This is a genomic window from Taklimakanibacter albus (assembly GCF_016595235.1).
Lineage (GTDB): Bacteria > Pseudomonadota > Alphaproteobacteria > Rhizobiales > Aestuariivirgaceae > Taklimakanibacter > Taklimakanibacter albus.
This window is the reverse complement of sequence record NZ_JAENHL010000007.1, coordinates 2334527-2389126: the sequence shown is the minus strand read 5'-3', so window position 1 is coordinate 2389126 and position 54600 is coordinate 2334527. Positions and strand designations below refer to the sequence as shown.

61 protein-coding genes and 1 tRNA gene (1 of these 62 running past the window's edge) are annotated in these 54600 nt (G+C 62.8%); 29 read left to right on the top strand and 33 right to left on the bottom strand.

The window, feature by feature from the left end; translation table 11 throughout:
• From JHL16_RS22875 to JHL16_RS22810, 14 genes are all read right to left on the bottom strand, one after another.
• Positions 1–1993, bottom strand: the 5' portion of a protein-coding gene (locus JHL16_RS22875; protein WP_200187111.1) for a caspase family protein. 122 nt of this gene lie to the left of the window's left edge; 1993 of the gene's 2115 nt are visible here — the first part of the coding sequence; it begins with the start codon at positions 1991–1993; the stop codon falls past the left edge of the window.
• 485 nt (positions 1994–2478) lie between these two features.
• Positions 2479–3216, bottom strand: a complete 738-nt coding sequence (locus JHL16_RS22870) for a glutamine amidotransferase (RefSeq protein ID WP_200187110.1) — start codon at positions 3214–3216, stop codon at positions 2479–2481.
• An 81-nt stretch (positions 3217–3297) separates the two neighbouring features.
• Entirely contained in the window at positions 3298–4101 is an 804-nt protein-coding gene (locus JHL16_RS22865) for an SDR family NAD(P)-dependent oxidoreductase (RefSeq protein ID WP_200187109.1), read from the bottom strand.
• Between the two features lie 67 nt (positions 4102–4168).
• Positions 4169–4384: a formate dehydrogenase subunit delta gene (locus tag JHL16_RS22860; protein WP_246771011.1), complete on the bottom strand. Its 216-nt coding sequence runs from the start codon at positions 4382–4384 to the stop codon at positions 4169–4171.
• A gap of 17 nt (positions 4385–4401) precedes the next feature.
• On the bottom strand, positions 4402–5205 hold the full coding sequence (fdhD, locus tag JHL16_RS22855) for a formate dehydrogenase accessory sulfurtransferase FdhD (RefSeq protein ID WP_200187108.1): 804 nt from the start codon (positions 5203–5205) through the stop codon (positions 4402–4404).
• Positions 5206–5209: 4 nt separating this feature from the next.
• On the bottom strand, positions 5210–8095 hold the full coding sequence (gene fdhF / locus JHL16_RS22850; RefSeq protein WP_200187107.1) for a formate dehydrogenase subunit alpha: 2886 nt from the start codon (positions 8093–8095) through the stop codon (positions 5210–5212).
• Positions 8096–8106: 11 nt separating this feature from the next.
• Positions 8107–9660, bottom strand: a complete 1554-nt coding sequence (locus JHL16_RS22845; RefSeq protein ID WP_200187106.1) for a formate dehydrogenase beta subunit — start codon at positions 9658–9660, stop codon at positions 8107–8109.
• Positions 9657–10148: a formate dehydrogenase subunit gamma gene (locus JHL16_RS22840; RefSeq protein ID WP_246771010.1), complete on the bottom strand. Its 492-nt coding sequence runs from the start codon at positions 10146–10148 to the stop codon at positions 9657–9659. Before JHL16_RS22840 ends, JHL16_RS22845 begins: the two co-directional genes overlap by 4 nt.
• A gap of 114 nt (positions 10149–10262) precedes the next feature.
• Positions 10263–11192, bottom strand: coding sequence for a LysR family transcriptional regulator (locus JHL16_RS22835; RefSeq protein ID WP_200187105.1), 930 nt, complete (start codon positions 11190–11192; stop codon positions 10263–10265).
• Between the two features lie 250 nt (positions 11193–11442).
• Positions 11443–11631: a hypothetical protein gene (locus JHL16_RS22830; RefSeq protein WP_200187104.1), complete on the bottom strand. Its 189-nt coding sequence runs from the start codon at positions 11629–11631 to the stop codon at positions 11443–11445.
• A gap of 185 nt (positions 11632–11816) precedes the next feature.
• Positions 11817–12194 carry a hypothetical protein gene (locus tag JHL16_RS22825; RefSeq protein ID WP_200187103.1) on the bottom strand — a complete coding sequence of 126 codons (378 nt, stop codon included), beginning with the start codon at positions 12192–12194 and terminating at the stop codon, positions 11817–11819.
• 66 nt (positions 12195–12260) lie between these two features.
• On the bottom strand, positions 12261–12707 hold the full coding sequence (locus JHL16_RS22820) for a hypothetical protein (protein ID WP_200187102.1): 447 nt from the start codon (positions 12705–12707) through the stop codon (positions 12261–12263).
• Positions 12708–13236: 529 nt separating this feature from the next.
• A complete protein-coding gene (locus JHL16_RS22815; protein WP_200187101.1) occupies positions 13237–13815 on the bottom strand; it encodes a L,D-transpeptidase in 579 nt (192 codons plus the stop codon).
• 75 nt (positions 13816–13890) lie between these two features.
• A complete protein-coding gene (locus tag JHL16_RS22810; protein ID WP_200187100.1) occupies positions 13891–14895 on the bottom strand; it encodes an arginase family protein in 1005 nt (334 codons plus the stop codon).
• An 83-nt stretch (positions 14896–14978) separates the two neighbouring features.
• Here JHL16_RS22810 and JHL16_RS22805 point away from each other — a divergent pair, with 83 nt between their 5' ends.
• From JHL16_RS22805 to JHL16_RS22750, 12 genes are all read left to right on the top strand, one after another.
• Positions 14979–15548, top strand: a complete 570-nt coding sequence (locus JHL16_RS22805; protein WP_200187099.1) for a cupin domain-containing protein — start codon at positions 14979–14981, stop codon at positions 15546–15548.
• Between the two features lie 108 nt (positions 15549–15656).
• Positions 15657–15920 (top strand): hypothetical protein, encoded by a 264-nt coding sequence (locus JHL16_RS22800; protein ID WP_200187098.1) that lies wholly within the window; start codon positions 15657–15659, stop codon positions 15918–15920.
• A gap of 63 nt (positions 15921–15983) precedes the next feature.
• Positions 15984–16994, top strand: a complete 1011-nt coding sequence (locus JHL16_RS22795) for a L,D-transpeptidase (RefSeq protein WP_200187097.1) — start codon at positions 15984–15986, stop codon at positions 16992–16994.
• 183 nt (positions 16995–17177) lie between these two features.
• Complete coding sequence (locus JHL16_RS22790) at positions 17178–18146, top strand: ABC transporter substrate-binding protein (RefSeq protein WP_200187096.1); 969 nt, start codon at positions 17178–17180, stop codon at positions 18144–18146.
• 10 nt (positions 18147–18156) lie between these two features.
• The gene (locus JHL16_RS22785) at positions 18157–19101 is read left to right on the top strand and encodes an ABC transporter permease subunit (RefSeq protein WP_200187095.1); all 945 of its coding nucleotides are present in this window, start codon (positions 18157–18159) and stop codon (positions 19099–19101) included.
• A gap of 139 nt (positions 19102–19240) precedes the next feature.
• On the top strand, positions 19241–20023 hold the full coding sequence (locus tag JHL16_RS22780) for an ATP-binding cassette domain-containing protein (RefSeq protein WP_200187094.1): 783 nt from the start codon (positions 19241–19243) through the stop codon (positions 20021–20023).
• A 34-nt stretch (positions 20024–20057) separates the two neighbouring features.
• Positions 20058–20303 (top strand): biotin/lipoyl-containing protein, encoded by a 246-nt coding sequence (locus tag JHL16_RS22775; protein WP_137856680.1) that lies wholly within the window; start codon positions 20058–20060, stop codon positions 20301–20303.
• Between the two features lie 13 nt (positions 20304–20316).
• Entirely contained in the window at positions 20317–21285 is a 969-nt protein-coding gene (locus tag JHL16_RS22770) for a thiamine pyrophosphate-dependent dehydrogenase E1 component subunit alpha (RefSeq protein WP_200187093.1), read from the top strand.
• Positions 21282–22262 carry an alpha-ketoacid dehydrogenase subunit beta gene (locus tag JHL16_RS22765; protein ID WP_200187092.1) on the top strand — a complete coding sequence of 327 codons (981 nt, stop codon included), beginning with the start codon at positions 21282–21284 and terminating at the stop codon, positions 22260–22262. The genes JHL16_RS22770 and JHL16_RS22765 overlap by 4 nt, the downstream gene beginning before the upstream one ends.
• Positions 22262–23626 (top strand): aminotransferase family protein, encoded by a 1365-nt coding sequence (locus tag JHL16_RS22760; protein WP_200187091.1) that lies wholly within the window; start codon positions 22262–22264, stop codon positions 23624–23626. The genes JHL16_RS22765 and JHL16_RS22760 overlap by 1 nt, the downstream gene beginning before the upstream one ends.
• Before the next feature lie 2 nt (positions 23627–23628).
• Positions 23629–24360, top strand: a complete 732-nt coding sequence (locus tag JHL16_RS22755; protein WP_200187090.1) for a 2-oxo acid dehydrogenase subunit E2 — start codon at positions 23629–23631, stop codon at positions 24358–24360.
• Between the two features lie 58 nt (positions 24361–24418).
• Positions 24419–25255: an IclR family transcriptional regulator gene (locus tag JHL16_RS22750; RefSeq protein WP_246771129.1), complete on the top strand. Its 837-nt coding sequence runs from the start codon at positions 24419–24421 to the stop codon at positions 25253–25255.
• Between the two features lie 332 nt (positions 25256–25587).
• Here the strand turns inward: JHL16_RS22750 and JHL16_RS22745 are convergent, their stop codons facing one another.
• Positions 25588–25950, bottom strand: coding sequence for a hypothetical protein (locus tag JHL16_RS22745; protein WP_200187088.1), 363 nt, complete (start codon positions 25948–25950; stop codon positions 25588–25590).
• Positions 25951–26508: 558 nt separating this feature from the next.
• On the opposite strand from JHL16_RS22745, the gene JHL16_RS22740 reads away from it, so the two are divergent.
• Both JHL16_RS22740 and JHL16_RS22735 read left to right on the top strand, forming a co-directional pair.
• Positions 26509–26766, top strand: a complete 258-nt coding sequence (locus JHL16_RS22740) for a hypothetical protein (protein ID WP_137856686.1) — start codon at positions 26509–26511, stop codon at positions 26764–26766.
• A 16-nt stretch (positions 26767–26782) separates the two neighbouring features.
• A complete protein-coding gene (locus JHL16_RS22735; protein ID WP_200187087.1) occupies positions 26783–26986 on the top strand; it encodes a hypothetical protein in 204 nt (67 codons plus the stop codon).
• Between the two features lie 10 nt (positions 26987–26996).
• Here JHL16_RS22735 and JHL16_RS22730 read toward each other — a convergent pair whose 3' ends face one another.
• The 4 genes from JHL16_RS22730 to JHL16_RS22715 form a co-directional block, all read right to left on the bottom strand.
• Positions 26997–28373 (bottom strand): FAD-binding oxidoreductase, encoded by a 1377-nt coding sequence (locus JHL16_RS22730; protein WP_200187086.1) that lies wholly within the window; start codon positions 28371–28373, stop codon positions 26997–26999.
• Positions 28363–29121, bottom strand: a complete 759-nt coding sequence (locus tag JHL16_RS22725) for an SDR family NAD(P)-dependent oxidoreductase (protein WP_200187085.1) — start codon at positions 29119–29121, stop codon at positions 28363–28365. The genes JHL16_RS22730 and JHL16_RS22725 overlap by 11 nt, the downstream gene beginning before the upstream one ends.
• A 91-nt stretch (positions 29122–29212) precedes the next feature.
• Positions 29213–29647, bottom strand: a complete 435-nt coding sequence (locus JHL16_RS22720; protein ID WP_200187084.1) for a hypothetical protein — start codon at positions 29645–29647, stop codon at positions 29213–29215.
• 76 nt (positions 29648–29723) lie between these two features.
• The gene (locus tag JHL16_RS22715) at positions 29724–30881 is read right to left on the bottom strand and encodes an MFS transporter (protein WP_246771008.1); all 1158 of its coding nucleotides are present in this window, start codon (positions 30879–30881) and stop codon (positions 29724–29726) included.
• Between the two features lie 183 nt (positions 30882–31064).
• Here JHL16_RS22715 and JHL16_RS22710 point away from each other — a divergent pair, with 183 nt between their 5' ends.
• Positions 31065–31292 carry an invasion associated locus B family protein gene (locus tag JHL16_RS22710; protein ID WP_200187234.1) on the top strand — a complete coding sequence of 76 codons (228 nt, stop codon included), beginning with the start codon at positions 31065–31067 and terminating at the stop codon, positions 31290–31292.
• Here JHL16_RS22710 and JHL16_RS22705 read toward each other — a convergent pair.
• Entirely contained in the window at positions 31274–31555 is a 282-nt protein-coding gene (locus JHL16_RS22705) for a hypothetical protein (protein ID WP_200187082.1), read from the bottom strand. The genes JHL16_RS22710 and JHL16_RS22705 overlap by 19 nt on opposite strands.
• A gap of 99 nt (positions 31556–31654) precedes the next feature.
• Entirely contained in the window at positions 31655–32179 is a 525-nt protein-coding gene (locus tag JHL16_RS22700; protein ID WP_200187081.1) for a thermonuclease family protein, read from the bottom strand.
• 61 nt (positions 32180–32240) lie between these two features.
• Between JHL16_RS22700 and JHL16_RS22695 the strand changes: the two genes are divergently transcribed.
• Positions 32241–32720, top strand: coding sequence for an SMI1/KNR4 family protein (locus tag JHL16_RS22695; RefSeq protein ID WP_200187080.1), 480 nt, complete (start codon positions 32241–32243; stop codon positions 32718–32720).
• A 99-nt stretch (positions 32721–32819) separates the two neighbouring features.
• On the opposite strand, the gene JHL16_RS22690 is transcribed toward JHL16_RS22695, so the two are convergent.
• The 5 genes from JHL16_RS22690 to hemC all read right to left on the bottom strand — a co-directional run bounded on the left by JHL16_RS22690 (position 32820) and on the right by hemC (position 37280).
• A tRNA-Thr gene (locus tag JHL16_RS22690) sits at positions 32820–32895 on the bottom strand.
• A 43-nt stretch (positions 32896–32938) separates the two neighbouring features.
• The gene (locus JHL16_RS22685; protein ID WP_200187079.1) at positions 32939–34492 is read right to left on the bottom strand and encodes a heme biosynthesis protein HemY; all 1554 of its coding nucleotides are present in this window, start codon (positions 34490–34492) and stop codon (positions 32939–32941) included.
• A complete protein-coding gene (locus JHL16_RS22680; protein ID WP_200187078.1) occupies positions 34489–35616 on the bottom strand; it encodes a COG4223 family protein in 1128 nt (375 codons plus the stop codon). The genes JHL16_RS22685 and JHL16_RS22680 overlap by 4 nt, the downstream gene beginning before the upstream one ends.
• 47 nt (positions 35617–35663) lie before the next feature.
• A complete protein-coding gene (locus JHL16_RS22675) occupies positions 35664–36350 on the bottom strand; it encodes a uroporphyrinogen-III synthase (RefSeq protein ID WP_200187077.1) in 687 nt (228 codons plus the stop codon).
• A gap of 3 nt (positions 36351–36353) precedes the next feature.
• Complete coding sequence (gene hemC, locus JHL16_RS22670; protein WP_246771007.1) at positions 36354–37280, bottom strand: hydroxymethylbilane synthase; 927 nt, start codon at positions 37278–37280, stop codon at positions 36354–36356.
• 161 nt (positions 37281–37441) lie between these two features.
• On the opposite strand from hemC, the gene tsaD reads away from it, so the two are divergent.
• The 5 genes from tsaD (at position 37442) to JHL16_RS22645 (ending at position 41014) form a co-directional block, all read left to right on the top strand.
• The gene (tsaD, locus tag JHL16_RS22665; protein WP_200187075.1) at positions 37442–38527 is read left to right on the top strand and encodes a tRNA (adenosine(37)-N6)-threonylcarbamoyltransferase complex transferase subunit TsaD; all 1086 of its coding nucleotides are present in this window, start codon (positions 37442–37444) and stop codon (positions 38525–38527) included.
• Positions 38524–39513 (top strand): NAD(P)H-dependent glycerol-3-phosphate dehydrogenase, encoded by a 990-nt coding sequence (locus JHL16_RS22660; protein ID WP_200187074.1) that lies wholly within the window; start codon positions 38524–38526, stop codon positions 39511–39513. Before tsaD ends, JHL16_RS22660 begins: the two co-directional genes overlap by 4 nt.
• A gap of 3 nt (positions 39514–39516) precedes the next feature.
• Positions 39517–39807, top strand: a complete 291-nt coding sequence (locus tag JHL16_RS22655; RefSeq protein WP_137860190.1) for a YciI family protein — start codon at positions 39517–39519, stop codon at positions 39805–39807.
• Positions 39807–40229, top strand: coding sequence for an EVE domain-containing protein (locus tag JHL16_RS22650; protein ID WP_200187073.1), 423 nt, complete (start codon positions 39807–39809; stop codon positions 40227–40229). Before JHL16_RS22655 ends, JHL16_RS22650 begins: the two co-directional genes overlap by 1 nt.
• Positions 40230–40363: 134 nt before the next feature.
• Complete coding sequence (locus JHL16_RS22645; RefSeq protein ID WP_200187072.1) at positions 40364–41014, top strand: 50S ribosomal protein L11 methyltransferase; 651 nt, start codon at positions 40364–40366, stop codon at positions 41012–41014.
• A 34-nt stretch (positions 41015–41048) separates the two neighbouring features.
• Here JHL16_RS22645 and JHL16_RS22640 read toward each other — a convergent pair whose 3' ends face one another.
• Positions 41049–41924, bottom strand: a complete 876-nt coding sequence (locus JHL16_RS22640; RefSeq protein WP_200187071.1) for a DMT family transporter — start codon at positions 41922–41924, stop codon at positions 41049–41051.
• 105 nt (positions 41925–42029) lie between these two features.
• Between JHL16_RS22640 and acs the strand changes: the two genes are divergently transcribed.
• From acs to JHL16_RS22620, 4 genes are read left to right on the top strand one after another with little or no spacing between them, the layout of a single operon-like run.
• Positions 42030–43970, top strand: a complete 1941-nt coding sequence (gene acs, locus JHL16_RS22635; protein ID WP_200187070.1) for an acetate--CoA ligase — start codon at positions 42030–42032, stop codon at positions 43968–43970.
• A 13-nt stretch (positions 43971–43983) separates the two neighbouring features.
• On the top strand, positions 43984–45366 hold the full coding sequence (locus JHL16_RS22630) for an aminotransferase (RefSeq protein ID WP_200187069.1): 1383 nt from the start codon (positions 43984–43986) through the stop codon (positions 45364–45366).
• A 21-nt stretch (positions 45367–45387) separates the two neighbouring features.
• On the top strand, positions 45388–46014 hold the full coding sequence (locus JHL16_RS22625; protein WP_200187068.1) for a pyridoxamine 5'-phosphate oxidase family protein: 627 nt from the start codon (positions 45388–45390) through the stop codon (positions 46012–46014).
• Complete coding sequence (locus tag JHL16_RS22620) at positions 46014–46496, top strand: nucleoside deaminase (protein ID WP_200187067.1); 483 nt, start codon at positions 46014–46016, stop codon at positions 46494–46496. Before JHL16_RS22625 ends, JHL16_RS22620 begins: the two co-directional genes overlap by 1 nt.
• Before the next feature lie 148 nt (positions 46497–46644).
• On the opposite strand, the gene JHL16_RS22615 is transcribed toward JHL16_RS22620, so the two are convergent.
• From JHL16_RS22615 to pdxH, 4 genes are all read right to left on the bottom strand, one after another.
• Positions 46645–47628: a S1C family serine protease gene (locus JHL16_RS22615; protein WP_200187066.1), complete on the bottom strand. Its 984-nt coding sequence runs from the start codon at positions 47626–47628 to the stop codon at positions 46645–46647.
• A 194-nt stretch (positions 47629–47822) separates the two neighbouring features.
• A complete protein-coding gene (locus JHL16_RS22610) occupies positions 47823–48962 on the bottom strand; it encodes a trans-sulfuration enzyme family protein (protein ID WP_246771006.1) in 1140 nt (379 codons plus the stop codon).
• Complete coding sequence (locus tag JHL16_RS22605) at positions 48955–49710, bottom strand: SDR family NAD(P)-dependent oxidoreductase (protein WP_137860199.1); 756 nt, start codon at positions 49708–49710, stop codon at positions 48955–48957. The genes JHL16_RS22610 and JHL16_RS22605 overlap by 8 nt, the downstream gene beginning before the upstream one ends.
• A 57-nt stretch (positions 49711–49767) precedes the next feature.
• The gene (gene pdxH, locus JHL16_RS22600; RefSeq protein ID WP_420884566.1) at positions 49768–50373 is read right to left on the bottom strand and encodes a pyridoxamine 5'-phosphate oxidase; all 606 of its coding nucleotides are present in this window, start codon (positions 50371–50373) and stop codon (positions 49768–49770) included.
• A 159-nt stretch (positions 50374–50532) separates the two neighbouring features.
• Here pdxH and JHL16_RS22595 point away from each other — a divergent pair, with 159 nt between their 5' ends.
• Positions 50533–50994 carry an RT0821/Lpp0805 family surface protein gene (locus JHL16_RS22595; protein WP_200187063.1) on the top strand — a complete coding sequence of 154 codons (462 nt, stop codon included), beginning with the start codon at positions 50533–50535 and terminating at the stop codon, positions 50992–50994.
• Here the strand turns inward: JHL16_RS22595 and JHL16_RS22590 are convergent.
• Both JHL16_RS22590 and JHL16_RS22585 read right to left on the bottom strand, forming a co-directional pair.
• A complete protein-coding gene (locus JHL16_RS22590; RefSeq protein ID WP_200187062.1) occupies positions 50991–51356 on the bottom strand; it encodes a hypothetical protein in 366 nt (121 codons plus the stop codon). The genes JHL16_RS22595 and JHL16_RS22590 overlap by 4 nt on opposite strands.
• Positions 51353–51874 (bottom strand): hypothetical protein, encoded by a 522-nt coding sequence (locus JHL16_RS22585; RefSeq protein ID WP_200187061.1) that lies wholly within the window; start codon positions 51872–51874, stop codon positions 51353–51355. Before JHL16_RS22585 ends, JHL16_RS22590 begins: the two co-directional genes overlap by 4 nt.
• A gap of 143 nt (positions 51875–52017) precedes the next feature.
• Between JHL16_RS22585 and JHL16_RS22580 the strand changes: the two genes are divergently transcribed.
• The 3 genes from JHL16_RS22580 to JHL16_RS22570 are packed head-to-tail and all read left to right on the top strand — an operon-like array spanning position 52018 to position 54593.
• Positions 52018–52584, top strand: a complete 567-nt coding sequence (locus JHL16_RS22580) for a TetR/AcrR family transcriptional regulator (protein WP_200187060.1) — start codon at positions 52018–52020, stop codon at positions 52582–52584.
• Positions 52571–53422, top strand: coding sequence for a cupin domain-containing protein (locus JHL16_RS22575; RefSeq protein ID WP_200187059.1), 852 nt, complete (start codon positions 52571–52573; stop codon positions 53420–53422). The genes JHL16_RS22580 and JHL16_RS22575 overlap by 14 nt, the downstream gene beginning before the upstream one ends.
• A 46-nt stretch (positions 53423–53468) precedes the next feature.
• Positions 53469–54593: an ABC transporter substrate-binding protein gene (locus JHL16_RS22570; RefSeq protein ID WP_200187058.1), complete on the top strand. Its 1125-nt coding sequence runs from the start codon at positions 53469–53471 to the stop codon at positions 54591–54593.
• Positions 54594–54600: the final 7 nt, after the last annotated feature.

The window sequence follows — 54600 nt, the reverse complement described above, 5'->3', positions numbered from 1 at the left end:
CCCTGGTCTCGAAGAGCTCACTTGCCGTGAACGGGGTGTGGCCCATGGCCTTGATGCCATCGATGATCGCCTGGGCGAATATGCTGTGCCCGGCGCCGCCGCCATCCAGGACCGGCTCGATGCCGCCACTGCCGATGAACTGCCGGGATTTGAGCAGGCCCGCTTTCGCCAGATATTTGTCCCGGCGATCGGCCGGCAAAGTCGCGACGGCGCTGCGCGTCAGGCCACCCGCATAGCATGAATCGGAGATGAGCAGCACCGAGGCGGCATTCATGCCCCGCATTTCGTCCTGGATATCAGAGGCCTTGATCCAGGTGTAGTCGCCGCCACTCACCCCGTCGACAGGCACCCAGAAGGATTTTTCCTCGTCCTTCTCGCCATGGCCGGCATAATAGATGATGAGCCTGTCGTCGGTCGTCATGTTCTTGCGAATGTCGAAGAGCGCCTGGGTGGTATCGCGCTGCGTGGCATTGCGCAGCGACAGGCTGCGTTCGCCGCTGCCCATGCGGAGCTTGTCGGTATAGCCGAAATCGTGGATCATCAGGTCGCGAAACGCATCAGCATCGGCGATCGGCGTCAGCAGCTTCGGAAAGCTTTGATCCCGATAGTCGTCATTGCCGATCGTCATGATGTAGCTGGTGCCCTGCTGCCCGACGGCGGTGTCGATCTCGCTCTCGGAGAACCTCATGCGCCTTTCGGCCAGGAGCGAATGATCCTCGGCATAGACGCGCATATAGAACTCGCTGCGGCCGACGGCGTCGATCTCCTTCTCAAACTGGCCATTCGCATCGATGCGCTGATTGTCGCCATCGATCGCGGCATAGCCGGGTTTTGCCGATCCGGCATATCTGGCCACCAGCTTGAATTCGCGCTTGTCCGTCTCGAACACGCTGGCGCTGCGAGTAAGGGCCGGCTGCAGGATTTCGATATTGTCAGGATGCAGCAACTCATTGCTGCGGGGCGTCAGAAGGCGAAGGCCGGGTTCACTCGCTTCGAAGACGGCCTGCTGCTCGACGGCGCGCTGCTTCATCGTGCGATCGATATCCTCGGCGAGCTGCTTGATGCTGGGAGACGTTCGTGAGCGCATGGCTTCAGCCAAAGCAAAGGTCAGCTCTCCAAGAACAGTGTCCCTTTTCCTGGATTCTCTGGCGAATTCGTCGCTGCGCGCCGCATAGAGAGCAGCCATTTTTCCCGAGCCGAAAAGATCGACGATGCCAGGCTTGTCCCGCACTTCGTCGCCGGACTGGCGCGACCACCGCCAAGAGCTGTTGAAGGTTGCCGCATTCTGCCGATCCAGAAGGCGGGTGCGGGCTGCATAGTTGGTGTCGAGAATGACGATGGCATCCGCGCCGCGATTGCGGACCTGGGTGACGAAGTTTGAGAGCTCGACCGCGCTCAGCCCCATGAGGCGGCTTTCCGGCGCGAGGGTGGGCCGGGTTACTCCCTTGCGAGGAACGACGACGACATCGGAGGAAAAGAGAATGAGGTCGTCATATTCGGCAGCCAGCTTGCGATAGGTTTCGCCCGAAGATGTCGCGCCGCCATAAGTCTCCGTCTCGACATCCTTCGCAATAACCTCGCAAAAGGATCGCGGTTCCTCGGCCGTGACGCAATATCTTACATAGAAATCCGGAAAGCTCGGCGCGCCCCAGAGCCGGTAGGTCGTGGCCCCGCCGGAGAAAGTGACGATGACCTGATCCTTCTCCCGGACGCAGGCGAGGGAGGCCTCGAGCTGATCGAGCATGTCCCGGCGGTCGACAGTGCCGGCGAGTGTCCGTGTCAGATCCGGGGGCGCGCCTCTGTCCGCGACAAGAGCGGAAAGAAGCTTCGCGTCCTCCTGTGTTCCGGGCAGTTTGACGAAGTGCTCGTAGAAGGGCGCCAGGATGATGGCGTGTACCGCCGGCTTGGTGCGCGCAGAAGCGGTGCAACGGGCGTGGCTGAGAGGCCCGTCGAACCTGGCGATGTCATTCCAGGCGGGAAGCATGGATTGCATGTCCGCCCTCAACAAGCCGGCGATGTCACTTTGACAGGCCTCGCCGCACCATTGGGCGGCCGCGGCCGAGCTGCCCTCGTCGTCAGGAATCACGACGCCAGCGCGCGCTTGCCACGAAAATCCGGCAGGCCATGCAAGCAGGACGAACACGCAAATCAACAGGTAGCGCATCTGACTGTGCGTTTCTTGATAAACGGGGCGAGGTGAACGGTCCAAGGCCGGAAAGATGGTAATCAATCGCGGTAACTTTAGGTCAGAATCTGGAGCCGTTGCGACCAAAAAGAAAAACGGGGAGGCCCACCGGCACTCCCCGTTCTCAGAATTCCGCCGGGTACGCAGTACTTGATCCCAGCCGCGGCCCCGCAATTCACCCTCGAGAGCCTTGGATCAGGATGATGGCTCAACGAAGTTTCCAAATACCTAAAAATTGAACTTTTTCAGTTGGTTAATAGAAGGTGAATTTAAGCTTCGCAGACCGGTGGGAGTCAAGCGGCCTGGGCGGCTGTCCGGGCTTGCGGCTTCAGCCAGAAATCGAGGAAGCCCGACAGCCAGTCGCGCACCGGCGCGTCATGGAGGATCTGGCCGGCAAGCTGCTCGGCACCGTTCTGGGCGCCCTTCAGGACGAAGCGATGGGCGCCGGTCACCGACCAGCGATGCATCATGAGCCGCGTCACTTCCGGGTGGAATTGCAGCCCGAAGGCCGCGGCGCCATAGCGGAAAGCCTGGTTGGCGAAGGTCTCGCCGGTCGCCAGGAGCTCGCAGCCTTGGGTGAGGGTGAAGCCCTCGCGATGCCAATGATAGACCTGGTCTGGCCAGTCGCCACCAAGCTTGCGGCCGGCATCGGTGACTTTCAGGGGGTAATAGCCGATCTCGACAAAGCCGTCCTGATGCGGGCCGACGCTGCCGCCCAGCTGGCGCGACAGCATCTGGGCGCCGAGGCAGATGCCGAGAAAGGGCTTCTGCTCCTTCAGCGGCACGGCGATCCAGTCGGTCTCGTCGCGGATGAAGGCGTCGCAATCATTGGCGCTCATCGGTCCGCCGAAAATGGCGGCGCCGGCATGTTCCGCAAGGGTCTCCGGAAGCTTATCGCCCAGACAGGGACGGCGTATATCGAGCGTATAGCCCTTCGCCTTGAGCATATGGCCGACCCTTCCCGGGGAGGAAGTTTCGGAATGCAGAATGATGAGGATTTTGCCGGCGGGCATGATTCGCAAAGGTGACATAGGAAACGGTCTGCCGTCGAGAGGGTCCTTGATGGCGCATCGGCTTATCCGAAAAGTCTGCAACTTTTCGGGCCGATGCGTCTACTTGGCTTTCGCTGCGCCCATTGCACGCCTGATCACCGGCAGGATCATGCGGCGCGGCGCGCCCCTGAGCGCATAAGCGGTGATCTTGTTCATCGTGCCGGGCACCACCAGCCTTTCGCCTTCCTTGAAACCGGCCCAGCCGGCCTGGGCTACCGCCATGGCGGTCTTGGGAATGAGCCGGCTCAAGGCGCGGGCCTGCTTCATGCCGGCACGGCGCTGGAAACCGGTCTCGACCGGGCCGGGGCTCAAGGTGGTGAAGGTCACGCCCGTCCCTCTGGTCTCTTCATGGAGCGCATCGGTGAAAGAAAGAACGAAAGCCTTGGAGGCGAAATAGACCGCCATGTTGGGGCCCGGCATGAAGGCGGCGGTCGAGGCGACATTGATGACGCCGCCGCGGCCCTTGGCGATCATCTGCGGCAGGAAGCGCAAGGTGATGTCGGCGAGGCTGCGGACATTGAGGTCGATCATCTTGAGCTGGTCCTGGCGCGAAAGCTCAGACGCCTTACCGACCAGCCCGAAGCCGGCATTGTTGATGATGATGTCGACGTCGAGCTTGCGCGCCTCGAGCTCATTGGCGAGCGCATCGCCGGCGCCGGGCACGCTCAGATCATGCACGATGATGGAAACCGGGACGGCGTAGCGCGCGATGACCACACCGCGCACCCGGTGCAATTCGGCCTCGCCGCGCGCCACCAGAATGAGAGGGTGGCCTTCCCCCGCCGCGACATGCGCAAAGGCCTCGCCGATGCCGCTGGAGGCGCCGGTGATCAGAACCGTCGAAAAGGGGGATTTGGTGTCCATCGCCCCTGTCTATACGGCAATTGGGGCGGAGAAAAGATGGTCAGTATACGCCGTTTTGGGCGAGGATTCAGCCCAATCCCAGCTGCTTGCCGGCCGCGAAAGCCACCGGATTCAAGGCGCTCGCCTCCTTGGCCATCACTTCCGCCAGTTGCTTGCGCATGCGCGGATCCCAGAAGGATTTGATGTGGTTGGCCGTCTCCTTGACCGCCTGCTCCTCCGGATAGGCGGCGAAGGCCGTGGCGATCTGATTGGCCATGCGTTTGATGTCGCTGAATTGGTCCATATTCGAGGTCTGCCTGATCAATGAAAACACACGATGCCGTCGGGGGCGCGGCTCGCCAGCGTGATGCCTGCCTGCTGCGCCAGGTGCAGCGCCAGGCTGGTCGGCGCCGAGATCGTCACCAGATGGGCGATCCCCATTTGCGCGCATTTCTGCACCAGCTCGAAACTGCAGCGGCTGGTCATGGCGACGAACCCCGCTTGCTTGTCGAGATTCCGTCGCACGATCGCGCCCAGCAATTTGTCGAGCGCGTTGTGGCGGCCGATATCCTCGCGCGCCAGCAGGATGCGCCCGTCAGGCGCCACCCAGGCGGCGGCATGGACGGAATGATTGAGCCGGTTCATCGGCTGATGCGCGGGAAACTCGGCGAAAGCCCTCAGCACCGCGGCCGGATCGAGGGTGAAGCCAGGTGTCACCGGCGCCGTCGGCTTGACGACATCGGAAATGTCCTCGACGCCGCACAGGCCGCAGCCGCTGCGGCCTTCCAGCGCCCGCAGCGAGCGCGCCTTCAGCGCCGCTTCGTCGACGGCGATATCGGCGACGAAGCCATTGTCGACGCGGAAGGCCACGACATTGCGGATGGCCGTTTGATCGGTGACGAAACCTTCCGACAGCGAGAAGCCGACGCCGAAATCCTCGAGATCGGCCGGCGTCGCCATCATCACCGCGGTCGAAACCGAATTATGCATGATCGCGACGGGCACTTCCTCCGGCAACTGCCAGACGAGCCCGGCGCTCGTGCCATCGGCGCGATAGTGCCGGCCCTCGGCCGGCCGCGAGGTTGCCGGTTCAGCCGCCCAGGATGGGTCGGGCCTTGCCGTCATGTCATCACTCCGCCGCGACCAGCGGCTTGATGGCGACGCGCTTGTGCTCGGTCTCGCGCTGCTCCCATTCCGCCTGCCAGTCGGAAGGCCGGTTGGAGACCGTCACCTGCACCGCGGTCACCTTGTATTCCGGACAGTTGGTGGCCCAGTCGGAATTGTTGGTGGTGATCACATTGGCGCCGGTCACCGGATGGTGGAAGGTGGTGTAGACGACACCTTGCGGCATGCGGTCGGCGATCACCGCACGCAAGGTGATGGCGCCGACGCGGCTCGTCAGCGAGACCATGGCGCCATCCTTGATGCCGCGTTCTTCGGCATCATGCGGATGGATTTCCAGCACGTCTTCCGGGTGCCAGGCGACATTGGCGGTGCGCCGTGTCTGGGCGCCGACATTGTACTGACTGAGGATGCGGCCGGTGGTCAGGATGAGCGGGAAGAAGCGGTTGGTGCGCTCATCCGTCGGCACGAATTCAGTGACCATGAAGCGGCCCTTGCCGCGCACGAACTTGCCGATATGCATGATCGGCGTGCCCTCGGGAGCGGCGTCGTTGCACGGCCACTGCACCGAGCCCAGCCGATCGAGCTTCTCGAAGCTGACACCGGCGAAGGTCGGCGTCACGCGGGCGATCTCGTCCATGATCTCGGACTCTGTCGTATAGCCCATCGGATAACCCATGGCGGTGGCGATCCTCGCCACGACTTCCCATTCCTGCATGCCTTGCTTGGGTGCCATCACCGGGCGCACGCGGTTGATGCGGCGCTCGGCATTGGTGAAGGTGCCGTCCTTCTCGAGGAAGGAGGTACCGGGCAGGAAGACATGGGCGAAAGCCGCCGTCTCGTTGAGGAAGAGATCCTGCACCACCAGGCATTCGAGCGATTCGAGCGCCGAATTCACGTGCTTGGTGTTGGGATCGGACTGCGCGATGTCCTCGCCCTGGACGAACAGGCCCTTGAACGTGCCTTCGATGGCGGCGTTGAACATGTTCGGGATGCGCAGGCCCGGCTCGGCGTCGAGCTCGACATTCCACAGCTTTTCGAACAGGTCGCGCACCGTGTTGTCGGCGACATGGCGGTAGCCGGTGAATTCATGCGGGAAAGAGCCCATGTCGCAGGAGCCCTGGACATTGTTCTGGCCGCGCAGCGGATTAACGCCCACGCCATCACGCCCGATATTGCCGGTCGCCATGGCGAGATTGGCCATGGCCATGACCATGGTCGAGCCCTGGCTGTGCTCGGTGACGCCCAAGCCGTAATAGATGGCGCCATTGCCGCCCGTCGCAAAAAGACGCGCGGCGCCGCGCACATCGGCGGCAAGCACACCGGTGATCGCCTCGAGCGCTTCCGGAGAGTTCTTGGGATCGGAGATGAATTTCTCCCAGCGCGCAAAATCCTCGAGATCGCAGCGCTCGGCCACGTAATCGCGCTTCACCAGGCCCTCGGTTACCACGACATGGGCGAAGGCGTTGAAGATGGCGACATTGGTGCCGGGGAGCAGCGGCAGATGATACTGCGCCTCGATATGGGGCGAGCGCACGATGTCGGTACGGCGCGGATCGATGACGATGAGCTTCGCGCCGTCGCGCAGGCGCTTCTTCATGCGCGAGGCGAAGACGGGATGCGCGTCGGTCGGGTTGGCGCCGATGATCAGGATCACGTCGGACTTGTCTACCGACTTGAAGTCCTGGGTGCCGGCGGAGGTGCCGAAGGTCTGCCGCAGGCCGTAGCCGGTGGGCGAATGGCAGACGCGCGCGCAGGTGTCTACGTTGTTGTTGTGGAAGGCGGCGCGGATCATCTTCTGCACCACATAGACTTCCTCATTGGTGCAGCGCGAGGAGGTGATGCCGCCGATCGAGCCGATGCCATGCTTGGCCTGGATCTCGAGGAAGCGCTTGGCGGTGAAATCGATCGCCTCGTCCCAGGACACTTCGCGCCACGGATCGGTGAACTTCTCGCGCAGCATCGGCTTCAGCATGCGGTTCTGATGCGTCGCATAACCCCAGGCGAAACGGCCCTTCACACAAGAGTGGCCTTCATTGGCGCCGCCATCCTTGTAGGGCATCATGCGGACGACCTCGTCGCCCTTCATCTCGGCCTTGAAGGAGCAGCCGACGCCACAATAGGCGCAGGTCGTGACCACCGAATGATCGGGCTGGCCCTTGTCGATGATCGACTTCTCGGTGAGCGTCGCGGTCGGACAGGCCTGCACGCAGGCGCCGCAGGAAACGCATTCGGAGGCCAGGAAGTCCTCGTCCATGCCGGCCGAGACATGCGACGCGAAACCGCGCCCGTCGATGGTCAGCGCGAAAGTGCCCTGCACCTCTTCGCAGGCACGCACGCAGCGCGAGCAGACGATACACTTCGAGGGATCGAAGGTGAAATAGGGATTGCTTTCGTCCTTCGGCTGGTAGCGGAAATTCTCCGAGCCGTTGTTCTTGGCGAAGACGTGATTGTCGCCCTCATAGCCGTAACGCACTTCGCGCAGGCCCACCGCGCCCGCCATGTCCTGCAATTCGCAGTCGCCATTGGCGGCGCAGGTGAGGCAGTCGAGCGGGTGATCGGAGATATAAAGCTCCATCACACCCTTGCGCAGATCCGCCAGATGGTCGGTCTGGGTCTTGACCTTGAGGCCCGGCGCCACCGGCGTGGTGCAGGAGGCGGGCGTGCCTTTACGGCCTTCGATCTCGACCAGGCAGAGGCGGCAGGAGCCGAAGCTCTTCATCGAATCGGTGGCGCAGAGCTTGGGGATCTTGGTGCCGAGCTCCATCGCGGCGCGCATGATGGAGGTGCCTTCCGGCACGGTGACCGACTGCCCATCGATCTCGAGCGTCACCATCCGGGTAGCTTCGGATTTGGGCGTGCCGTAATCGATTTCCTTGATGAGCGTATGCATGTCGCTCTCTCCTATTCTGCGGCCTTGGCCACGGGAGGCCGGTCGAAATCTTCGGGGAAGTGCTTGACTGCGCTCTGCACCGGCATGGGTGTCAGCCCACCCATGGCGCACAGCGATCCGTCAGTCATGGTCTGGCAGAGATCGTCGAGGACGATCAGATTCTTGTCGCGCTCGATGCCGGCGATGATGCGGTCGATCACCTCGACGCCGCGTACAGCACCAATGCGGCAGGGGGTGCACTTGCCGCAGGATTCGATGGCGCAAAATTCCATGGCGAAACGTGCCTGGCGGGCCATGTCGACCGTATCATCGAACACCACGAGGCCGCCATGGCCGACCATCGCACCATTGGCGGCGAAAGTCTCATAGTCCATCGGCAGGTCGAATTGCGTGGCCGGAACATAAGAGCCCAAAGGTCCACCGACCTGAATGGCCCGCGCCGGCCGGCCGGAATACGTGCCGCCGCCGAAATCCTCGACGAGCTGGCGCAAAGTGATGCCGAAGGCCTTCTCGACAAGGCCGCCGCGCTTGAGATTGCCGGCGAGCTGGAAGGGCAGCGTGCCGCGCGAGCGGCCCATGCCGTAATTCTTGTAGAACTCCGCGCCCTTGGCCAGGATGTCCGGCACCGCCGCGAAGCTCAGCACGTTGTTGATGACGGTGGGCTTGCCGAACAGGCCCTCGAGCGCCGGGATCGGCGGCTTCGGGCGCACCATGCCGCGTTTGCCTTCGAGGCTTTCGAGCATCGAGGTCTCTTCGCCGCAAATATAGGCACCGGCGCCGGTACGCACCGCCAGCGTGAAGGATTTGCCCGAGCCCTGGATGTTATCACCGAGGAAACGCGCCGCGACCGAATTGGCGATCGCCTGTTTCATCTTGGCGATGGCATGGGGATATTCGGAGCGAATATAAATGAGACCCTTGGTGGCGCCCGTCGCTATGCCGGCAATGGTCATGCCTTCGATGAGCGTCAGCGGGTCGCCTTCCATCAGCATGCGGTCGGCGAAGGTGCCGCTGTCGCCTTCATCGGCGTTGCAGCAGACATATTTCTGATCGGCCTTGGCGTCGTGGACCGTCTTCCATTTAATGCCGGTCGGGAAGCCGGCGCCGCCGCGGCCGCGCAGCCCGGAGTCGGTGACGTCCTTGACGATGTCGGCGCCCATTTTCTGCAGCGCCGCCTTGAGGCCGGCATAGCCGCCATGAGCGACGTAGTCTTCGACCGACACCGGAGCGATGACGCCGCAGCGCGCGAAAGTGAGGCGCTCCTGCTTCTTGAAGTAGTCGATCTCCTCGGTGAGGCCATGGCCAAGGCCGTGCTTGCCGCCGGTCAGGAAACCTGAATCGAAGAGGGAGGCGACGTCCTTAGCCGCCACTGGTCCATAAGCGACACGGCCCTGGGGCGTCTCGACCTCGACCAGCGGCTCCAGATAAAGCATGCCGCGCGAGCCGTTGCGGATGATCTCGATGTCGAGATTGCGCTTTTGGGCCTCGGCCATGATGGCGGAGGCGACCTTGTCGGCGCCCATCGAGAGAGCAGACGCGTCATCGGGAACGAAGATGCGGGTCATTGCGCGGCCTCGCTCAGCGTTTCGTTCATGATCTCGTCGAAGCGCCGGGCATCGACGCGGCCATGCAGCTGGCCGTCGACCATCATCGCCGGCGACAGAGCGCAATTGCCGAGACAATAAACGGCTTCGAGCGTCACCTGGCCATCGGCGGTCGTTTCACCGAAGCCGGCCTTGAGGCTGGCCTTGGCGTGGCTGCACAAAGCCTCGCCATTCATCGACTGGCAGGATTCGGCGCGGCAGATCTTCACCACATGGCGGCCGGCCGGCTCGCGGCGGAAATCATGATAGAAGGTGACGACGCCATGGACCTCGGCGCGGGAAAGGTTGATCGCCTTGGCGATCACCGGAATGACGGCTTCCGGCACATAGCCCAGCTCCTCCTGCACATCATGCAGGATTTCGATCAATTCATCCGGGCGATTGCCGTGGCGACTACAGACGTCACGGGCGCGCTCGCCATCCGGTGACATTTCGGGCTTCGTCAACATGAACCCAAACCTTCCTGGCCGGAAGACCGGCGCCGGGTACCAACATTATATAATCATTCTCGTTTGCCGGAACAGGCAGGCCCCGGCAAATCGGTAGTTCCGATCGGTTGATTGCTACTCCCGATGAAGCGGCGGCAGCCTGCGCAAAGCGGCGGGATCGAAGCCAAGGGCGACGTGCTGCAGTGCAGCAATGATCGGCGCCAGAGGCTCGCGATCGACCACCAGCAGACCAACAGCGTGCTCGACATGAGGTTCCGCCAGGGGAATGGCGGAAACGCCGGCCATTGGCCCCAGCGCGTCGAGGAAATATTCGGGCATGATGCTGGCAAGGCCAGTAAAGCGCACATTGGACCAGAGATTGATGACCGAATTGGTCTCGAGCCTGGGCTGCGGCTGGCAATTGGCGGAACGGAAGGCGCGGTCGATGATGCGCCGGTTCTGCATATTAGGGGTCAACAGACACAAAGGCTCCTGCGCCGCCTCGAACCAGGAGACGGTCTCGCGCTTGGCGAGCGGGTGGGTGTCGGCGACGAACAGGCAATAACGCTCGCGGTAGAGCGGCGAGGCGACGAGACCGTCGATCGGCTCGTTGTCCAGATAGGCGATGCCGACATCGAGGGAGAAATCATTGAGGCCGCGCAGGATCTCGGCGGTCGAATAGGAGAGCACGGTGAAGTCGACGCCCGGATGCTGGGCCTGCATGGTCTGGGTCAGAAGCGGCGCCATGGGGAGGGCCGAAGGCACCGCGCCGATCATCAGCCGGCCGGTCAACTGCTCCTTGCGGCCCTTGATCGAAGCGAGCTCCTGCTGCATCGCCTGCCAGTTGTCGAGGATGGTGTGAGCCCACTTCAACACCCGCTCACCTTCAGGCGTCAGGCCGTGGAAGCGCTGGCCGCGCTCGACGATGGGCACGCCGAGCTCCTGCTCGAGCTGGCGGATACGTCCGGAGAGCGTCGGCTGCGAGATATTGCAGGCCTGAGCGGCGCGGGTGAAGTGCTTCTCGCGGGCGAGAGCCGACAGATAGGAAAGCTGACGGATGTCCATAAGACCCGATAGCAGATCGTCACCCCTTTGATGAGGGGGCGCTACCGTCACCCTTATGTCAACCTGTAATTGTGACTTGGGACGAGCTCGCCTTTTTTAGGGCCAAATTTATTCACGTTACAAACTGTTACTCATGGGCGTATAGTCTTCGTTGGGGACGGTGACATTGCCCCCGGATCCGCACCCCGCGAGAGCCCTCGCCTTACGGCGAGGGCTTTCATGTTCATGGGCGCTTAAATTTTACTCACGGTTATCCGGTGAGGTGAGCGAGAGGGGTGAGAAGCCCGCGCTCCATCAGCAGCCATATGGCCGCAGCCAGGGCGGCCAAGAGTCCCAAGGGAATGACAACCGGCCAGCGCGGCAAGGGCGCATAAACGATCTGGGGCGCCCAGGGCGCAGTGCCCGGTGCCGGAGGACCTTCGGTGATCTGTTTTGCCACGACACAACCCTCGGCCAACGCATGCTGACCAAGGCACTATAGCCGACAGGATGACCTCGGGATAGGCCGCCCAGCTCTCGTGACCCTGCGTGCCGGAATCACGATCACTTCAGGCCCAAGGGGCCTGAAGTGATGAAGTTCTGTGCATCGGCCTAAAAACCGTGCGCAGCCCTGAGGCAGATGCCTTAACGCTTGGCTTTCTTCGCCGCCTTGCGCGGGGCGCTCGATGCGGAAACCTTCTTCGACATGCCGGGCGAGAGCTTGGCCTTGTAGCGCTTGTCGACGGAGGTGAACGCGAACGGCTCGCGACCCAGCCACAGAAGCAGAGACAGCAAATGCTCCACTGCAACAGGCGTGGCGCGTTCGAGCCGGAAGATGACAGTGTGATCGCAATCGACCTCGCGGGCCAGATCGCGAATCGTGAAGTGCCGGGCCAGACGGGCCGCGCGCAACTCTGCGGCGACCGAAGCCCAGCCGAAAGTTACGGGCGACCACACACGGGACGCCGGACGTTTCTTGTTTGCAGAAGAAACGGATTTTTTAGATTTTGGAGAACTCAGCATTTTCCACCATAGCCGCCCCCGTTGATACGCAATGTGCGTGTAGGGTTTTCATACCCATGGGGGATTTCATTTAAAAGTGACAAATTGGAGAGGAATCAAGAATTCGAGCTCCTCCGGCGCCACAGCGGGGATGAGGACGGGCAAGGCGTAGCAGTAATGAGACTGTCCGCCTGGTGGCATCGGCCGATCGTCGAGAAGTCGCGACAAACGACCGATTTCATTGCTATATCCGCGTCTTTTAACCGCAATGTCGAAACGGACCGAGGCGACTTCGCGGCTGCTGCCGTTCACCACATTTGCAAGAACGGGCGTCTGTAGCGCGCAGGCTACTGGGTCGTAAGAGGCGGCAATCTTAACCTTTTCCTCTTCCGCCAGATTCCGGCTGTTCTGGAGCGAATCATATAAAGCCCAACCACCGAGCAACGCCAGAGCAGCCACAAGAATATAACCCGTCGCGCGCGGGAAAAACACCAGCGGCACAACAAAAACGATTGCAGCGATCAACCAGCCCATTGTCTATTTACTCGTCCTGCCGGCGATCAGCGCATGTGATGCTCGGACCATTCGATACATGTAGAAACATAAGCGTGCTTCGGCATCGCAAACAGTGATTGCTGCCATCGCCTCAGGCGATGGTCCCGGCCGTTTTTTGCGGCCTGCTGTGCATAATGTAGTCGCCCATAGAGAACTTGTCATGAACCGCCCTGTCCGGCTGGGCGATCGCGCACGGGCGACGCGTGCTCCTTCAGACATATTGCGAACATAGGTGATACTTTTCCGGCTCGCCAGTGACTGCCGGCAAGAAGTTGATTGCGCTTGTCGGAATCAGATTCCGCATTGAGCAACGCTTGCGGCCGAGCGAGCCGGGTGCACCGATCGGATGAAGCAAGAGATTGGCGCATAAGCAGTTGCCGTCCGCGCCGGTTACAAGGAGACATTCGTCGCACGACCGCGATTGTCGCACGACAATTATCCTTCTCATCGGTCAGCGATGCCGGTTTTGCAGTCTTGAAACGGACAGCCAGTGACTCCGGCCGCGGGATCAATCGAAGATGCTGCCGAGATCGTCCAGCGGATTGCGCTTCTTCTTGTTCTTGCGCGGGGCGTATTCGTTATAGTCATAGGCGGATATGCCGGAGCGCGATGAACGCGTCGAGCGTGACGAGAAGAAATCGAAGTCAAAGCCGAAGCCGCCTTTGACGACGACGCGGGTGTTCTTCATGCCGTTCTTCTGTACCAGCGCGAAGAGTTTCGCCGCATTCGGCGGGGCAAGGCGCACGCAGCCATGCGAGGCGCGGGTGCCGAGGCGCTTGGTATGGGGGCTGCCATGGATGGCGTGGCCCTGCATGGTGAAGAAGATCGAATGCGGCATGGGCGCATCGTCCCATTCCTTGGAGAAGTGATCGCGCTCCATGCGGAAGGGACGGAAGTCGCCACTCGGTGTCGAGTAGCCGGGCGCCCCGGTCGAGACCGGCCACACATAGGTCTTCTCGCCATCGATCGAGACCGTCATCTTCTGGTTCGATTTGTTGATCGAGATGAGCACTTGGGCGGCGAAGGCATTCCCGGCCCCGAACATGCCCAGGAGCATGACCGCCGCAACAACGAGCCTCAAACGCATCGATCTCTCCCCTGAGCCAGGACTGCCGGCATTCTAAACATTTGCGCGGCCCCGTCCATGACCTATTGCCCCAGCCTATCTGCGGCGCCAGGCGATCAGTGACAGGAGCTCGAACATCATCACCATGGCGACCTGCGCGGTGATCTGGTTCGGGCTGTCCTTCGTCGGCATCAGGCAGACGACATCGGCGCCAATGATGTCGAGGCCCTTCAAGCCCTGCAGCAGCCGCGTCGCCTCCCGGATGGTGAAGCCGCCAAAGCCGGGTTCCAGATTGGACACGCCGGGCGCCACGCTCGGATCGAGGGAGTCAAGATCGAAGGTTATGTAAGCAGGCCCGTCGCCGACGCGGGCGCGGATCATCTCGACCGTCCTGGCGACGCCGAGCTCCTCGAATTCCGCCATCTTCACCACCCGATAGCCAAGCTCCTCGCTCGAGGAGCCGACCTTGCCCTGATGGATGGCGGCGGAAGGATGACCGCGCATGCCGATCTGCAAGCTGCGGGCGGGATCGACGGCCGCCTCGCGCGCCGTATAGGCGGCCCAATGCGCCGCCGAGCGGCGGGCGCCCAGCCAATGCGGGATATTCTCGTAGGAATCGGTATGGGCGTCGAAGTGAATGAGCGCCGCCGGCCGGCCCTTGGACAGGTTGCGCCCCGGTCCCGCCAGCGCCTTGAGGATCGGGCCGGTGATCGAATGATCCCCCCCGATCGAGACCGGTCGCGTGCCGGTCTGATCGAGCCGCGCATAATAGGCCTCGATATCGCGCACGCAGGCCTCATTGTTCATCGCCTCGGGCAAGGGTACGTCGCCCAGATCGTGGATGCGCGCCGTATCGAAGGGCGAGAAATCATGGACGCCATGGGCGCGGCGGTAGAAGCCGGAGACATGGCGGACGGCGCGCGGGCCCAGATGCTGATCACGTTCGGTCGAGCCGTTGCCGGAGCTGTGCGGGACGCCGACCAGAGCGATGTCGCAGGCCGCCGGGTCCTCGTTCCAGGGGCAGCGGAAGAAAGTCGGAATGCCCCACCAGTACCAGGATTGCGAACTGGCCCTGGCGGCCGCCAAAGATTCATCCGACATATGCGCCTCCGCAGCTGAAAAAGCTGAGACTAAAGTCTAGTTCTGTATAGGTCAACAAAGTTTGGTCATGCTAAACTTCTGCCATGACATCTGAAATCCCGGTCCGGAACTCACCGCGTATCGGCGCCATGCTGCGGCTCAGGCGCCGGCACCTGGACATGACGCTGGAGCAGGTGGCGGAAGCCGCCGCAATCACCAAGGGCTTTTTGAGCGAGGTCGAGCGCGACAAGGCATCACCTTCCGTGGCGCTGCTGGTCAGGCTCTGCGATGTGCTGTCGCTGCCGGTCGGCAGCCTGTTTTCGACCGTGGGCTCGGCGGTGGTGCGCAAGGCCGAGCGGGTCCCGATCAAATTCGGCGGCGCCCGGATCGATGACTTCCTACTCTCGCCGACAAGCGCCGTTAAAGCCAAGGTGATCTTCTCCGATATCGCGCCGGGCGGCAGCGGCGGCGAGGCGCTGTACAGCCTCAATTGCGAAGAGGAATTCGTCTTCGTTCTGGCGGGTGAGATCATCGTCACCGTCGATGAGGAAGAGACCCGGCTCGCGGAAGGCGACGCCATGACCTTCGATCCACGCCAGCCGCATACATTCCGCAACGCGTCCGCGAGCTTGCCGGCGCAGGCGCTGTTCATGCTGATGCCGCCGCCGGCTTGATATCCGCTCTTCTCTTATGCCGGCTTTATGCCGGGCCCCTGGAATCCGCATCGTTTTCCGATGGCGAGATGCCTAGATCCGGATCGAAAGGATAATGAGGGCATCGCCATGTTCAGAGTTCCATCGGGTGCGACGGGAACACGTCTGCCGCCGGCGGCGGTCGGGCTCGCTTTGGCGCCGGTATTGTTCGTCCTTATCGCCACGCTGGCGCCGGTCGCCGTCAAGGATGCGCGGTTGGCGCCCAGATCCGAATTCGCCGATTGCCTGGCGATCGCAGAGCCACAGGGGCGGCTCGCATGCTACGACGCGCTCGCCAGGGAAAAGCCGCCGATGCCGGCAAAGGGTGGCGAGCCCATTCTTCCTTCCGGCTAGCTCATTCCGGCTCCCGTGCTATTTCATGCCATCCGGCATGGTGCCGGCTGATGCGGGAATAGAATGTCGAAGCTCCTGAAAATATCGCGGCGTGGTGCGCTCGCTTTCGGCGCGCTGATGGTCGGAGGTCTGCCGGTGCGCGGTCAACTGGTGGACAAGGATCCTTATGCGCTGAATCCCGGCGAATATACCTGGCATCCGGAGCGTGCCGCGACAGGCCCTTTGTCCATCATCGTCTCGCTGCCCGAGCAGCTCGTCTTCGTCTATCGCAATGGTGTCCGCGTCGCGAGCTCGACCTGTTCGACCGGCAAGCCCGGCCATACGACTCCGACCGGCGTCTTTCATATTCTGCAGAAGGACAAAAATCACCATTCCGCGACCTATGATGAAGCGCCGATGCCGAATATGAACCGGCTCACCTGGTCGGGCATCGCGCTCCATGCCGGGAATCTCCCGGGCTATCCGGCGAGCCATGGCTGCATACGCCTGCCGCTCGCATTCTCGCAGCTCCTGTTCGGCATCACCCATGTCGGCACCGCGGTGATCATCGCCAATGCCGCGACGCAGCCCGAGGACGTCGTCCATCCGGGCATGGTGCTGAGCGACTATGCCGAAACCGAGCTTGGCGAGACCGCCGACCGCCTCAATAAAACGCCGCTCCCGGCCACCACGCCGGAAGACCCGCAGGTTCTGCCGCTGGCGGTCGTCGTGAGTTCTGCCGACAAACAAGGCTATCTCTATGAGAACGGCGTGCTGGCGGTGCAAGGCAGCGTCCTCATCGCCGATCCGGGCAAGCCGCTCGGCTCGCATGTATTCCAGCTGGTCGGTGCCCATGACGGTTCAAAGGGCCTGGTCTGGCAAGCGATCGGGTTTCATCCGCAATCCGCCGGCGCCGCCCCTGATCCATCGCTCGACGTCATCAAGCGCATCCGCGCCGACAATACGCTTCTCGAGGCGATGAAGGCCCGCCTGCATCCAGGCTTCGCCCTCGTTCTGACGGATGAGCCGGCAGACAGTGTCACGCGCACGGAAAAGGGCTTCGTGATCATCACGGACGATCCGAAGACGGCTTGAGCTGCGACATTCACCCCCGATTCGGTTCCGTAACATTTCCAGATATTGTCCCAAAGGAGGAGGCGCTAAACCGCTATCCTGACTGAATCCTCGTTGACTATTTTATGTTGTCCCATTAATTAGATTTATATCCCATTAAACGGGACAAAGCGTCAATAAGGCGCAATAAATGAGGAGGAAATCATGACGTTGTCCATTCCACGCCTGTCGCGTCGGGCCTTTGCCCTCGCTCTCCTGGCCTCGGCCGCTCTGACGGCGCCGGCGCAAGCTGCGGCGCCCAAAATCTGCGTCAATCAATATGCAACCGCGACGGTCATCGACGACATCCTGAATGGCTTCAAAGACAGCCTGGCGAAGAAAGGCATCTCGACCGAAGCCATGGTCGTGCAGAATCCGGAAGGCGATGCCGCCACCCAGCTGACCCTCGCGCAAGGCTTCGTCAGCGACGGCTGCGATGTCATCGTCGCCATCGCCACGCCCGGCGCCCAAATCTTCCGCAAGCTCACCACGACGATCCCGGTGGTTTTCGTCGGCTCCTCGACGCCGGTCGAAGCGGGCCTCATCAATTCCTTCGAGGCGCCCGGCACGAATTTCACCGGCGTCGCCGATCCGGCGCCGGTCGAAGCCGATATCGATGCCATGATGAAGGTGCTGCCGAACATGAAGACGGTCGGCCTCATCTACAAGGCCGGCGATCCGGCCGGCGACTTCCTCGCGGCACGCGCCATCGCGCATCTGAAGGAGCGCGGCCTCAATCACATCGTGGCGGCGATCGCCAACGCAGGCGAGACGACGCAGGCGGCGCAGTCGCTCATCGGCAAGGTCGAGGCGATCCAGATGCCGGGCGATTCGACGACGATGAGCGGCATCGCCGGCATCATCAAGGTAACCAACGACGCGAAGATCCCGGCCTTCGGCAATCTCTCCGAAGGGGTGAGCCATGGCGGGCTTCTTTCCGGCTCCTACAGCTACGTCGAAGTCGGAAATCTCGCCGCCGACGTGGTAGAGAAGGTGCTGGCCGGCGGCAATCCAGCGACCATGCCGGTCGTGGTGCCGAAGGCCGCCGGCTTCGAGATCAACGTGACTCAGGCCAAGGCGCTCGGCCTCACCATCCCGCAAGAGCTGCTGGACAAAGCCACCAAGACCTATTGAGAGGCAACACGTGAGCATCCTGCTGATCGGCGCCCAGGTCGGGCTGATCTACGGCCCCCTGGCGCTCGGTATCTACTTCGCCCTGAACATTTTGAGCCTTCCGGATCTGACGCTCGAGGGCTCGTTCGGGATCGGCGGCGCCTCCACCGCGGTAGCGCTCGTCGCCGGACTCGATCCGGCGACAGCGTTGCTGCTCGGCATTCTCGGCGGTGCGATCGCCGGGCTCATCACCGGGCTGCTCCATGTCTATCTGCGCATGAATGTGCTGCTCGCCGGCATCCTGATGACGACGGCCGCCTGGTCGATCTCGCTCGCCATCATGGGCGCCGGCAATATCTCCTTGCTCAGCCAGGCCACCATCTTCACCTGGATCGAGGGCCTTGGCTTCTCCGGCCAATGGGCGGCGATCATCGTCGGCGCCTTGGCGTCGGGGCTCGTCGCTCTCGTGCTCATCTGGTTCCTGCATACCAATTACGGCCTGTCGATGCGCGCCTCGGGTCTCAATATCCAGACGGCGCGCAGCTTCGGCATCCGTACCGAAGCGCGCCAGATCGTCGGCCTCATCATCGCCAATGGTCTCGCCGCCGCCTCGGGTGCGCTCGTCGTGCAGAGCCAGGGCTTCATGGACGTGTCGATCCAGACCGGCGTCATCGTCGTCGGGCTCGCCGCCCTGATGATCGGCATGAGCGTGTTCAAGACGCCGAAGATCATCCCTTCGATCCTGGGCGTGCTGCTCGGCATCCTGGTCTATCGCGTCGTGGTGACGATCGCGCTCAAGCTCGGCCTGCCGCCCTACTTCGTCAAGCTGGTCACGGCGCTCGTCGTGTTCGGCATCATCGCGGTGCGCGCCAATGGGCTGGGCCTCATCGCCATTCCGGGCACGAAGGCGGCGAAGAAGAATGCGCGCGAGCGCCTCGAATATCTGGAGAATGATCGTGTCGTCAACATCACCTGAGACGGCTCCAGATCACGATGAGTTTGGATTGAGTCAATCCAAACTCATGAACGTGATCGATTCCGATAACTTAGCGCGGGATTGTCGCGAAAAACCGGAATCCACTTTTTCGCATCCCGCGCTAGAGGTCAGGGACTGCGTGAAGCGCTTCAAGGGTTTCGGGCGCAACGAATTCGTCATCGCCGCCGACAGCATCAATCTCACCATCACCGCCGGCACCATCGTGGCGCTGGTCGGTTCGAACGGCTCGGGCAAGTCGACGCTGATGTCGATGATCGCCGGCAGTCAGCTGCCCGACAGCGGCCGCATCATCGTCGCGGGCGAAGACGTCACCGAGCAGCCTTCCTGGCAACGCACCGGCAAGGTGGCGCTGGTGCGCCAGAACCCCGAGCATAATGTGTTCTCGGCCCTCACCATCGTCGAGAATTTCGCGCTTGCCGAGGCGGGGCAGGCGCGCCGCTTCAATCTCAAACGCGCCGCGGGCCCACGGGTGCGCGACCTGGCGCGCGACACGCTCGCGCAATTTTCCATGGGCCTCGAGGACCGCCTCGATCAACTGGCCGGCACGCTGTCGGGCGGCCAGCGCCAGGCCGTGTCGGTGGCGATGGCGACTTCGCGCAACCCGGCGCTGCTCCTCCTCGACGAGCATGTCTCGGCGCTCGATCCCACCAGGGCGCGGGTGGTGATGGAGCAGACCGAGGCGATCGTGCGCCAGCGCTCCATCGCGACACTGATGGTGACCCATGACATGGGCCATGCGCTCAAACATTCCGACCGGCTCATCCTGATGCATCGCGGCCGCATCGCCATGGATCTCGCGAGCAAGGAAAAAGCAGGGATGGGTGTGCCGGATCTTCTGGCGCGCTTCGAGAAGCTGACCGGCGAAACCCTGCCGGACAGCGCCGTGCTGGCGCGCGCCTGATGACACGAATGACGACAAGAAGAAGGATTGACCGATGATCGTTGACTTTCCGCTGCCGGAACTGGGGAAGGAAGTGCCCAAGGCGACCATCATCGCCTGGCACAAAAAGGTCGGCGATCAGGTTTCCGCTAAGGACGTGTTGCTCGAAGTGATGAGCGAGAAAGTCAATGTCGAGGTCGAAAGCGGCATCGACGGCAAGCTCGTCGAGATCCTGCATCAGGCCGATGCCGAAGTGGAGCCGGGCGCGATCCTGGCGCGCTTCGAGAAAACCGGCGCGTGAGGAGGCCAGACCCATGACGCCTGACGCCAATCTGTTGACCTCGCTCTACCATCTCGTCGCCAAAGGCCGGGTGCTGGAAAGCCTGCTCGGCAAATTGCCGGGCTTCCATCCGGGCGTCGGCGAGGAGGGGGTGGTTGTCGGCGCCTTCTTCGGCCTCAAGGACAGCGACTATATCGCGCCGCATTATCGTGGCGCCTTGCTCGCCGCCCATATGCGCGGCGCCGATCTGCGCCGCCTCATTGCCGGCGTGCTCGGCAAGGTCACGTCCTATTCCAGAGGGCGCGTGCGCGGCGACATCTGCCTGCCGCTGCAGTTCAATACGCTCGGCATGTTTTCGGGCGTGCTCGGCAATCCGCTCAATATCTCGACCGGCATCGCGCTCGCCGCGTCATTGGACGAAAAGCAAGGCGTGGTGGTGACGAGCTTCGGTGAAGGCACCAGCAATCTGGGCGCCTTCCATGAAAGCCTCAATCTCGCCGCCTGCCTGGCGCTTCCGATCGTCTATATCTGCCAGAACAACGGCTATGCGATGTCGACACGCACAGACTACGCGCTCAAATGCACCAGCATCGCCGATCGTGCCCAAGGCTACGGCATGCCGGGGATCAGGGTCGAAGGCAATGACGTCGTCGCCATGCATCAGGCGGTGCAGAGCGCGGTGGCGCGGGCGCGTGCCGGTGAGGGCCCGACGCTCATCGATGCGGTCACCTATCGCATCAGCGGCCATTACAGCGCCGATCCCAACGACTACCAGCCGAAGGATGAACGCGCTTCCTGGCTCAAGAAGGATCCGCTTCTTTTGCTGAAAGCGCGCCTCACGGCACAGGGCGTCATGACCGACGCTCAGCTCGCGGAGATCGAGAAGGCCGCCGAGGCGGAGATCACCGAGGCGATCGCGCAGGCACAGGCCGACCCCGATCCGGGGCTCGAGGTGCTGGGGCCCGATGATCTCTATTCGCCAGTTTTGGAGCGCGTGGCATGAGCCAGCTCACTTTTCAGGAAGCGGTGATCCAGGGGATCAGCGAAGAGATGGAGCGCGACGAGCGCATCTTCCATCTCGGCCAGGATATCGGCCCGATCTATAACGGCGCCATGCATTCGGCCAAAGGGCTTGGCGCGAAATTCGGGCCGCGCCGCATCATCCAGACGCCGATCAGCGAAAGCGCCATGGTGGGCGCCGGCATCGGCGCCGCGCTGGCCGGCAGGCGGCCGATCGTGCAATTGATGTTCGCCGAATTTTTGGGGCTGGGCCTCACGCCGCTCGCCTGCGATGCGGCGGCCATGTGGTATAAATCAGACGGCAAGGTCTCGGTGCCGCTGGTCATCCGCGTCCTTTATGGCGCGGGGCCGCATCGCGGTCATTCCGAGGACTATCAGGCCTGGGTGGCGAGCGTGCCGGGTATCAAGGTCGCCATGCCGTCGACGCCACGTGACGCCAAAGGGCTGATGAAAGCCGCCCTTCGCGATAACAATCCGGTCGTCTTCTTCGAGCATATGGCGCTCTATCACGGTGCCCGCCAGGAGGTGCCGGAAGACGACTATGTGGTGCCGCTGGGCGCGGCCGAGATCAAGAGCGAAGGCAGCGATGTCACCATAGTCGCCACCGCCCTGATGGCGCAGCAGTCGCTGAAAGCCGCCGAGCAATTGCGCGGTGAAGGCATATCCGCCGAAGTCGTCGATCCGCGCTCGATCGTGCCGATGGATGTCGAGACGGTGCGCCGTTCGGTCGCCAAGACGCGGCGTCTTGTCGTCGTTTCGGAAAGCTGGAAGACCGGCGATCCGCTGTCCGACCTGACCGCGTCGATTGCCGAGGAGCTCGCCGGCGAGGCGCCGCTCAAGATCGCCCGCGTCGGCCTGCAGAACACGCCGAGGCCTTTCGCCATGCCGCTGGTGCGCGCGGCGATGCCCAATGTCCAGACGATCACGGAGGCGGTTCGCCGCATTACGGAGTCCAACTGATGTCCAGCCCCAGCCCCGATATGCCAGGCCTTCCCACCGACGAGCACATCTTTTTCCGTAGCGCCGGATCGGTGAATCCGGTCATCGACCGCGCCGACGGCATCTATTGCTACGACATCACCGGCAAACGTTATATCGACGGCATGGGCGGAGTCGGCGTGGTCAGCATCGGCCACAATGTGCCGGAAATCCGCGAGGCAGCGGTGCGACAGATGGAGAAGGTGAGCTTCGCGCACCCGTTCCACTGGAAGAACCAGCCGCATATGGAGCTGACCGAGCGCATCGCGCGTTTCGCCCCGCCCGGCATGACCAAGATCTTCATGTGCTCGGGCGGCTCGGAGGCGACCGAGACGGCGCTCAAGCTGGTGCGCCAATATCACGTCGAGCGCGGCAAGCCGTCCAAGTACAAAGTGGTATCGCGCTGGAGCAGTTTCCACGGCAATACGCTGGGCTCGCTGTCGATGACCGGCATGCGTTCCAGGCGTGAGCTCTTCGCGCCGCTCCTCAAGGACATGCCGCATATCGCCGCCTGCAACTGCTATCACTGCCCTTTCGGGCGCAGCTATCCCGAATGCGGGCTCCCCTGCGCCACCGATCTCGAGGCGATGATCCTGCGCGAGGGGCCGGAGAATATCGCCGCCTTCATCGCCGAGCCGATCGTCGGGGCGGCGGGCGGAGCGCTCACCGCCCCGCCTGAATATTTCAAGATCATCCGCGAGATCTGCGACCGCCATGAGATCTTGATGATCGTCGATGAGGTGATCACCGGCTTCGGCCGCACGGGCAAGAATTTTGGCATCAGCCATTGGGGCGTGGTGCCGGACATCATCTGCACCGGCAAGGGTCTCTCCAGCGGCTACTCGCCCTTGGGCGCGGTAATCGTGAAGGAGAAAGTATTCGAGCCGTTCCGCATGGGGCGCGGCTTCTCGCATGGCTATACGTTCGGCGGCAACCCGCTGTCCTGTGCCGTCGGCAGTGCCGTGCTCAAATATATAGAGGATCACCGGCTGGTGGAACGGGTGGCGCAGCTCGGCCAATATTTCTTCGAAAAGGCCCAAGAGCTCTACGAGCTCGACATGGTCGGCGACATCCGCGGCAAGGGTTTCTTCATGGGGATCGAATTCGTCGCCGACAAGAAGACGCGCCGGCCTTTCCCGGCCGGCCTCAATGTGGCAGGCCGGATCGGCGATGCCTGCTTCACCAACGGGCTCATCGTCGGGGCCGGCAAAGGCGGCATCGACGGCGTCAATGGCGACCATGTCAATCTGGCACCCCCCTTCATCTCGGGTGAGGAGGATCTCGACGAGATCATCGCCCTCATGCGCAAGTCGATCCTCGACGTGCGCCAGGCACTGACGGTGTGAGCATGAGTGCCGGCGCCGAAACGATCCGGAGATCGAAGCAGGGTGTCGCGGTGCGCCAGGCGATTCCCTTCGTCGCCATGAAGAAGATGATCGGCGACCATCTGCTGGCCAGCCATCAGCAGGTGCCGGCCGTCTCGGTCTTCGCCGATCTCGATGTCGATCAGGTGCTGGCGCTGCGCAAGAGCCGCTTCACCGAGGAAGCGCACAAGGTGACGCTCACCCATATCCTGCTGAAGGCGGTCGCCGAGGCGCTGAAGGCCTGTCCGCTCCTCAATGCGACGCTGAGCGAAGCTGAGATCCTGGTGCTGGACGAGATCAATATCGGCGTGGCGGTGGCGCTCGCCGACGGCAATCTGATCGTGCCGGTGATCCGCAATGTCGACCATCTGAGCGTGGCCGAGATCGCCCGACGTTCGAATGAGCTCGCCCAGATTGCGCTCAAGGGCAAGCTCGGCCTCGATGACGTGCGTGGCGGCACCTTCACCCTGTCCAATGTCGGCAGCGTGCCCGGCACGTTGTGGCAGACACCGCTCATCAACCCGCCACAGAGCGGCACACTGGCCTTGGGGCGTGCGCGCGCGGCGGCGGTTGTACGTGGGGGCGAGATCGTGATCGGCCAGGTGATGGGCGCGAGCCTCACTTTCGATCATCGGGTGATCAGCGGCCTGCCGGCGTCGGAATTCATGGCGCATCTGGCGGAGCTTCTGCGGAACCCCGAGCCATGGTGTGCTTGACTGTAGAGTCCCGGCCATCGATAGTCGATACCGGTTGGTGAGATAAAACGTGAGGACGATGCGCCAGAAGGAAAGCTTGCAAGGCATGCAGAGCCTCGAAAGAGCGACGATGACCCTGCGTGTCGTCGCCGCCAAGGGGCCGTCCGGCGCCAAACTCGCTGATGTGGCGGAAGCCACCGGCTTGAGCCGGTCCACCGCGCATCGCTTTCTGGGCGCCCTCGTGCAGGTCGGTCTCCTCGAGCAGGATGAAAGCTCGGCCACCTATTTCCTCGGCATGGAGCTCGCGCATTTCGGCGCCATCGCGGCCAACCGCTTCGGCTTGCGCGATGTCGCCTATGCCTCACTCGCAAGGTTGACCGAACGCACCGCCGACACGATCTATATGTCGATCCGCCGCGACTATGAATCGATCTGCATCGAACGTTTCGAGGGCGATTATCCGATCAAGACGCTGACTCTCGATGTCGGCGACCGCCGGCCGTTGGGCGTCGGCGCCGGCAGCCTGGTGCTGCTCGCCTTCCAGAACGACGAATTTGTGAGCCGCGCCATCGCCGTCAATGCCGCGGCGGTCAAGGCGAATTGGGGTTTCGGTTCGAGCGAGCTCTTCGAATTCGTCGAGGAGACGCGGCGCAAGGGGTTCGCGCTCAATCCAGGCCGCGTGGCGCCCGGCATGACGGCGCTCGGCGTGCCGATCCGCGGCGCCAATGGCGATGCGGTGGCGGCAATCGGCGTCGGCGCCATCACCAGCCGCATGACGCCGGAGCGCTGCGCCAATATCGTGACCTGGATGTTCGAGGAAGCGCGCGAGATCGAGGCGAAGCTCACCCATCTGGCAGGCCCGCTCACGGCGCAAGCGGTCAAGCGCCTGGCGCGCAGCGGCGTACGCGCGCGCTGAATCGCTGGCGCATCTGCTGGAGAAACGGCGAAATGAAGCTGGCGCTTCCTGCGCCAGCCTCGCTCATGCTGAGTGTTAGCGCGACCTATTTCTTGGTTTCAGCAGGATCGGGCGTAACCGCCGGCTTGTTGTCCTGCTTGGTTTCGTCCTTGGGCGCGGGGACGACGGTGGGCGCAGTGGATTCGGCCATCCGGGGATTTGCCATGGGGAGTATCCTTTTCAAGTATATTGCCGCAGACAAAATGAACTACGGATCGTGGCGCGCCTGAAAATTTGCGCGTCCTGCGGACCCGGATCGCCGGGCCGAAGCTGGCGTCGAAGGGGTCTCCGGACTAGAGCTTCAAATTGAAGATCAAGTCGGCGCACGCCTTGGCGACCTTCGTGTCGGGCGCGTTGCTGCCAGGCATGGTGGCCCAGCCAGCTTTCTCGACGAATGAGTTGCGGTCGTAGAGGCCGACCTTCTTCAATTCTTCCTGCTTGGCGATGGCGTCGGCCGAGAGCTGGAATTGACTGACGCAGATCGGCGCCAATGCGGCGACGACGGCGCTCGAGGCCCGCTGCTCAGCCGTTCGCTCGGCGGTGCCGGCGGTCATCCAGCCGCCCCAGGTGAAGCCGAGAATGGCCATGAGGACGGCTCCGCCGGCGGCGCCCCATAGACCGGGCATCAGTGATGATGGAACTTTAGGAGTGTTCATAGATGGACGCCTTTCATGAAGATGACTCTCGGTAGATTCCGGGCAACATTCGCCTGCCGCCGTGCCGAGATGCGCGGCGTGCCGAATGAGTTACAGGCAGTTTCGGCTATTAGAGCCCTTCTCGAGCAATTTTGACGGGAAGCGCCCTAGTACTGATAACGTGGAAGTACGGACTCAGTTGGAAAGATGGCTCCGGCAACGCTGAACCGCCGGGATCGCTTCGAGCCGTCGTCTTCATGCCCGTCGGTGTTGCATTCGTTTTCCAGCCGGAACCGCCTCGTGAAGAGGCGCTCATAGCGGGCCGCGAGCAACATACGAAGAGCGGAGAATTTCATGAATAGCCTCCAATGCCAAACGGACGGGAGCAGCTATCTCTCTGTCGTCGGCATGCCGAGAGGTCTAAGCCGACAATGCAATATCTATGCGCTTTTCCTGATGAAACACCTAGTGAATTCGGATTCCGTCGAGAATTATCTCAGGTGAGCCCTATTCTGCTTGTTTGCCGCGCAAAGCGCCTCATATTGACAATAGTTGTACGGCCCTGTTCCGGAGCCATCCATGTTCAATCGAGTCAAACGATTCATCTATACTTTCCCGACGCCGTTTCAGCTGACCGGCATGAACGAGATTTGTGCGGCCGGCGACTACGAGATCACGACTGAAGAGGAGTCGATCGGAGACTTTATGGAACCTGTCTATCGGCGGGTTTCGACCACGATCTACATCCCGCCTCCGGTTGGCAGTCCCGGCATCGGACAGATCATCGAGATCAAACCGGAACAGCTCATGGTGCCCATACTCAAGTCCTCGTCATGAAGCCGAGGGTTCCATCGTGAAAAAATTCGCCCAGCTGCCGGCCGATAGTGACTTTGTGGTGGTTCTGCTCACGCCGCAGCTTTTGCGCGCGCTCGATCGTTATATCGACGAGGAGACCGACGGCAAACCGCGCCCCGCGGCATTGCGCGCCGCCTTTGAAGACTGGTGCGTCGCCATGGGGTATATCTCCCCGCATGAGACGGACAGGCAGTTGAACTGAAATTCGCCTGTCAGACTGGCAGCACCTTGCCCGGATTGAGAATGCCGTTCGGATCGAGTGCCGTTTTGATCCGGCGCATGACGTCCAGTTCCTCCGGCTTGCGTGAATAACCCAAATAATCGCGTTTGAGCGTGCCGATGCCATGCTCGGCCGAGATCGAGCCGTGATATTGGGCGACAATCCTGTAGACGATCTCGTCGATCTCATGCAGGTCGGCTTCGCTCGCTCCCGCGACGGAGACGGCGATATGCATGTTGCTGTCGCCGATATGGCCGTAGAAGGACACGTAAGCCTCGGCAAAGCGCGCTTTCAGCGCTGCATCGCAAGCTTCCGCAAATCGTCCCAGATCACCAATCGCGAGGCTCACATCGAGATTGACGATCGATGGCAGGCGGTCCATCACCAGGCCCTCGCGCACGATCCAGAAGGCGCGTCGTTCCTTTTCCGATTGCGCGATAAGCGCGTCGTTGATCAGGCCGTCGGTGAGGGCGCCTTCGAGGAAAGCTTCAAGCGGTGCCGCCTGGTCGGCGCCTTCCGTCTCGATGATGACGGCGAAGTCGGGCTCCTCGGCAAATAACGGAATGTTCTCGGCCTTGGCGGTGACGCTGAAATAGCTCCGCCACATGGCTTCGAAGGCGGAGAGTCCGCCGAGCTCGCGCTGCGCCCGTTTCAGGAGCCGGACCACGTCGTCATAGCTTGCGAGCGCCAGGAGTGCCGTGGCGCGGCCTTCCGGAAGCGGCTTGAGGCGCAGCACCGCGCGGGTGATGATGCCGAGCGTGCCTTCGGCGCCGATGAAAAGCTGGCGCAGATCATAGCCGGTGTTGTTCTTGACCATCTTGTTCAGCATGGTCAGCACGGTGCCGTCGGCGAGCGCCACTTCGAGGCCCAGAACATTGTCACGGGTGACGCCATGGCGGATCACGCGGATGCCGCCGGCATTGGTCGAAAGATTACCGCCGATCTGGCAGCTGCCGCGTGCGCCGAGATCGATCGCCAGCAGGAAGCCCGCCGCCTCGGCGGCCTTCTGCGCCACCTCGAGCGGCGTGCCGGCCTTGACCGTCATGGTCTGGGCCGCCTCGTCGATCTCCTCGATGCCGGTAAGGCGCTCAAGCGACAAAGCGAAATCGCCCGCTTGCGGGCTGGCGCCGCCGGCTAGGCCGGTGAGCCCGCCCTGCGGCACGACGCTTTGTCTATGGGCATTGCAGACGCGCAAGGCGGTCGCGACGGCGTCGACAGTTGCCGGGCGCAGCACCGCCTTGGGCAGATGACGGCCGGTCTGGCTCGCATCGCTCCTGGTGCGGTCGCCGATATCGCCGCCGGTCAGCACGGCATCGTCGCCGAGCGCGCGTCTCAATTCGTCGATGAGGCCTGTTGTGTCAGCGGACATAGCTCGCGCCATTGACGTCGAAAGTTGCGCCGGTCATATGGCGCACCTGGTCGGTGCACAGGAAGGCGACAAGAGCGCCCACTTCTTCGGCGCTCGCCATACTGCCGAGCGGGATCTCGGAGACGATACGTTTGATGTCCGCTTCGGTCATGCCGACATAGGCCATCTCGGTCTCGGTGAAGCCTGGCGCCACCGCGAAAGCGAGGATGTTCTCGGCCGCATAACCGCGCGCGATGGTCTTGGTGAGCGCCACCAAGGCGCCCTTCGAGGCGGCATAGGGCCATTGATCGGGCGCGTCGCCGCGATGGGCGGCGCGGCTCGCGATGTTGATGATCTTGCCGCCACCCTGCTTGCGGAAATGCGCCACCGCCAGCTTGCACAATTCCGCCGGCGCGGTGAGGTTCACCTGCATCACCTGGGCGAAGCTCTTCTGCCAGTCAGTCATCGGCGCCGTAATGGGCGCGGGCACGAAGATGCCGGCATTGTTGACGAGCACATCAATGCGCGGGGCCGCAGCTTCCGCGTCGCGCCAAAGGCCGCTCGCCGCGTCAGGCGCAGCCAGATCGGCGGCGATGAGCCGGCAGGAGGCCGGCCCGATCTCGGCCTGCAATGTCTCCGCCACCTGACGGCTCTTGGCGTAATGAAGCAGCACGAATGCCCCTGCCGCCGCGGCCGCCCGTGCGATGGCGGTGCCGATGCCGCGCGATGCGCCCGTCACCAGGACGGTCTTGCCCTTGAGATCGATCATGGAAGCTCTTTCTTATGTCTGTGCTCCAGGCGAGATAGCAGGTCGTCGCCGGTGCTGGCCAGCGCGGCTTGAAAGCCGCTCACCTCCAACGCTATTTGCACAGGCCCAGATAATCGCTGGCCTTCACCGTCTTGAAGCCCGTGCCATATTCGGGAAGCTTGCCGAGGCGCTTGAGGTTCTTGGGGCCGATCAGCGTGACCCAGACGACATCCGGCTTCTTCATCGGCCGGCCGGTCTCTTTGTCGAAGCCGAGATGGAAATGGAGCTTCGCCTTGGGCGAGGCGCAGATGCGGCCGGGCATCTGGTTCTCCAGATAGATCACCTGCAAGGCCGCCGCCGAGAACTGATCGCCGATCACACGATAACTCTTGCCGCCGCGCAGCATGTCGAGGGCCTGGGCGATGTAGGTGTAAACGTCGCCGCCCGGCCGGAAGCCGATCGTCGCGGACCCGGCCGCCTGCGCCGACGAACCATAGACCGCCAGGGCAAAAAGCGCCGTGCCTGCCAGCCGGAGCCAACGGAACATCAGTCTTCAACTCCAGCACGAAGGCCGTCCTGTCTTCGATCATCGGTCAAAACAACCGAATTTCCAAGGGGCGGAGCTAACGATCCGCCGTCTCGAGCCTCGGCAAAAACCAAGCGAGAAGGCCGGCCAAGGGAAAGAATGAGCAAAGCCAATACACCTGCTCAATTCCGATAGTGTCGGTCAGTCCGCCGAGGATGGCCGCCGCAACGCCGCCCAGGCCGAAATTCAAGCCGTAGAAAAGGCCGCCGATCAGGCCGATACGATGCGGGACCAAGTCCATCGCGTAGATCATGATCGACGCGAACGCGCTTGCCATGATCAGATTGATAACGACGGTCAGGACGCCGGTCCAAAAGAAATCCGCGTAAGGCAGGAGCAGCGTAAACGGCAAGGGACCCAGAACGGAAATCCAGATAACCCGGTAGCGACCGATCTTGTCGCCGACAATTCCGCCCAGAAAAACGCCCGCCGCGGACGAAATGAAGATCACAAAGAGCATGACCTGCGATGTCGCTATCGAGACATGAAAGCGGTCGATCAGATAGAAAGTATAGAACGAGCGAAAACTCTCCAGATAGGCGAGCTTCGAAAACATCAACAGTGTCAGAATTGTCAGGCCGAACAGGATAGCGCCGCGCGTGTGGGTGTTTTGCTTTGCCGCATTGGCGCCGGGGGCGGTGAAATGGGCGCGGATGACGGCCTGCTGTCTGGCGGTCCAGGCCATGAGAGCCATGGCAAGGACGACCATGAGTGCGAACCATGCCAAGCTCGCCTGGCCATGCGGCACGATGATGAACGCGGCCAGCAGCGGGCCGAGCGCGCCGCCGATTTGTCCGCCGACCTGAAAAATACCCTGGGCCAGACCTTGCCTGCCACCGGATGCATAACGGGCCGAGCGTGTTGCCTCCGGATGGAAGATCGACGAGCCGATGCCGATGAGCGTGACGGCCACCAGTATGAGGCCATAGCTCGAAGCGTAAGCGAGGCTCACTGTGCCGACCACGGTAAAGATCAATCCGATGACGGTGGAGTAGGGCAAGGGATGCCGGTCCGTGTAGAGCCCGATTGCCGGCTGAAAAAGCGCGCCCGCCGTCTGGAAGGTCAAGGTGATTATCCCGATCTGAACGAAATCGAGCGAGAACTGTTCTTTCAGGATCGGGTAGACCGCCGGTATCAGGGATTGGATCGTATCGTTCAGCAAATGCGACAGAGCCAAGGCGAACAAAACGGCCATGTATACCTTTGGCCGAGCAATGGAGCCTGACTCAATTCCGAGTTGTGCGGTCGTTTGGGAAGAATTCATTTCTTCCAATCTCCAAAGAAGCCAGGTTTTTCCGATTTGCAAGAACCGCGCACGATACTCAGAATCTAGCTTTCTAGCAGCCTCTCATGGAAGTCGCAAAACTGCTCCAGATCGCTGATCCCCGGCCCCTTCCGTACCTGCTTCCCGCCCCGCTGCATCGTCGAGATCGACCTGCCGGCGGAAACTCTCGCGCAATTGCAGGCGGGCGGGACCGCAAGCGTGTTCATGACCGCCGTCACCGGCCAATCGGTCAAGACCGATCTGTCGCTCAAATGTTTCTCCGCCGCCCATAAGCGACTGCTGGCACTGCCGCCGGATAACGATCAGAACCTGCGGCCGTAAGGCCGGCACATTGGCGGTATCCAGCCGTCATATGTATCGAAGTAGAAAATGCAGCGGTCGTCCCAGCCGGCATTGGGCTCGCCCCACGGATATTTCTTCTGTCCGTGCGGGTGCTGCTGCTTCTTCTGATTCTGGCTTGCCGGCTTCTTCGTTTTCTTTTTGACTGTGGTCTGCGCCGCCTCGGCCTGCTGCGGCGCGACGGGCGCGATGGCGAAAACGAAGCTTCCCACCATGGCGCCAACAAGCAGATGCCGGATACCCATGTCGATCCTCCTTCTCGTCTCCTGCCATCTGTCGTGATGGAGATGGGTGGAAAGCACGCGTGTGAAACGTCATACTCTATGGATGCGAATATCAGACCATCAAGGGCGATTGGTGTCCTTCACTCCTATCACCTTAGCCCGGTATTCCCATGGCGGCTGGGTCTCGAATTGCCAGATTCCGATTCTCCGCTGCCGCGCCTTCTTCTCTAGGGCAATATATTCTGAGTAATATGTACTGTACTCCGGGCGATGAACCTCAGCCCAGGCCAGGCCAGAGGCGACGAGCTTGGCGCTTATGTCGGCGACCTTGTCGGTCTTGCAATGAGAAATCATGCGACCGGACCGGTCCCATCCATGTCCGCTGGAGTGAACCGTCTGGCCAGATGTCATCGCCGTCAGAGCCGTGATGGCAGCCTGGGAACAATCCCATGTGCCACTTGGAAGGTTGCATTGCTGCGTAACCTCGGGCGCGTCTATTGCCTGTAGGCCGATCTCATGGTCACCGATACGTATCGTATCACCGTTCACAACAATGGCAGCCCCGGAAACGGGGAGACAGCACCCATGAGCGCTCTGGATCATCAACGCACTGGCAGTGAGTAAGAGAAAGAGGAGTTTCAGCATTTCGCTATCTTGCCAGTAGGCGTGCTGGAACGCAAAGTAGCTCGAGCGGAGGTATGTCTCCATGGCCATTGAGCTACGACGCGGTGGGCGAGCTTCGGACGACGAAATTGCGAGACTTGAGGAAGCGTTAGGGGAAAAGCTACCCGATGTGGTGAGGGATTTCTTTCGTCATCACGACGGAGCTAAGCCTGAGAACAATACTTTTGCGATAGGGAAGTGCAACGAGAGCAGCATCAATCAGTTCATTCCAGTCCGAGAAATCGAGAAGGAGAGAGAACAGTTTGAGTCAATCTCAAGCGGGGCGTTTCCAATCGCGTTTGATGAGTGTGGGAACTATGTCCTTGTGGACCTGAGAGCAGGAGGAGCGGTTTATTTTTGGGACCATGAGTTGGATGAAACTGTGATCCTGTCCAAGGATTTCGCTTCATTCCTAGCCCTGCTTCAGCCGTTTGATATCAATTCCGTTGAACTCAAGCCCGGGCAAGTGAAGAGGGTGTGGATTGCCCCCGGTTTCCTTGAGAGCCTGAAAGAGAAAAAGTGAACGGAGCGATGCGCGGCGCAGACCGCCTGGCTCGCCATCGTGGCGGGCTTTGGTTGCATATTATCGGTCGGGATAAGGCGTTGATTTATATCAGAAAAATGGTGCCGCCTAGGTGACTCGAACACCTGACCTACGCATTACGAATGCGCCGCTCTACCGACTGAGCTAAGGCGGCCCGCCTGGAATGGGCGGACTGATACAGTGTTCGCTTCCGCTTTTCAACCGTCGGCAGAGACCCGGCGCGTCGATTGTTCCGGGTCGTCCTCGGGCAGGCCCGGATCGTCGGGCGGGCGTATCGGTTCGACGATGCGGGGCTTCTGGGCCGCTGCCGGGGCGGGAGGTGGGGGGACGGGCGTCGCAGGCGGGGCCGCTGCTGCCACGGGCGGCGCTGCCGGGGGAACCGGGGCAGGCGCAGGCGCGGCCAGAGCCGGGGTTGCCTCGATCGACTCGGCCTCGGGCGGCTGGGACGGCGTGGTGGCCGTCTGGCGGGGCAACTGGTCGAACGGCACCTTCCATTCGGCGAAGCCGATCTCGCCGGTCACCGGTGAAATCGGCGTCCAAAAGGGCGAGGCGGCGCCGTCGATCACCCACATGGGGTCGCTCGGCGCCCGGACCGCCCGGGCAAGCCATTCGCGCGCCCGGCCCTTGTCGCCACGGCCTTCCTCGATCTCGGCCATCACGGCGCAGAACCGCGCCTGGGGCTCGCTGCCGAGCAAAGGCTCCAGCGCCTTGGCGGCATCGTCCCATTGGCGGGCCTCGGCGGCGGCGCGGCCCAGAGCGTAAGCGCCTTCGACGCCGCCGGAATAGGCACCGATCAGGCGGCGCACCCGCTCATAGCGCTCCTGCGGCGGGCTGGTCAGGCGGGCATAGGCATATGCCTCGGCGAGATCGGGATGCGGGCTCAAGGCCCAGGTCTTCGACGCCACGCGCCAGGCCCGGCGCAAAGCGTCGTCGGCGCCGTAAAGACGGGTGGCGACGGCGGCCGCCGGCACCAGCGACGGGTCGAGCTTATGCGCATCGAGCGCCCAGGCGAGCGCCGCCGGGCGGTCGCTCGTCTCGGCAGCCAGCGCCTTCGCGGCGAGCAGCACCGCTTTCAGGCGCTTCATCTTGTCGGCCGCCAGATGGCCGGCCTTGCGCTGCGTCTCGAGGGTGACGAGCGCTGCGTCCCAGTCGCGCGCCTGCGATTGGATCGAGAGCAGAGCGGACGAGGCCCAGCCATGGGCGGCGTTGAGTTTCAAGGCGCGCTCGGCGTAGCCCCGGGCGGCGGCGAGATCGCCGGCCTGGCGGGCTTCGGAAAACAGGCCGCGCAGGCCGAGCGCCTCGGTCTGCGGCGATTTCAGCATCGCCTCGAAACCCTGGCGCACTTTGGTGCGGTCGCCCTTGAGCTGGGCCGCCTGCACTTCGAGCAGCCTGAGCAACGGCTCGTCGGTCAGCGACTTGGCGGCGATGGCGGCGAAGCGCTGGGCGCTGGCCCCGTCGCCGGCACCCGCCGCGATGATGCCACGCGACAGGCTCTCATAACCACGGCGCGCCTTGCGGAAACGGAAATAGCCGCCAATGGCGCCCGGCGTGCCGATCAGGCGGCGCAGCAGCCCGAGCAGGAACCACAAAGCGAGCACCGCGAAAATGAGGCCGGCGAGGCCCGCCAGCACCGATGTCTCGATCTCGCGATTGAGCCAGCGGATGACGATGGTGCCCGGCCGGTCGGCGATCCAGGCGAAGCCCGCGGCGGCGGCGGCGAGCAGCAGAAAACGGATGAGCAGTCGGATCATGGTGTGCCCGAAATGACGGCGGTGACGGCGGCGCCGAGCTGCGCCATCGCGCTTTCGGCCTTGAGACGTTGACGCGCCTGGTCGCGCCACTGCGAAAGCTCAGGAGGCAGGTCGCCGCCCGGCTCCTCGAGCCGGGCAATGGCGGCGTTGAGATCGCCGGCCTTGGCGTCATTCGCCGCGGCGCGCGCCAGATCGGCCCAGTCGAGCGTGTTGAGGTCACGAATCTTCACCACCGTCCCGAACCAGGCCCAGAAGCCGCTCGCCTCGCCGCTGGTTTCGCCAGCGCCTGGTTTCGCGAGTCCCGGCAGCAACGCTTCGAGCGCGGTGGCGAGGCCTTGCGGGTTGACGATGCCGGTCGCCGCATAAGGCTGAAGGGCGGCGAGATCCTGATTGCCCGGCACATAGACGGCAATGCGGTCGAGGTCGTCCTTGAAGGGAAGGCCGCCGGCGAATTTCGCCTTGAGATCGGCGAGCGCCTGCGTCAGTTGCGCGAAATCCTGGCCGCCGCCGGTCGTCGTGGTGGTCGTGGTCGTACCGCCGCCGCCCTCGCGCAAGGTGGTGACAGCCTGTTCGAGCTTGGTGACGCGTTCGGTGAGGGCGGTGAGCGCTTCCGGATCGGCTGTGCCGCCACCACCGGTATTCTGACCGAGAGCCGCGATCGACTGGCGAAGCTCGGCCACCGCCTTGTCGAGATCGCCGAGGCGGGTCTCGACGCTCGCTGCCGCATTGGTGCCGTCCTCGGCGCGTTTGGCCAGATCGGCCTTGAGTGTATCGAGATTGCCGCCGAGCGCCTTGAGCTGGTCATTGACGGTGCGGTTCGCAGCTTCGAGCGTCGACAGGCGCTCGGCCATCGAGGAGGGTGGCCACAGATCGGAGACGACAGCGCGATAGAACCAGGCGCCGAGCAGAACGGCGACGACCGCGGCGATGATGGCGGCGCGATGGCGCGACCAGAAGGAAAGCTGCCGTTCAGGCTCGGGTGGCGGCGAGGGGGCGGGTTCCTCCGCCTGCTGCTGCGGCTCGGTGTCGCCGGTGTCGGTGGGCGGCGAAATGTCCTCGGCTTCGAGGTCGATGACGGGGTTCCGGGATTTCGAAACCTGCGATTCGCTTTCGATGCTGTTCATCGGCACCCATTCATCTCGTGGTTGTAGTTACCATGCTATTCCAATCATCAGGCGGGGCCAATGATTTCGAGAAGCGCGTCCTCCACCGGCCGCGCCGCCACCCGTCTGGCAAAAGCGTCGGGCAGAATCGCGGCAATATTCGCCGACAGGCAATAATGAACCATGACATCGGCCGGTATGGACTGACGCTTGGCGAGATCGAGCCAGATCTTGGCGGAACGTGGTGAATAGAGGAGAACGCCTTCCGCCCGCGCCGCTTCCGGCGCAAGGGTCGCTGCGGGCTTCGCCTCATAGACGATGACACGCCGCGTGGACAGGCCGCCTGTCTCGAGCAGGCCGGTGAAGTCGCTCGCCGTGTCGAGGCCCGACAGATAGAGGACCGGTCCCGCTTTCGGATCGAGCGCGCCGATCATGTGGCGGGCGAGGCCGATGCCGTCGCCGCCCGCTTCGGTGATGTTCTCGAAACCCGCCTGACGCGCCGCCGCCGCCGATTGCGGACCTACCGCCATCACCGGCAGATGGCGCAGCCCGTCGAGATGCCTGCTGCTTTCGAGACAGCGGATCGCATTGGCGCTGGTAAGCGCTATAGCCTGATAAGGCTCGGCTGGAATCACAATGTCGGCGCGCGGCGCGATGGTGAGCAGCGGTGACGTGATCACCTGATGGCCGAGCGCCGCGAGCCGTCGTTCAAGCGTTTCGGCGTCTTCGAGCGGTCGCGTGACGAGCAGCCGCATGGCTCAACTGAGGTGCAGCAGATGGCTGCCGCCCTTGGCTTTCACTTCCTCGCCCGCCTCGCGGCCGAGCCGCGCGGCATCGGCAACAGGGCCACTGCGTTCGGCAGTGAATGTCATGCGGCCGTCAAGGGTCAGAGCCTCGCCGCGGAACGAGATCACGCCGTCCTTGATCGTCGCATGGCCGGCGATCGGCGTGCGGCAGGAGCCGTCGAGCGTGGCGAGGAAAGCGCGCTCGCAAATGACGGCGATTTCGGTCGGCGTGTCATTGACGGCGGCGAGCAGGTCACGCATGCGCGTATCGTCCTCACGGATCTCGATGCCGATGGCGCCTTGCGCCACGGCGGGCAGCATCTCGTTTTCCGGTATCGGTGCGGTGATGCGGTGGCTGAGGCCCAGACGATTCAGGCCGGCACAGGCAAGGAAGGTCGCCGCCACTTCACCGCGGTCGAGCTTGGCGAGACGGGTTTCGACATTGCCGCGCAGATTGACGATGGTGATGTCGGGACGCAGACGTTTCAGTTGCGCGGCGCGGCGCACCGAGGCAGAACCCACGGTGCAGGCTTGCGGCAAATCGGCGATGCGGCTGCAGAGATTGCTGATGAAGGCGTCGCGCGCATCCTCGCGCGGAAGATAGGCGGCGATGGTGAGTGAGGCAGGCAGCGCCGCCGGCATGTCCTTCATCGAATGGACGGCGAGATCGATCGCGCCCGACAGCAGCGCTTCCTCGATCTCCTTGGTGAACAGGCCCTTGCCGCCGATCTCGCTCAAGGGGCGGTCGCGGATACGGTCGCCGGTGGTGGTGATGGCGATGATCTCGATTTCTTCGGGCGCGAAACCATGGGCGGCGGCGAGCCGGGTCCGGGTCTCTTCCGCTTGGGCAAGGGCGAGCCTAGAGCCGCGCGTTCCGATCTTCAGGCGAGGTGTTTGCAAGTCAGCTCCGCAGGGTGCTAAAGCGTCCTGGCCGATTTCGGCCTCTACGCTTATCTCTTTGTTTGTGCATGATCTTTCGGGAAAAACCATACCCGTTTTTCGAGATCATGCTATATCACGGCTCCTCTTAATCTCTTACGCGCGAAACGTCATTGGCATTCATGGCCGCACCGGACCAGACCATTCTCGGCATCGAAACCTCCTGCGACGAAACCGCGGCGGCGCTGGTGCGCCGCCATGGCGACGGTTCGGGCGAGATTCTGGCCAATATCGTGCTGTCGCAGATCAAGGATCATGCGCCCTATGGCGGCGTGGTGCCGGAGATCGCGGCGCGCGCCCATGCCCGCCATCTCGACCGGCTGATCGCCGAGGCGTTGACCAGTGCGAATTTGCGCCTTGCCGACATTGACGGCATCGCCGCCACCGCCGGACCGGGGCTGATCGGCGGGCTTCTGGTCGGGCTCACCACCGCCAAGGCGCTGGCGCTCGCCACCGGCAAGCCGCTCGCCGCCATCAACCATCTGGAAGCCCATGCGCTGACGCCGCGGCTCTTGGGCCCGGTCGAATTCCCTTATCTTCTGCTCCTCATCTCGGGTGGCCATACCCAGATCCAGATCGTCGAAGGGGTGGGGCGTTACCGCCGCATCGGCACCACCATCGACGATGCGCTGGGCGAAGCCTTCGACAAGACGGCGAAGCTGCTGGGGCTTCCCTATCCGGGCGGGCCCAAGGTCGAGGAGCTGGCGCGCCAGGGCAATCCGAAACGTTTCGATTTCCCGCGTCCGCTCAAAGGCCGCGAAGGCTGCAATTTCTCTTTCTCCGGCCTCAAGACGGCGGTGCGCGAGGCAGTCGATGATCTGCGTCCGCTCGGGGAGAAGGACATCGCCGATATCTGCGCCAGCTTCGAAGCTGCCGTTGCCGAGACGATGCGCGACCGGCTCGGCCGGGCGCTGAAGTTTTTCAAAGACACTTTCCCGGAGGTGCGCCAGCCGGTGCTGGTGGTGGCTGGCGGCGTCGCCGCCAACCGCACGCTGAAAGCGGCTTTCGAAGAAGTCTGCAGGCGTGGCGGCTTCAGTCTGTTGGTGCCGCCCCCTCATCTGTGTACGGACAATGCCGCGATGGTGGCCTGGGCCGGCGCCGAACGCCTGGCGATTGGTCTAGCTGATCCGCTCGATGCGCCGGCGAAAGCCCGCTGGCCGCTCGATCCCGATGCCAAGCGCCTTACCGGCGCCGGGGTGAAGGCATGAGCCGCATCGGAATATTGGGCGCCGGCGCCTGGGGCCTGGCTCTCGCCAGCGTCGCCGAACGCGCCGGCCATGAGGTGATCGTCTGGGCGCGCAATCCTGAGACGGCGGCGCTCATCAACGAAACGCATCGGCTCGAAAAGCGCCTCCCCGGCATAGAATTCGGCGCGAGGTTGCGCGCCACCAGCATTCCATCCGATCTCTCACGCGCCGAAGCGGTGCTGGCGGTGGTGCCGGCGCAGGTGCTGCGTTCAGTGCTGGCGCAATTCTCCGATCTCAAGGCGCCGGTCGTCCTGTGCGCCAAAGGCATCGAGGCCGAGACCGGCCTGTTGATGAACGAAGTTTTGGGGCAATGCCTGGCCGACGTGCCGGGCATGATCCTGTCGGGCCCGAGCTTCGCGGCCGATGTCGCGCGCGGACTGCCGACAGCGGTGACGCTGGCAGCGCCGGATCTGCGTCTCGCCAAGGACTGGGCCGCCGCCTTGAGCCTCCCCACGTTCCGCATCTATCCGTCGGATGATCCGCGCGGTGTCGAGCTGGGCGGTGCGGTGAAAAACGTGCTGGCGATCGCCTGCGGCATCGCCGCCGGCAAGAGTCTGGGCGACAGTGCCCGCGCCGCGCTCACCACGCGCGCCTTTGCCGAGCTCACCCGCTTCGGCAAAGCGCTGGGCGGGCGGCCCGAGACATTGACCGGCCTGTCCGGGCTCGGCGATCTTCTGCTCACCTGCTCGAGCCGGCAGTCGCGCAATTATTCTTTCGGCCTCGCTTTGGGCGCCGGCAAAAGCACCGTTGAAGCACTCGCTGAAGCCAAAGGAACCGTCGAAGGCATCGCCACCGCCCGCATCGTCGCGAAGCTGGCGCGTGAGCAGAATATCGACATGCCGATCTCGGCCGCGGTGGCGGCGGTCATTGACGGCGGCTCCGATCCCGAGACAGAAATCGCCAGACTGCTCGCCCGTCCCGTCAATCCTGAATTTCATAGAGGGTAGAAAATGCTTTACGCCTTGATCTGCACGGACAAACCCAATTCGGTCGATTTGCGCATGAAGGAGCGGCCCGGCCATATCGATTATCTGAACGGCCTCGGCACTGCGCTCAAAGCGGCGGGGCCCTTCACCGATGAAGCAGGCAGCCCGATCGGTTCGCTCGTCATCGTCGAAGCGAAGGATCGCGCCGGCGCCGAGGAGATCGCCAAGAACGATCCTTATGCGAAGGCCGGCCTCTTCGCCGCCGTCGAGATCCGGGCGTGGAAATGGGGTCTCAAAAATCCGGAGGACAAATAATGGCTTACTGGCTGTTCAAATCGGAACCCGATTCCTGGTCGTGGGACCAGCAGAAGAAAGCCGGCGCCAAGGGCACCGAATGGACCGGCGTGCGCAATTTCCAGGCGCGCAACAACATGAAGGCGATGAAGCTCGGCGACAAGGGCTTCTTCTATCATTCCAATGAAGGCAAGGAGATCGTCGGCATCGTCGAGGTGGCGAAGCTCGCCCATCCCGATTCGACCGCCAAGGAAGGCAATTGGGAATGCGTCGATATCCGCGCCGTCACCGACGTGCCGAAGCCGGTCACGCTCGACTATATCAAGACCGACAAGCGGCTGAAGGACATGGTGCTGGTCAATAATTCGCGCCTGTCGGTGCAGCCGGTGTCGGCCGAGGAATGGAAGATGATCTGCGACCTAGGCGGCGTGAAGAAGGTTTAGGGAATCCTCACCCTGAGGTGCGAGCGCAGCGAGCCTCGAAGGGTCTCGCGCAGAGACTCGTTCTATCCTGACGGACGCTTCGAGGGCCGCTTCGCGGCCACCTCGGCGTGAGGGACTTTGAGAGTTGATATGTCGTGCTGAAGCTCGTCGATCACCCGGAATTCATCCGGCAGAATACCAGCCTGCTGGCGCCGCCTCTAGTGCCGGAAGTCCTGTTGCATCTCGCCCACGAAGCGGTGCCGATCTGGCAGAAGACCGAAGAGGAGCTGGGCGAGATCGGGCTGCCGCCGCCTTTCTGGGCTTTCGCCTGGGCCGGCGGTCAGGCGCTGGCGCGTTATGTGCTCGATCATCCGGCGCTCGTCGCGGGCAAGACCGTGCTCGATCTCGCAACAGGATCAGGCCTTGTCGGCATCGCAGCGAAGAAGGCTGGTGCTGAGGCGGTGCTCGCCGCCGATATCGATCTCTTCGCCACCGCGGCGGCACGACTCAATGCTGAGGCGAATGATGTCGTGCTCGACATCACGGATGATGATCTGCTGCAGAACGGGCCGGACCGTTTCGACGTGATCCTGGTCGGTGATCTCTTCTATGAGAAGGATCTCGCGGCGCGCGTTCATGCCTGGCTGGGCCAGGCGCGGGAACAGGGCGCCCTGGCGCTGATCGGCGATCCCGGCCGGTCTTATTTGCCGAAATCGGCGCTCACCCATGTCATCGACTACAATGTCCCGGTGACGCGCGAGCTCGAGGATTCGGAAATCAAGCGCACCGCTGTGTGGCGGGTCTGACGGTTACCCTCCCCACAAGGGGGAGGGCAAAATTTCACATCGCCACCCGCTGTGTGCTGTTGTTGAGCCACAGCGCGCCCATCAATATCGCCAGGCTCAGCCATATCCACGCATCGGCCGGACGGCCGAAGATGACGATCGCCCACAGCACCGCCGCCGGTGTCGACACATAGATGGCCTGGATCGTGTAGAGCGCGCCCTTGTCGCGGATCAGGGTGAAGAAGGCGATGCGCTCGACGATCCACAGCGCCGACGCGGCGAGCGCCGTCCAATAGGCGAAAAGCGGCGGCGTCGCAGCGCTCCAGGGCGGCGCCAGGACCAGCATGAAGGGAATGGCGAGGAGGCCGGAAAAGACGGATTCGAGCGCCCCCACTGTCAAGGTATCTGCCTTCTTCGGCCAGTATTCGGCGGCGAAGGAATTATAGGCGCTGTAGATGATCGGCACGATGAAGGCGGCGGCAAGCCACCAGGAAATGATCCCTTCGGCGCCGTGGTCGCGCGTCAGGATGAGGACGGCGCTCGACAGGAAGCCGAGCATGAGGGCGCCGATACGGCGCGGATGGGCGCTCTCGCGGCGCCGGACAAGCGCCAGGATGTAGTTCCAGAAGGGGGCGGTCGATACGACCAGGGCATATTCTGTCGCCGGCACATGGCGCGAGAAAAACAGGCTCAGGGAAAACGGGACATTGAGAAGCGCCGCGCAGCCCAGACCGTAGAACAAGGTCTCGCGGGTCAGCATGAGCCGGCCCCGCATCCAGGGCACGACCGCCAGCGCCGCGCCGACGATGAGCCCGGTATAGACGATGATGTGGCTGACCGGCAGCCCCGCCTCGCCCATCAGCTTGTAGAAGGAGGGTGTCAGGCCCCAGAAGCAGCCGAGAACGAGGAACCAGAGGAGATGGATGGGCATGGCTGTTATGGGCTGATTTTCTTAGACACTAGGAGGATTGCAGGATAGGACTCGGCGCCATCATACTGCTTGCCCGAACCCGGCATGAGAGGGAGGAATGTGCTGATGTCCGACAAGGTTTACCCGGTCCCGGCCCAGTGGAAGAAGCGGGCTTTGGTGAACGACGAGCAATACAAGAAAATGTATGCCGAATCGATTACCGCCCCGGATAAATTCTGGGCCAAGCATGCCAAGCGGCTGGACTGGTTCAAGACGCCGAAGAAGATCAAAAATACCAGCTTCGCCTATGACAATGTCTCGATCAAATGGTTCGAAGACGGCGTCCTCAATGTCTCGGTCAATTGCATCGACCGCCATCTCAAGAAGCGCGCCGACCAGACGGCGATCATCTGGGAGGGCGATGACCCTTATTACGACAAGAAAATCACCTATCGCGAGCTCTATGAGCAGGTCTGCCGCTTCGCCAATGTGCTGAAAAAGCAGGGCGTCAAGAAGGGCGACCGGGTCACCATCTATATGCCGATGATCCCGGAAGCGGCCTATGCGATGCTCGCCTGCGCCCGCATCGGTGCCGTGCATTCGGTGGTGTTCGGCGGTTTCTCGCCGGATTCGCTCGCCGGGCGCATCAACGACGCCCAGTCCAAATTCGTCGTCACCGCCGATGAAGGCCTGCGGGGCGGCAAGAAGGTCCCGCTCAAGGCCAATACCGACGAGGCGCTCAAGAAGTGCTCGGGCGACGAGAAGGTCGTCGTCATCAGGCGCACCGGCGGCGCGGTCGCGATGCAGGCGGGACGCGATGTTTGGTATCACGAGGAAGCGGCCAAGGTGCCGGCCGAGTGCAAGCCCGAAAAGATGAAGGCGGAAGACCCGCTGTTCATCCTCTACACGTCAGGCTCGACCGGCAAGCCCAAGGGCGTTCTGCACACGACCGGCGGCTATCTCCTCTTTGCGTCGATGACCCACCAATATGTCTTCGACTATCATGACGGCGACATCTACTGGTGCACGGCGGATGTGGGCTGGGTCACCGGCCATTCCTATATTCTCTATGGCCCCCTCGCCAACGGCGCCACGACCTTGATGTTCGAAGGCGTGCCGAACTATCCGACCGCCTCGCGCTTCTGGGAAGTGATCGACAAGCATCAGGTCAATATTTTCTATACCGCGCCGACCGCCATCCGCGCGCTGATGGGGGCCGGCGAGGATTTCGTCAAACGCACCTCGCGCAAGTCGCTCAGGCTTCTCGGCAGCGTCGGCGAGCCGATCAATCCGGAAGCCTGGGAATGGTATCACCGCGTGGTGGGCGACGACCGCTGCCCGATCGTCGATACCTGGTGGCAGACCGAGACCGGCGGCATATTGATCACCCCGCTCCCCGGCGCCACCAAGCTCAAGCCCGGTTCGGCGACGCGGCCCTTCTTCGGCTGCAAACCGGCGCTGGTCGACGACAAGGGTGAGTTCCTCAAAGGCGAAGCCTCGGGCAATCTGGTCATCCTCGATTCGTGGCCGGGCCAGATGCGCACCGTCTATGGCGATCACGAGCGCTTCGTGCAGACTTATTTCTCCGCCTATAAGGGCATGTATTTCACCGGCGACGGCTGCCGGCGCGACAAGGACGGTTATTACTGGATTACCGGCCGCGTCGATGACGTGCTCAACGTGTCGGGTCACCGGCTCGGTACGGCAGAAGTCGAATCGGCTCTCGTCTCGCATCCGAAAGTGTCGGAAGCCGCGGTGGTCGGCTATCCGCATGACATCAAAGGCACCGGCATCTATTGTTATGTCACCTTGATGGCGGGCGAGCAGGGCAGCGACATTCTGCGCAAGGACCTCGTCACCCATGTAAGGAAGGAGATCGGCCCGATCGCCTCACCCGATCTTCTGCAATTCGCGCCGGGCCTGCCCAAGACGCGCTCCGGCAAGATCATGCGGCGCATCCTGCGCAAGATCGCCGAGGATGAATTCGGCAATCTCGGCGACACTTCGACGCTCGCCGATCCCGCTGTCGTCGATGACCTGATCGCCAACCGTCAGAACAAAAAATAGGATTTGTGAACGAATGTCCCGCCTCTCCAATATGGCCGTCCGCGATATCGAGACGGTGATCCATCCCTACACCAATCTCGCGCGTCATCGCGAAACCGGGCCGCTCATCCTCAATGAGGGCCGCGGCATCCATCTCTATGACGACAAGGGCAAGCGCTATATCGAAGGCCTCGCCGGCCTGTGGTGCACCTCGCTCGGCTATGGCAATGAAGAGCTCGTCGAGGCGGCGGCGCAAGCGATGCGCAAGCTCTCCTATACGAGCATCTTTTCCGGCAAGTCGCATGACTCGGCGATCGAGCTGTCCGAGAAGCTCAAGGAGCTGGCGCCGTGCCCGACCTCCAAGGTGCTGTTCGGCGGCTCGGGCTCGGAAGCCAACGACATGCAGATCAAGCTCACCTGGTATATGAGCAATGCCAGGGGCCTGCCGAAAAAGAAGAAGATCATCTCACGCCAGCGCGCCTATCACGGCGTCACCATCGCCTCGGCGTCGCTGACCGGGCTGCCCTGGGTGCATGCCGATTTCGATCTGCCGATCGCCAATATCCTGCACACATCCTGCCCGCATCATTACCGCTTCGCCGAAGAGGGGGAGACGGAAGATCAGTTCACCGACCGCCTCGCCAAGGATCTCGACGATCTCATCCAGAAGGAAGGACCCGAGACGGTCGCCGCCTTCATCGCCGAGCCGATCATGGGCGCCGGTGGCGTCATCATCCCGCCGTCCAGCTATTTCCCCAAGATCAATGCGGTGCTCGCCAAATATGACGTGCGCTACATTGCCGATGAAGTGATCTGCGGCTTCGGGCGCACAGGTGAGTGGTTCGGCACTACGACCATGGGCATGAAGCCGACCTCGATCTCGATGGCCAAGGCCATCACCTCGGCTTATTTCCCGATGGGCGCCATCACCATCGAGGAAGAGCTCTATCAGGCGATGCTGGACGAGAGCCGCAAGCTCGGCACCTTCGGCCATGGCTTCACCTATACTGCGCATCCGGTCGGCTGCGCCGTGGCGCTGAAGACGATCGAGATCTATGAGCGCGACAAGACGGTCGAGCATGTACGCCAGGTGGCGCCGGTCTTCGAGAAGCGCATCGCGCAATTCGCCGATCATCCGCTGGTGGGCAATGCCCGCGCCAAGGGCCTCCTCGGCGCGCTCGAGCTCGTCGCCGACAAGAAGACCAAGCGGGCCTTCGATCCGAAGAAGGCAATCGGCGCGCTGTGCGCCGATATCCTCCAGGAGAACGGCCTCATCGTGCGCGCGATGGGTGATGCGGTGGCCTTCTGCCCGCCGCTCGTCATCACCGCGGACGAAATCAACGAGATGTTCGACATCGTGGCCAAGGGTCTCAAGATTCTCGAAGAGCGCGTGCTCAAGGAGAATCTGCGCAACTAGTCTCAAGCGAGGGATGATGAGATGAGCCGGATCGAGGAGAAGAGTGTTCTCAGGGCGAAGATGGGCGAGGTCGGCCCGCTGGCCGCCGGCAAGACGCTCAAGCGCATCGACAAATATGCCAAAACCTATATCGAGCGCTCGCCCTTTCTGTGTATCGGCACGGCGGATGAAAACGGCAATGCCGATGTCTCGCCACGTGGCGATCCGCCGGGTTTCGTGCGCGTCGTCGATGACCGTACGCTGCTCATTCCCGACCGGCCCGGCAACAACCGGGTCGACACGATGGCGAATATCATCGCCAATCCGAAGGTCGGCATCCTGTTTCTCATCCCCGGGATCGATGACACGCTGCGGGTGAACGGACGGGCAGAGATCATCGACGATCCGGTCGAGCTGGCGCCCGCCGCGATCAACGGCCGGGCGCCGAAGATCGGCATCCGCGTGCATGTGGATGAAGTGTTCTTCCACTGCGCCAAGGCCTTTCGACGCTCGCAATTGTGGGATTCGTCCGCGCATCAGGACCGCTCCTTCCTGCCCGGCCTCGCCCATATGGTGATGGAGCAGGCGCGCGCCTGCGAGGTCGAGACGGAGGAGTCCGATCAGGTCGAGGCGGAGATCCAGGAAGAATACAAGACCGGGCTTTACTGATGACCAACGCAACCGATCTCAAACATATCCGCCGCGCGGTCGAGCTGGCGCGCGAGGCGCTGGACGCCGGCGATGAGCCGTTTGGCTCGGTGCTCGTCTCCGGCGATGGCAAAGTCCTGGCCGAGGACCGCAACCGCGTCGCGGGAGGCGACCAGACGCGCCATCCCGAATTCGATCTGGCGCGCTGGGCCGGCGAGAACATGACGCCGGCGGAACGCGCCAAGGCCACCGTCTACACATCGGGCGAGCATTGTCCGATGTGCGCGGCGGCGCATGGCTGGGCCGGCCTCGGCCGCATCGTCTATGCGGCTTCCTCGCGCCAGTTCAATCAATGGCGCAAGGAAATGGGGTCCACGCGCGAATCGCCGGTACGGTCCTTGCCGATCCAGGAGATCGCGCCCTTCGTGAAGGTCGAGGGACCCGTGCCGGAAGTCGAGGCGGAGGTGCATGAGCTGCACCGCCGCGCTTTCGCAAAGTCCTGAAGCGGATCCAGTTCGCGCAGGCCTCTCAGCCCTCACCCTGAGGTGCGAGCGAAGCGAGCCTCGAAGGGTGTGTCGACGCAAGCTCACTCTATCCTGATGGACGCTTCGAGGGCCGCTTCGCGGCCACCTCAGCGTGAGGGAGTGCTGGCTAGCGCCGCTCCACCGGCACGATGAAACGTTCGCGCAACTCCCCGCGCCGGAGCACGGTGATACGCGTCTCGTGACCGACGCGCTCGTGATTGAGCAGGCGCAGGAGATCGTCGATGCCCGCAACCGCATGGCCATCGATGGCGATGATGAGATCGCCCGATTTGATGCCGCCGTCGTCGGCCGGGCTCTTCTCGACCACCTTCATAACACGCACGCCCATCTCCTGGTCGATGCCGGCAAAGCGCGCGACATGGCGCGGCACCACGGTCTGCTGGCCTTCGATGCCGATGGCGGCGCGGCGCACCCGGCCGTGCTGCAGGATCTGAGTCAGCGCGTAGAGCGCGGTGTTGCTGGCGACCGAGAAACAGATGCCTTGGGCGCCGAGAATGACGGCGGTGTTGACGCCGATCACTCGGCCCTTCGAATCGACCAGCGGTCCACCCGAATTGCCGGGATTGAGCGCGGCATCGGTCTGGATCACGTCGTCGATGAGGCGGCCGGTGGATGCCCTGAGCGAGCGGCCGATGGCGCTGATGACGCCGGTCGTCACCGTCTGCTCGAAGCCTAGAGGATTGCCGATGGCGATGGCGAGCTGGCCGCGTTTGATCGCCTTCGAATCGTGCAACGCCAGCGGCGGCACGTGCAGATTCTCATCGGTGCGGATGACGGCGATGTCGCTGTCGGGATCCTCGCCGATGATACGCGCGGCGGCGCGCTGGCCGTCGGGCAGCCCAACCAGAATGGTCTTGGCGCCCGAGACGACATGGCTGTTGGTGAAGATGAGGCCGTCGGAAGCGACGACGAAACCCGAGCCGCCACCCTGGCGGCCCTGGCTGTTCTTCACTGCAATATGAACGACGGACGGCCCGGCCTTGTCGACCGCACCGATCACCGCCGAGGAATAAGCGTCGAGTATTTCGCCGTCGGTCGCCGCGTGTGTGACCTCCGGCAGGGACTGGCCCTGTTCATCCAGATCAAGCATGAGAGTTCTCCGCCAAAGCATATAGGGAGGGGCGGAACTGGTTACCAGTGGTAGGGAAGGGGGTGTCGCCTGCCTCACTACCTCTAATTGTCATCCCGGCGAAAGCCGGGATCCATTAGGCTCTTCAAGGCGATAGGTACCACCCGCTCGCGCTTATTGAATGGGCCCCGACTTTCGTCGGGGTGACGGTTGGCTCAGCCCAGCGCCTGTTCGAGATCTGCGATGAGGTCGTCGGCATGCTCGATGCCGATCGACAGCCGGATGAGGTTGTCGGGCACCGGGCTTTCCGGTCCTTCCACGGTCTTGCGATGCTCGGCGAGGCTCTCGACGCCGCCCAGCGAGGTGGCCGGCACGATCACCTTGAGGCGGGTGCAGACCTTGACCGCTTCCGCCGCATCGCCCGTGATCAGCAAGGACAGCATGCCGCCGAAACCGTCGGTCATCTGTTTTTTGGCGATGGTGTGTCCACGGTGCGAGGCGAGGCCCGGATAAAGCACGCGCTCGATCTTCGGGTGCTTCTCGAAATGGCGGGCAATGGCCATGGCATTGGCGGAGGCCTGGCGGTAGCGGACGTAAAGGGTGCGCAGGCCGCGGATGAGAAGCCAAGCCTCGAAGGGCGCCAGGGGCGAGCCGATCCTGGTGCGCAGGCTGGCGATCTCCTTCCAGCGGGCATTAGCCTCACGGGTAACGAGCACGCCCGCCAGCACGTCGGAATGGCCGTTGAGATATTTGGTCGCCGAATGAAAGACGATATCGGCGCCGAGCGTCAGCGGCTGCGTGGTGACGGCGGCGCTGGCGGTGGCATCGACGGCGAGAATGGCACCTGCCTGATGCGCGGCCTTGGCGGCTTCGGCGATGTCGATCACGTCCCAGGTCGGGTTGAGCGGCGTCTCGATCCAGACGAGATCGGTCTCGCCTTTGCGCAACGCTTTGGCCAAAGCGGCAGGGTTGGCGGCGTCGAACAAGGTCAAGCTGATGCGGCCCTTGGCCTCGAGCCGCTTCAGCCAGTCACGCGTGCCGTAATACATGACATCTGGCGCGGCGACATGGGCGCCCTGCGGCACCGTCTCGAGCAGCGTCGTGATCGCCGCCATGCCCGAGGCGAAAAGGAGCGCTTCGACGCCCTGCTCGAGGGCGGCCACGGCTTCCTCGGCATGCCACAAGGTCGGGTTGCCGCCGCGGATGTAATTTTCCTTGAGCTTCGGCGTGTAGGTTTCATCGCGCGCATAGGTCGACGCGGTGTAGAGCGGCGGCGCCACCGAACCCGTGGTCTCGTCGATCGCCTTCAAGGAGTGCGCGGCGATCGTTTCCGGCCGCAGATTAGAGTTAGACATGCTGACCGCCATTGATATGCAATTCGGCCCCGGTCACGTAGCTCGAGGCGTCGGTGCACAGGAAATAGATCGACTTCGCCACTTCTTCCGGTTGTCCTAAGCGATGCAACGGAAGCTGGGCGACGATCTTCTCGGTGCCGGGCGACAGGATCGAGGTCTCGATCTCGCCCGGCGAGATGGCGTTGACGCGCACGCCGAAGGGACCGAAATCGCCGGCCATCTCGCGGGTCAAAGCGGCGAGCGCCGCCTTCGACGTCGCATAAGCGGCGCCGGCGAAAGGATGAACGCGCGAGCCCGCGATGGAGGTGACGTTGACGACGGCGCCCTTGGCGCGGGCGAGCTCGTCGATGAGGCCGCGGGCCAGCATGATCGGCGCGTAGAAATTGACCTGGAAGACGGTCTTCCAATCTTCTTCCGCGGTCTCGATGGAATTGAGCCGTCCGCCGCCCGGCTTCTTGGGCGAGATGGCGGCGTTGTTGATGAGCGCATGGAGGCGTGAGCCCTGCGCCTTGAGCCGCTCCTTGATCTGGATAATCGCGTCCGCGGTTTCCTTGGGATCGGCGAGATCGGCCTGGATATGATCCTCCGGTCCCGCATCCCACGGACAGTCCTCCGGGAAAGGATGGCGCGACACGGTGATCGCCCGCCAGCCGGCGGTCGAGAAGCGTTTCGCCGTCGCATGGCCGATGCCACGCGAGGCGCCGGTCAGAATCAGGGTCTTGCGTTCGCTATCGGGAGTGGTGGTCATTGTTCACTTTCTCTCGCGTCGCTTTCGCGGAAAGCCGGTATCAACCTGTCGCGATGCTCACGGATATAGCCGGGTTTTGTTCCAGCCGCCCTGCGGCGTCTCGCGGCGGAAGACGACGCGGTCATGCAGGCGGAACGGCCGGTCGTGCCAGAATTCGATGGAGGTGGGGAGCAGGCGGAAGCCCGACCAATAGGGCGGGCGCGGCACTTCGCCGATGGCGTAGCGGGCGCCGTAGAGGGCGACTTGCCCCTCGAGCTCGAAACGGCCCTTCAAGGGACGCGATTGCTGTGAGGCCCAGGCGCCGATGCGGCTGTCGCGCGGGCGTGAGGCGAAATAGGCATCGGCCTCGGCATCGCTCACCGTCTCGACCGGGCCCCTGACGCGCACCTGGCGGCGCAGCGATTTCCAGTGAAAGCACAATGCCGCCTTCCTGGCGGAGAGCAGCTCATGGCCCTTCTGGCTTTCGTAATTGGTGTAGAAGACGAACCCCCGGCCATCGACCGCCTTCAGAAGCACCATGCGCACATTGGGCAGGCCTTCCTCGTCGACGGTGGCGAGCGCCACGGCATTGGGATCATTGGGCTCGGACTTGCCGGCATCCTTGAGCCACTCCTCGAACAGCGAGATCGGTTCCTCGCGCTCGGTGAAGCCCTGGGCTGCCATAAGGGTAGGAAGATCGCTCAGTGACATCTGGTTAACTCAACCTTGTTATGCCTCAGACTTACCATATTTCGCCCGTCTTGCCGCCATTGCCTGGGCCTAGTCAGGCATGCGCCCAACGGGATGGGTGGTTTCTGTTCTTTAGAGTGCTGGGGAAGTCGAATGCAATCCAAGTCTGTCGCCATCATCGCCCTCTCGGGTCTCCTGCTTGCGGGCTGCGCCAATTCGGGCCCGAAGGAAACCGGTGGCGCCGTCATCGGCGGCGTGGCGGGCGGCCTTCTCGGCAACACGATCGGCCATGGCAAGGGCCGCGCGGCGGCGACGATCCTCGGTGCGGCGCTGGGTGCCGTTGTCGGCGGTGCGGTCGGGCGCAATCTCGACGATGCCGATCGCGAGCGCGCTTATTATGCCGCCGACCGCTCCTTCCGGTCCGGCCGCGAGGCCACCTGGCGGAATCCCAATAACGGCCATCGCGGCCGTTTCGTGCCGCAGCCCTCCTATCGCGACGACGAAAACCAGATGTGCCGCGATTTCGAGCACACGATCTGGGTCGATGGCGAACCGGAAGTCGTCGAAGGCACCGCCTGCGAGATGCGCGACGGCAGCTGGCGCGTCGTCGGCTAATTCAAAACCTTATCCGCGATTTCTGATTCTCTCTGCATCCTCACCCAACAGGGAAAATAGACGAGGACGGTGAAAATGCAGCAGAGGAAGATCAGCGCATTCGCCACGTAATGGCGGGCGAAGGCGCGGCTCTCCGACAATTGCGGTGACGCTTCCGCTTCGGCAAGCGCCGCACGCGCCTCAGTGAGCAAGGCTTCAGGCACCTTTATGCGGATGCCGCCTTGCGCGACGAGGTAGTCGCCATTGCAGGTGGCATGGTGACGTTCGGCGGGAATGGCCGGAATGCCGGCGCTCGCAAGATAGCTGCAGATAACCTCGCTTTCCGGCCGGCTGAAGCTGGTGCGCAAGGTCGCGAGCGTCATTGCAATCCCAGCCGCTCCCTGAGCTTGGTGATCTTGAGCTGCTGGCGCGCGGTCACCTCGCCATCGACAGCCGCCACGCGGCGCACCATCTGGACGAAATCCGCCCGCTCGCTTTCGGAGAGATCACGCGCCCACAGTTTGGAGTAGCGCAGCGAGACGTTGTTGGCGTCCTCGACATGGGAGGCCACCCATTTGCCGAAGACGAGGAGCTCGGTCGGATCGGCGATGCCCATGGTCTTCGTCACCTCAGCGCGGATCGCCGCCTCGGCCTCTGGCGTCAATGGATGTTCTTCCTTGGCGATGGCGATCATCATCACGATGGCGGCCGCCACCGGATCATCGACCGCTTCGACGGGGGATGCCTCGGCCTTCTTGCGGAACTTGTAGCGCTTCCACTTGCCCCAGGCGGTGCCCGCCATATCGGTGATCTCGTCGGCCGTTTCCTTGGCCGCCTTGAAGCGCCAATACCAGAAACCGACGGCGCCGATGATGCCCGCCAGCGCCAGAAGAATATGCATTTGAACCCCCGTCCTCAGGCGCGAATCCGCCAGTCTTGCGCGCCGCCAATCAAGCCGATTTGATCGGCCGTCGCAAGGGCAGGTTGCCCCTGGGATTGACACAAACCGTCCAGACGGTACAGTAGACTCAGAGGAAACTGGCCATGGCAACCCAAGCCGCTCGTGACACCCGCGCCCAGCTTCTCGATGCCGCCGAGGCGGTCGTCGCCGAGCAGGGCGTGCGGGCTCTGACCCTCGATGCAGTGGCCGCCCGTTCCGGCATTTCGAAAGGCGGGCTCCTTTATCATTTCCGCTCCAAGGAGGACCTCGCGGCGGCGATGATCGAGCGCTCGATCGCCTGGTTCGACCAGGCGCTCGTCGAGGCGGGCACCAAGGAGTCCGACGCCAAGGGCCGCTTCACCCGCGCCTATGTCAAAGCAAGCCTCGGCATGACACCGCTCACCGGGGCGGGCTTCGACAATCTCTGCTCCGCCATCACCACCGCGCTTCTGTCTTTTCCCGAAAGGCTCGGCCCGGTGCAGGATCAGGGGGCGCGTACCCAGGCCGATGTCGAGCGCGATGGGCTCGATCCGGTCGTCGCGACCATCATCCGCCTCGCCGTCGACGGGCTGTGGCTTTCCGAAAACTTCAACCTGATGCGCTTCGATCCGGACCTGAAAGCCAAGGTCGCGGCGCGTCTTCTCGAATGGACCCGCAATGAACCAAAATAAGTACAAGCCGCAAGGGCCGGAAGGCATCTCATTTGAGCGCGCCACTCTCATCAAGGCGCATGAAACGCCGCGTTTTCTCTGGGGCGATGAAAAGGCGCGCTACGTGTCGGACTGGATCTACGGCTCGTCGCCCAAGATCCACATGATGAGCTTCGAGATGTCGGTCGGCGCGCGGTTCGGCAACTCGCCCGATTTCAAGACCTATTACAATTGCGCCGAGACCTATCACTGCCTGAAAGGTGAGTTCACCTTCCACTGCCCTGAGACCGGCGAGGTGCATGTGCTCCGGAAAGGCGACACGCTCTATTTCCCGCCCAATACCTGGCACTGGGGTTATAATTTCGGGTCGGAGACGTCGCATATCCTCGAATGCCTGACGCCGCGCACGCTGGAAGCGGTCGAGGCCTATGCGGCGAAGCAGCCCTGGCTCGACAAGATCAAGCTCGGGCCGCGTGAGAGCCTAGGCAATTTCCCGCCGGTCAAGACGGCCGCGGCCGGCCAGCGCGCCACGCTCGTGCGCCCGGGCGAGTATGTCTACGAGATCGTCGGCGAGACGCGGCCGATGCGGGTCGGCCTCGTCTGCGGAAACGAAAAACTGACCGTCGGTATTATTGACCTTCACGCCGGACAGGAGTGTGAATGGATCAGCCACAAGGGCGACAAGGTCATCTACAGCCTCGAGGGGAGGAGCAACATTTATCTGCCCGACGAAACACCGAATTGGTGGGAGCTCAGTCCCGGCGACGCCGCCTTCATTCCGGGCGGTGTGCGCCATGCGTTCTTCAACACGTCGGACGGGCCTTCGAAAGTGATCTTCGGCGTGGCGCCCGATTATTGAGGCACCAGCCCCGTGAAAATGAGAACAGATATCAGGGAGACAAACCATGGCACTGCATAAGGACGACCTCGCTCTGCTTTTGAAGATGGACCGCCGCCGGTTCATGGCGGCGATGGCGGCGGCCTCGGGCACGCTGGCGCTCAGTGGCCTGCCGGCCCACGCCGACACGACGGTGAACTGGCTCGGCTGGCAAGGTTATGACGAACCGGTGAAGCTCGGCTCTTTCCTGAAAGACAACGGCATTGCGCTCGCCACGACCTATATCAACACCAATGAAGAGATCATCACCAGGCTGCAGGCGGGCGGCGTCGGCCAGATCGACTTCATCACCATCTATTATGGCCATATCCCGATCCTCATCGCCGCCGACCTGATCGAGCCGATCGATGAGAGCAAGGTATCGGGCATCGCCGACATCTTTCCGGAATTCCTCAATGTCGATACGATCCGCAAGGACGGCAAGCTCTATGCGGTGCCGTTCAGCTGGGGCACGCTGTCGATGGTTTATGACCCGGCGGCGACCGCCAAACCCGCATCGTGGAAGGATGCACTGAAGGACGACGTCAAAGGCAAGGTCGCCATGGTCGACGACATGACCGGGCTGCTCGCCACCTGGGCGCCGATCGTCACCGGCACCAAGACGGCGACGCGGCTCACCATGGACGAGCTCAAGAAGACGATCGACTTCCTCATCACCATCAAGAAGAACCATGCCCGCACCTTCTCGGCCTCTTACGGCGAGGCGGTCGATCTCTTCGCGCGGGGCGAAGTGGTGACCTCGGCGATCGGCTGGGACGCGATGGTCGGCTTCGCCGCCGCCAAGAACAAGGTGCTCGATTTCGTGGTGCCGGATGAAGGCGCCATGGTGTTCATGGATACGCTCGCCATCCCCAAGGGCGCGCCGAACCGTGATCTCGCCTATAAGCTCCTCGGCCAGTCGATCTCGCCCGAGGGCCAGAAGCAGATCGCCGACGCGCTGACGCAAGCGATCATCACCAAGGCGGCGCTGCCGCTCGTCGACGAGAAGAACAAGAAGATCTATCAATACGACAATCTGCCGAAGCTCTTCGAGAAGGCGCGCTTCTATCCCTTCTGGCCGATCGAGGCGGAAGGCGATTTCGTCACCCATGCGCAGGTGATGGAAGAATATCAGCGCTTCCTGAAGGCGTGACGCCAAT

Bases quoted from the DNA above. Each gene is read 5' to 3' on its own strand.
- JHL16_RS22840 (WP_246771010.1), bottom strand. From the start codon at position 10,148: ATGTTGACGAAGCCCGAAATGTCACCGGATGGCGAGCGCGCCCGTGAC.
- JHL16_RS22720 (WP_200187084.1), bottom strand. From the start codon at position 29,647: ATGTTCCGTTGGCTCCGGCTGGCAGGCACGGCGCTTTTTGCCCTGGCG.
- JHL16_RS22615 (WP_200187066.1), bottom strand. From the start codon at position 47,628: ATGCTTGATCTGGATGAACAGGGCCAGTCCCTGCCGGAGGTCACACAC.
- JHL16_RS22575 (WP_200187059.1), top strand. From the start codon at position 52,571: ATGAACCAAAATAAGTACAAGCCGCAAGGGCCGGAAGGCATCTCATTT.
- fdhF (WP_200187107.1), bottom strand. From the start codon at position 8,095: ATGCATACGCTCATCAAGGAAATCGATTACGGCACGCCCAAATCCGAA.
- JHL16_RS22725 (WP_200187085.1), bottom strand. From the start codon at position 29,121: ATGATCGATCTCAAGGGCAAGACCGTCCTGGTGACGGGCGCATCGCGC.
- JHL16_RS22620 (WP_200187067.1), top strand. From the start codon at position 46,014: ATGACCAACGCAACCGATCTCAAACATATCCGCCGCGCGGTCGAGCTG.
- JHL16_RS22750 (WP_246771129.1), top strand. From the start codon at position 24,419: ATGCGCCAGAAGGAAAGCTTGCAAGGCATGCAGAGCCTCGAAAGAGCG.
- JHL16_RS22815 (WP_200187101.1), bottom strand. From the start codon at position 13,815: ATGCGTTTGAGGCTCGTTGTTGCGGCGGTCATGCTCCTGGGCATGTTC.
- JHL16_RS22730 (WP_200187086.1), bottom strand. From the start codon at position 28,373: ATGTCCGCTGACACAACAGGCCTCATCGACGAATTGAGACGCGCGCTC.
- JHL16_RS22810 (WP_200187100.1), bottom strand. From the start codon at position 14,895: ATGTCGGATGAATCTTTGGCGGCCGCCAGGGCCAGTTCGCAATCCTGG.
- JHL16_RS22755 (WP_200187090.1), top strand. From the start codon at position 23,629: ATGAGTGCCGGCGCCGAAACGATCCGGAGATCGAAGCAGGGTGTCGCG.
- JHL16_RS22675 (WP_200187077.1), bottom strand. From the start codon at position 36,350: ATGCGGCTGCTCGTCACGCGACCGCTCGAAGACGCCGAAACGCTTGAA.
- JHL16_RS22740 (WP_137856686.1), top strand. From the start codon at position 26,509: ATGTTCAATCGAGTCAAACGATTCATCTATACTTTCCCGACGCCGTTT.
- JHL16_RS22680 (WP_200187078.1), bottom strand. From the start codon at position 35,616: ATGAACAGCATCGAAAGCGAATCGCAGGTTTCGAAATCCCGGAACCCC.
- JHL16_RS22760 (WP_200187091.1), top strand. From the start codon at position 22,262: ATGTCCAGCCCCAGCCCCGATATGCCAGGCCTTCCCACCGACGAGCAC.
- JHL16_RS22745 (WP_200187088.1), bottom strand. From the start codon at position 25,950: ATGAACACTCCTAAAGTTCCATCATCACTGATGCCCGGTCTATGGGGC.
- JHL16_RS22660 (WP_200187074.1), top strand. From the start codon at position 38,524: ATGAGCCGCATCGGAATATTGGGCGCCGGCGCCTGGGGCCTGGCTCTC.
- JHL16_RS22595 (WP_200187063.1), top strand. From the start codon at position 50,533: ATGCAATCCAAGTCTGTCGCCATCATCGCCCTCTCGGGTCTCCTGCTT.
- JHL16_RS22860 (WP_246771011.1), bottom strand. From the start codon at position 4,384: ATGGACCAATTCAGCGACATCAAACGCATGGCCAATCAGATCGCCACG.
- JHL16_RS22570 (WP_200187058.1), top strand. From the start codon at position 53,469: ATGGCACTGCATAAGGACGACCTCGCTCTGCTTTTGAAGATGGACCGC.
- fdhD (WP_200187108.1), bottom strand. From the start codon at position 5,205: ATGACGGCAAGGCCCGACCCATCCTGGGCGGCTGAACCGGCAACCTCG.
- JHL16_RS22630 (WP_200187069.1), top strand. From the start codon at position 43,984: ATGTCCCGCCTCTCCAATATGGCCGTCCGCGATATCGAGACGGTGATC.
- JHL16_RS22640 (WP_200187071.1), bottom strand. From the start codon at position 41,924: ATGCCCATCCATCTCCTCTGGTTCCTCGTTCTCGGCTGCTTCTGGGGC.
- JHL16_RS22705 (WP_200187082.1), bottom strand. From the start codon at position 31,555: ATGGGTATCCGGCATCTGCTTGTTGGCGCCATGGTGGGAAGCTTCGTT.
- JHL16_RS22580 (WP_200187060.1), top strand. From the start codon at position 52,018: ATGGCAACCCAAGCCGCTCGTGACACCCGCGCCCAGCTTCTCGATGCC.
- JHL16_RS22800 (WP_200187098.1), top strand. From the start codon at position 15,657: ATGTTCAGAGTTCCATCGGGTGCGACGGGAACACGTCTGCCGCCGGCG.
- JHL16_RS22685 (WP_200187079.1), bottom strand. From the start codon at position 34,492: ATGATCCGACTGCTCATCCGTTTTCTGCTGCTCGCCGCCGCCGCCGCG.
- JHL16_RS22820 (WP_200187102.1), bottom strand. From the start codon at position 12,707: ATGGGCTGGTTGATCGCTGCAATCGTTTTTGTTGTGCCGCTGGTGTTT.
- JHL16_RS22585 (WP_200187061.1), bottom strand. From the start codon at position 51,874: ATGCATATTCTTCTGGCGCTGGCGGGCATCATCGGCGCCGTCGGTTTC.
- JHL16_RS22775 (WP_137856680.1), top strand. From the start codon at position 20,058: ATGATCGTTGACTTTCCGCTGCCGGAACTGGGGAAGGAAGTGCCCAAG.
- JHL16_RS22790 (WP_200187096.1), top strand. From the start codon at position 17,178: ATGACGTTGTCCATTCCACGCCTGTCGCGTCGGGCCTTTGCCCTCGCT.
- JHL16_RS22610 (WP_246771006.1), bottom strand. From the start codon at position 48,962: ATGTCTAACTCTAATCTGCGGCCGGAAACGATCGCCGCGCACTCCTTG.
- JHL16_RS22845 (WP_200187106.1), bottom strand. From the start codon at position 9,660: ATGACCCGCATCTTCGTTCCCGATGACGCGTCTGCTCTCTCGATGGGC.
- JHL16_RS22825 (WP_200187103.1), bottom strand. From the start codon at position 12,194: ATGCTGAGTTCTCCAAAATCTAAAAAATCCGTTTCTTCTGCAAACAAG.
- JHL16_RS22700 (WP_200187081.1), bottom strand. From the start codon at position 32,179: ATGCTGAAACTCCTCTTTCTCTTACTCACTGCCAGTGCGTTGATGATC.
- JHL16_RS22605 (WP_137860199.1), bottom strand. From the start codon at position 49,710: ATGACCACCACTCCCGATAGCGAACGCAAGACCCTGATTCTGACCGGC.
- tsaD (WP_200187075.1), top strand. From the start codon at position 37,442: ATGGCCGCACCGGACCAGACCATTCTCGGCATCGAAACCTCCTGCGAC.
- JHL16_RS22870 (WP_200187110.1), bottom strand. From the start codon at position 3,216: ATGTCACCTTTGCGAATCATGCCCGCCGGCAAAATCCTCATCATTCTG.
- JHL16_RS22770 (WP_200187093.1), top strand. From the start codon at position 20,317: ATGACGCCTGACGCCAATCTGTTGACCTCGCTCTACCATCTCGTCGCC.
- JHL16_RS22765 (WP_200187092.1), top strand. From the start codon at position 21,282: ATGAGCCAGCTCACTTTTCAGGAAGCGGTGATCCAGGGGATCAGCGAA.
- JHL16_RS22715 (WP_246771008.1), bottom strand. From the start codon at position 30,881: ATGGCCGTTTTGTTCGCCTTGGCTCTGTCGCATTTGCTGAACGATACG.
- JHL16_RS22625 (WP_200187068.1), top strand. From the start codon at position 45,388: ATGAGCCGGATCGAGGAGAAGAGTGTTCTCAGGGCGAAGATGGGCGAG.
- JHL16_RS22590 (WP_200187062.1), bottom strand. From the start codon at position 51,356: ATGACGCTCGCGACCTTGCGCACCAGCTTCAGCCGGCCGGAAAGCGAG.
- pdxH (WP_420884566.1), bottom strand. From the start codon at position 50,373: ATGGCAGCCCAGGGCTTCACCGAGCGCGAGGAACCGATCTCGCTGTTC.
- JHL16_RS22795 (WP_200187097.1), top strand. From the start codon at position 15,984: ATGTCGAAGCTCCTGAAAATATCGCGGCGTGGTGCGCTCGCTTTCGGC.
- JHL16_RS22835 (WP_200187105.1), bottom strand. From the start codon at position 11,192: ATGGACATCCGTCAGCTTTCCTATCTGTCGGCTCTCGCCCGCGAGAAG.
- JHL16_RS22805 (WP_200187099.1), top strand. From the start codon at position 14,979: ATGACATCTGAAATCCCGGTCCGGAACTCACCGCGTATCGGCGCCATG.
- acs (WP_200187070.1), top strand. From the start codon at position 42,030: ATGTCCGACAAGGTTTACCCGGTCCCGGCCCAGTGGAAGAAGCGGGCT.
- JHL16_RS22695 (WP_200187080.1), top strand. From the start codon at position 32,241: ATGGCCATTGAGCTACGACGCGGTGGGCGAGCTTCGGACGACGAAATT.
- JHL16_RS22650 (WP_200187073.1), top strand. From the start codon at position 39,807: ATGGCTTACTGGCTGTTCAAATCGGAACCCGATTCCTGGTCGTGGGAC.
- JHL16_RS22865 (WP_200187109.1), bottom strand. From the start codon at position 4,101: ATGGACACCAAATCCCCCTTTTCGACGGTTCTGATCACCGGCGCCTCC.
- JHL16_RS22655 (WP_137860190.1), top strand. From the start codon at position 39,517: ATGCTTTACGCCTTGATCTGCACGGACAAACCCAATTCGGTCGATTTG.